The sequence below is a fragment of the Dyella sedimenti genome (genome assembly GCF_022760995.1).
GTDB classification, from domain to species: Bacteria; Pseudomonadota; Gammaproteobacteria; order Xanthomonadales; family Rhodanobacteraceae; genus Dyella; species Dyella sedimenti.
This window is the reverse complement of record NZ_JAKWJO010000003.1, coordinates 57,672-113,564: the sequence shown is the minus strand read 5'-3', so window position 1 is coordinate 113,564 and position 55,893 is coordinate 57,672. Positions and strand designations below refer to the sequence as shown.

Here is a 55,893-nt window from a genome sequence, read left to right as displayed (position 1 = left end):
CGGCTCTAAAGCGTGTGTTCCAGGAAGGCGTGGCGCTTGGTGACCCGGTCGAGCTCAAGCAGCGTCTCCAGCAACGCCTCCATCTTGCCCAGCGGCCAGGCGTTGGGGCCGTCGCTGAGCGCCTTTTCCGGATTCGGGTGGGTCTCGGCGAACAGGCCTGCGATGCCCACCGCCACGGCGGCACGAGCCAGCACCGGCACGAATTCGCGCTGGCCGCCGGAGCTGGTGCCCTGCCCGCCCGGCAACTGCACCGAATGGGTGGCGTCGAACACCACCGGGCAGCCGGTGTCGCGCATCACGCTGAGCGAACGCATGTCCGAGACGAGGTTGTTGTAGCCGAAGCTGGCGCCGCGCTCGCACACCAGGATGTCGTCGTTGCCGACGGCCTTGGCCTTGTCGACCACGTTCTTCATGTCCCAGGGCGCCAGGAACTGGCCTTTCTTGATGTTCACCGGCTTGCCGGCGCGCGCCACGTTCTGGATGAAGTCGGTCTGGCGGCACAGGAAGGCCGGCGTCTGCAGCACGTCGACCACGGCGGCCACCTCGTTCATCGGGGTGTACTCGTGCACGTCGGTGAGCACCGGCACGCCGAGCTGGCGCTTCACCTCGCCCAGGATCTTCAGGCCCGCTTCCATGCCGGGACCGCGGAAGCTGCCGCCGGAGGAACGGTTGGCCTTGTCGAAGCTGGACTTGAAGATGAAGTGGATGCCGAGCTTGCCGGTGATCTCCTTCAGCGTGCCAGCGGTATCCAGCTGCAGCTGCTCGGACTCGACCACGCAGGGACCGGCGATCAGGAACAATGGCTGGTCAAGGCCGACCTCGAATCCACACAACTTCATGCGACGGACTCCTTGGCCAGGCGCTCACCCTCGCGCACCGCCTTGAACTCGCGGGCGGCCTGCACGAAGCCGATGAACAGCGGGTGGCCGTCGCGCGGGGTGGAGGTGAACTCCGGGTGGGCCTGGCAGCCGAGGAACCACGGATGCTTCTGCGGCGGCAGCTCGACGATCTCCACCAGCAGGTCGTCCATCGACTTGCCGGAGATCACCAGCCCCAGGTCCTCGAACGACTGGCGGTAGCGGTTGTTGAACTCGTAGCGGTGGCGATGGCGCTCGCGCACCACGTCCTGGCCGTACAACTGGCGGGCCAGGGTGCCCGCCTTGAGGCGGCACTCCTGCGCGCCCAGGCGCATGGTGCCGCCCAGGTCCGAGCGCTCGCTGCGCTGCTCCACCTCGCCGGAGGCGGTGGTCCATTCGGTGATCAGCGCGATCACCGGATCGGGCGTATTGCGGTCGTTCTCGCTGGAATCGGCCTCGGCGAGACCGGCCACATGGCGGGCGAAGTCCACCACCGCCGCGTGCATGCCATAGCAGATGCCGAAGTACGGCACGCCCTTCTCGCGAGCGTACCGGGCCGCCAGCACCTTGCCCTCGAAGCCGCGCTTGCCGAAGCCGCCCGGCACCAGGATGGCGTCGGCATTGCCCAGCACCTTGGCGGCGCCCTCGGCCTCGACCTGCTCGGAATCCACCCAGTTGAGGTTGACCCGGGTCTGCTGCTTGATGCCGCCGTGGCGCAGCGCCTCGCCCAGGGACTTGTAGGCGTCCTTGTGCTCGACGTACTTGCCGACGATGGCGACGGTGACCTCGTCCTTGGGGTTTTCCACGGCATCGACCGTGCGCTGCCAGGAGGACAGATCGGCCGGGCCGGCCTGCAGGCCCAGGCGCTTGACCACGATCTCGTCCAGGCCCTGCTTGTGCAGCCACAGCGGCTGCTTGTAGATGATGTCCACGTCGGCCGCGCTGATGACGGCGTTCTCGGGTACGTTGGTGAACAGGGCGATCTTGCGGCGCTCGCCGTCCGGCAGCTGCTGCTCGCAGCGGCACAGCAGCACGTCCGGCTGGATGCCGATCGAGCGCAGTTCCTTCACGGAGTGCTGGGTCGGCTTGGTCTTGATCTCGCCGGCGGCCTTGATGTACGGCACCAGGGTCAGGTGCATGAACAGCACCTTCTCCGGGCCGTGCTCGATGCGCAGCTGGCGGATGGCCTCCAGGAACGGCAGCGACTCGATGTCGCCCACCGTGCCGCCGATCTCGACCAGGGCCACGTCGAAGCCGCGGGTGGCCTCGTGGATGCAGTGCTTGATCTCGTCGGTGATGTGCGGGATCACCTGCACGGTGGCGCCCAGGTAGTCGCCCCGGCGCTCCTTGCGGATCACCGACTCGTAGATCTTGCCCGTGGTGATGGAGTTCTTGCCGGTCAGGCGAGTGTTGACGAAGCGCTCGTAGTGGCCCAGGTCCAGGTCGGTCTCGGCGCCATCGTCGGTCACATAGACCTCGCCATGCTGGAAGGGGCTCATGGTGCCCGGATCCACGTTGATGTACGGATCGAGCTTCATCATGGTGACCGAGAGGCCACGCGCTTCCAGGATGGAAGCCAGCGACGCCGCGGCGATGCCCTTGCCAAGCGAGGACACCACACCGCCGGTGACGAAAATCAGGGGGGTCATGGGATGCAGCCGTGCTGGAAATTTGTATTTTAGAGGAAGATCGGCCCGGCCGCGAGGGCTTGAAAGGCCCGGATGACCGGCCCGTTCAAGTTGGAGCCCGCCTCCCCGTACCCCAACCCACCGTCATTCCGGCGCAGGCCGGAATCCAGCCACGGTGAGACCGGTCGTCGCGACAAAGCCCCATCGCCTGGCGACAACCGAGCTGTCCGGCTACTGGATTCCGGCCTGCGCCGGAATGACGATCACGATCATGGCGCCGCAACCAGACCAAAAAGCAAAGGCGCCCGAAGGCGCCCTTGCTTGGAGCCCCTGACGGGAAACCTCACTCCACCGGCATCATCTGCGACGTCGGGTGCATCATGTTCACGTTCATGTTGTGCAGCACCCACAGCGAGCCGACCACCACGATGGCCAGGATCAGCAGGGTGAACAGCATGATGGCCAGGTTGCCGCGCTGGGAGGGCGAGGTGCCCATGTGCAGGAAGCAGACCAGTTGGACCACCAGCTGGGCCACCCCGAATAGCACGATACCCGGCATCATCAGCTCATGCGGCACGGCGCCGCTCATGACCACGCCGAACGAGGCCAGGGTCAACAGCACCGACAGGGCGAAACCGATCAGGTAGGACTTGGTGCTGCCATGGTCGGCATGGGCGGCCTCGGGATGGGCCGCGTCGTGAGAATGGTTGCTGCCCGCCATCAGATGGCCCCCCGCAGGTAGACAAAGGTGAACACGCAGATCCAGACGATGTCCAGGAAGTGCCAGAACAGGCTCAGGCACGACAGGCGGCGGCGGGTGGCGTCGTTGAGGCCATGGCGGCGGACCATGTCCATCATCACCACCAGCCAGATCAGGCCGCAGGTCACGTGCAGGCCGTGGGTGCCGACCAGGGTGAAGTAGCTGGACAGGAAGGCGCTGCGGTCCGGGCCGGCACCCTCCTGGATCAGCTTGGCGAATTCATGGACTTCCATGCCGATGAAGCCGGCGCCGAACACGAAGGTCACCGCCAGCCAAGCCAGCAGTTGGCCCTTGCGGCCGGCATGCATGTTGAGCATGGCCATGCCGAAGGTGACCGAGGAGACCAGCAGCAGCATGGTCTCGCCCAGCACGTAGGGCAGCTCGAACAGCTCCTTGCCGCTCGGGCCGCCGGCGGTGGCGTTGGCCAGCACGGCGAAGGTGGCGAACAAGCCCGAGAAGATCAGGCAGTCGCTCATCAGGTAGATCCAGAACCCGAGCAGGGTCTTGGATCCGTCGTCGTGATGGTGATGCTCGCCGCCGCCGTGGGCGACGTCGTCGAAGGCGCCGTGGGAGGCGCTGAGTGCGGTACTGCTCATCGGTTACGCCACCTTCTGGCGCGAGGGGGCCGCCACCGGGGCCACCTGCGTGGTCTGGAACTGCTGGAGCCGGGCGTGGCGCGAGCGCTCGATCCGCTCGACCTCGGCCGCCGGCACCCAGTAGTCGACGTCGGTGTCGTAGGCACGGGCGATGAAGGCGCCAATCATGCCCAGCAGGCCGACGGCCGCCAGCCACCAGATGTGCCACACGAGCGCGAAGCCCAGGACCGTACCGAACGCGCCCATGACCACACCGACGCCGGTGTTGCGGGGCATGTGAATGTCTTCGTACTTGGCAGGTTGCACGTAGGCGACTCCGTTTTGTTTGTCTTCCCAGAACTGATCCAACTCGCGCACCTGCGGAAGCGTGGCGAAGTTGTAGAACGGGGCGGGAGAACTGATGGACCATTCGAGGGTGCGGCCACCCCACGGGTCGCCGCTGGGATCGGTGAGCTTCTTGCGGTCGCGCACGCTGACGTAGAACTGCACCAGGGTGCAGAAGATGCCGACCGCAATGACGGCGGCGCCGAGCGCGGCGACAATGAGGTACGGCTGCCAGTCGGGGTTGGCGTAGTGGTTCATGCGGCGCGTCATGCCCTTCAGGCCCAGCACGTACAGCGGCATGAAGGCCAGGTAGAAGCCGACCAGCCAGCACCAGAACGAGGCCTTGCCCCAGAACTCGTTGAGGCGGAAGCCGAAGGCCTTCGGGAACCAGTAGTTGATCGCGGCGAACACGCCGAACACCACGCCGCCGATGATCACGTTGTGGAAGTGCGCGATCAGGAACACGCTGTTGTGCAGCACGAAGTCCGCGCCCGGCACGGCCATCAGCACGCCGGTGACGCCGCCGATCACGAAGGTGACCATGAAGCCCACCGTCCACAGCATCGGCACGGTGAACTGCACGCGGCCGCGGTACATGGTGAACAGCCAGTTGAACAGCTTGGCGCCGGTGGGCACCGAGATGATCATCGTGGTGATGCCGAAGAAGGCGTTGACGCTGGCACCCGAGCCCATGGTGAAGAAGTGGTGCAGCCACACCACGAACGACAGCACGCCGATGCAGGAGGTGGCGTATACCATCGACTTGTAGCCGAACAACGGCTTCTTGGCGAACGTGGCGACGATTTCCGAATACGCGCCGAAGCACGGCAGTATCAGGATGTAGACCTCGGGGTGGCCCCAGATCCAGATCAGGTTCACGTACATCATGGCGTTGCCGCCAAGCTCGTTCGTGAAGAAATGCGTGCCGAGGTAGCGGTCGGCGGTGAGCAGCGCCAGCGTCACCGTCAGCACCGGGAACGCGGCCACGATCAGGATGTTGGTGACCAGCGAGGTCCAGGTGAACACCGGCATCTTCATCAGCGTCATGCCGGGCGTGCGCATCTTCATGATGGTCACGATGAAGTTGATGCCGCTCAACGTGGTGCCCAGGCCGGACAGCTGCAGCGACCAGATGTAGTAGTCCACGCCGACCGTCGGGCTGTATTGCAGGCCCGACAGCGGCGGGTAGGCCAGCCAGCCGGTCGCGGCGAAGTCACCGACGAACAGCGACACCATCACCAGCACCACGCCGGAGACGAACAGCCAGAAGCTGAGCGAGTTCAGGAACGGATAGGCCACGTCGCGCGCGCCGATCTGCAGCGGCACCACCAGGTTCATCAGGCCCGTGATGAACGGCATCGCCACGAAGAAGATCATGATGACGCCGTGGGCGGTGAACACCTGGTCGAAGTGGTGCGGCGGCAGGTAACCGGCCGCGTCGGAGGCGGCCATGGCCTGCTGCAGGCGCATCATGATCGCGTCGGAGAAGCCGCGCAGCAGCATCACCAGCGCCACGATGATGTACATGACGCCGATCTTCTTGTGGTCCACCGAGGTGAACCACTCCTTCCACAGGTAGCCCCACAGACGGTACTTGGTCACGACGGCGAACAACGCCAGTCCGCCGAGGATGACGGCGGCGAGGGTGCCCATCACGATCGGCTCGTGATACGGGATCGCATCAAGGGTGAGCTTTCCAAACATGGCTTACTTCTCTGCCTGAGTCGGGGTGGTGTTCGAGGACACGGCGTCCCCGTCCTCGTGGTGGTGCATGTCCATCGGCATGCCGGCCTGCGACATGTCGTGGTGCGAATCCATCGGCATCTCGCCGTGCGACATGTCACCCATGTGCTTGTTGACGACACTGGCGAACAGGCCCGGCGTCACGGCGCCGTAGTACGACACCGGCACCTTCTGGCTGGGCTGGGCCAGCGCCTTGTAGCTGTCGCCATCCAGCGTGACCTGCGCGGCCTTGGCCTTGGCGATCCAGTCCTTGAAGCCATCCTCCGAGGTGGCGATGGCCTTGAAATGCATGTCCGAGAAGCCTTCGCCGCTGAAGTTGGTCGAGAGGCCTTCGTAGCTGCCCGGCTCGCGCGCGATCAGGTGCAGCTTGGTCTCCATGCCGGCCATGGCGTAGATCTGGCTGCCCAGCTGCGGGATGAAGAAGGCGTTCATCACCGAGTCGGAGGTGATCTGGAAATTCACCGGGCGATCGACCGGAAAGGCCAGTTCGTTGACCGAGGCCACGCCGTACTCCGGGTAGACGAACAGCCACTTCCAGTCGAGCGAGACGACCTGCACCGTCACCGGCCGGGCCTCGGACGCCAACGGCTTGTAGGGATCCAGCGCATGGGAGCTGCGCCAGGTGATGACGGCGAGGATGGCGACGATGATCGCCGGCACGGTCCACACCACTACCTCGACCCCGGTCGAATGCGACCAGTTCGGCGCATAGGTGGCCTTCTTGTTGCCGGAGCGGTAGCGCCACGCGAACCACAGCGTCATCGCGATGACCGGGATCGCCACGATGGCCATCAGACCCAGCGCGATCAGGATGAGGGACTTCTCGTCGGCGCCGATGTCGCCCTTGGGGGCGAGCACTTCCATGTTGCAGCCGCTGAGCAACACGGCGACGCCAACGCCCGCATAGCGCAGGCGCGAAATAAGGGCTTGCTTGTTCACTGACATCCTGGGGGGACAGCGTGGGGACGCGGCATGCTAGCGATGTTGCACCTGCGATAGAACGCCCTTGAGACACAATGCCGCAGGAGTAAATTCTTGCGCGCATCACTGCGGCGACTTGACATAAAAATGCAAGCATCCGCACCCGCCATTTTTCGCCGGGACGCGCCTGGCGCAACGAAAAATCGCCCTGCCCCGCCCTGCTACCATGCGCCGATGGAACCGACCACGCCCGCGAGACTTGCCGCCCTCCGGCACGCCATGCTGCAGCACGGCGTCGACGCCTGCCTGATCCCCAGCGCCGACCCGCACCTTTCCGAATATCTGCCGGCTCATTGGCAGGCACGCGCCTGGCTGTCCGGCTTCACCGGCTCGGCCGGCACCCTGGTGGTCACCGCGGACCATGCCAGCCTGTGGACCGACAGCCGCTACTTCGCCCAGGCCACGCAGCAGCTCGCCGGCAGCGGCATCGAGCTGATGAAGCAGCGCGTGGCGCATGCGCCGGAACATATCGCCTGGCTGCGGGAACACCTGCGACCGGGCCAGAGCCTGGCCGTCGCCGGCGACAGCGTCGCCCTCGCCACCGCGCGCCAGCTTGAACGCCAACTGGCCGAAGCGGGCGCAGCGCTGCGCACCGACCTCGATTTGCCGGGCCAGGCCTGGACTGGCCGTCCCGCCCTGCCCGACGCCCCGGTGGTCGAACACCCGCTGCGCTACGCCATCCAGGCCCGCGCCGAGAAGCTGGACCGGCTGCGCACCGCGATGCGCAAGCTGGGCGCCACCCACCACCTGGTGTCCAGCCTGGACGACGTCGCCTGGCTGACCAACCTGCGCGGCAGCGACGTGGAGTGCAACCCGGTATTCCTGGCCCACCTGCTGGTGCAGGCGGAAGGCCATGCCACGCTGTTCGTGGATCGCGGCAAGCTCAACGACGCCCTGGTCGCCTCGCTGGCCGCCGACGGCGTACGCATCGCCGACTACGCCACCGTCACCGACGCCTTGTCGGAACTGGGTGCAGCGGACCGCCTGCTGCTGGATCCCGCCCGCGTGGTGGTCTCGGTGGCCGCCGCCATCCCGCCCGAGGCCAATGTCATCGAGGCCGCCAACCCATCCACCCTGTCCAAGGCGCGCAAGAGCGAGGGCGAGCTGGAACATATCCGCGAGACGATGCGCCGGGACGGCGCCGCCCTGGTGCGCGCGTTCCGCCGGCTGGAGGAACGCGTCGCCGCTGGCATGCGCCAGACCGAGCTGGACGTGGACGCGCTGCTGCGCGAGGAACGCTCGGCTCAGCCGGACTTCGTCGGCGAGAGCTTCGCCACCATCGCCGGCTACCAGGCCAACGGCGCCCTGCCGCATTACCGCGCCACCGCCGAATCACACAGCACATTGAAGGCGCAAGGCCTGCTGCTGGTCGATTCCGGCGGCCAATACCTGGGCGGCACCACCGATATCACCCGCGTGCTGGCGCTGGGCGAGACCACCGCCGAGCAGCGCCGCGACGCCACCCTGGTGATGAAGGGCATGATCGCGCTCAGCCGCGCCCGCTTCCCCCGGGGCGCCAGCGGCCCGCAGCTCGATGCGCTGGCCCGCGCGCCGCTGTGGGCCAACGGCATGGACTACGGCCACGGCACCGGCCACGGCGTGGGCTACTTCCTCAATGTGCACGAGGGACCGCAGGGCATTCGCCCGCCGGTATCAGGCACCGCCCTGGTGCCGCTGGAGCCGGGCATGATCACCTCGATCGAGCCGGGCCTGTACAAGCCGGGCCGCCACGGCATCCGCCACGAAAACCTGGCGGTGGTGGTCGAGGCCGACCGCTCCGAATTCGGCGAGTTCTACGCCTTCGAGACGCTGACCCTGTGCCCGTTCGACCGCCGCGCCCTGGAGCCGGGCCTGCTCAACCCCGAGGAGCGCGCCTGGCTGGACGACTATCACGCCACCGTACGCGCCGCCCTGGCACCCTTGCTGGAGGACGCGGACCTGGCCTGGCTGGAGCGGCATTGCGCACCGCTGGGCTGATGGCTATCCATTACCGGCGGGAGCGCACCTTGTGCGCGACCGCGGAGCGGAAGGTTGCCGCTCCGCCAGGTCGTCGCGCACAGGGTGCGCTCCCACATTTGTTTGGCGAGCATCACCCCAACCCTTGACCTCCCCGCCCGGGCAACCCATCCTCCCGCGCCTGACCTGAGCAGAACCTCCCCGCATGAGCAGTCGCTACAACGCCGCCGACATCGAAGTCCTCTCCGGCCTTGACCCGGTCAAGCGCCGCCCAGGCATGTACACCGATACCTCCCGCCCGAACCACCTGGCGCAGGAGGTGATCGACAACTCGGTGGACGAGGCCATCTCCGGCCACGCCAAGACGCTGGAAGTGATCGTGCACACCGACGGCTCGGTGGAGGTCAGCGACGACGGCCGCGGCATGCCGGTGGACATCCATCCGGAAGAAGGCGTGCCGGGCGTCGAGCTGATCCTCACCCGCCTGCATGCGGGCGGCAAGTTCTCTGGCAAGAACTACAACTTCTCCGGCGGCCTGCACGGCGTGGGCGTGTCGGTGGTGAATGCGTTGTCCAGCCGGGTGGAAGTCACCATCCGCCGCGATGGCAACGAATACCGCATGGCCTTCGAGCACGGCGACCGCGCCAGCGAGCTGGAAGTGATCGGCACGGTGCCCAAGAAGAAGACCGGCACCACGGTGCGCTTCTGGGCCGATCCCAAGTACTTCGACTCGCCGAAGATCTCGCTGGGCAAGCTGCGCCACCTGCTGCGCGCCAAGGCCGTGCTGTGCGCCGGCCTCAGCGTGAAGCTGGTCGACGAGGCCACCGGCGAGGTCAACGAGTGGTACTACGAGGACGGCCTGCGCGACTACCTGCGCGGCGAACTGGACAGCGCCGAGGCGATCCCGGCCGAGCTGTTCGTGCACCACGTGCAGCGCGAGGCCGATGGCCTCGACGTGGCGCTGGCCTGGCTGCCGGAAGGCGAACTGGTGCAGGAAAGCTATGTCAACCTGATTCCCACCGCGCAGGGCGGCACCCATGTGAACGGCCTGCGCTCGGGCCTCACCAATGCCATCCGCGAGTTCTGCGACATCCGCAACCTGCTGCCGCGTGGCGTGAAGCTGGCGCCGGAGGACGTGTGGGAGCGCCTCGCCTTCGTGCTGTCGGCCAAGCTGCAGGATCCGCAGTTCGCCGGCCAGACCAAGGAACGCCTGTCCTCGCGCAATGCCGCCGGCATGGTCGAGGGTGTCATCCACGACGCCTTCAGCCTGTGGCTCAACCAGCACGTGGATCTGGGCGAGCGTATCGCCCAGCTCGCCATCGAGCGCGCCAGCGCGCGCCTGAAGGCCGCCAAGCAGGTGGTGCGCAAGAAGATCACCCAAGGCCCCGCCCTACCCGGCAAGCTCGCCGACTGCACCGCCACCGACCTCACCCGCACCGAGCTGTTCCTGGTGGAGGGCGACTCGGCCGGCGGCAGCGCCAAGCAGGCGCGCGACAAGGAGTTCCAGGCGATCCTGCCGCTGCGCGGCAAGATCCTCAACACCTGGGAAGTGGAATCGGGCTCGGTGCTCGCCTCGGAGGAAGTGCACAACCTCGCCGTGGCGATCGGCTGCGACCCAGGCAAGGACGACCTTTCGGGCCTGCGCTACGGCAAGATCATCATCCTGGCCGACGCGGATTCGGACGGCCTGCACATCGCCACGCTGCTCTCCGCGCTGTTCCTGCGCCACTTCCCCGCGCTGGTGCGCGAGGGCCACGTGTTCGTGGCGATGCCGCCGCTGTTCCGCGTGGACGTGGGCAAGCAGGTGTTCTATTGCCTGGACGAGAACGAAAAGACCGCCCTGCTCCAGCGCATCGAACGCGAGAAGATGAAGGGCCAGGTCAGCACCACCCGCTTCAAGGGCTTGGGCGAGATGAATCCCTCGCAGCTGCGCGAATCGACCATCCATCCCGACACCCGCCGCCTGGTGCAGCTCACTGTCGACCACGACGACGGCACCGCCAAGCTGATGGACATGCTGCTGGCCAAGAAGCGCGCCGGCGACCGCAAGGCGTGGCTGGAGGAAAAGGGCGACCTGGCGACGCTGGAAGTCTGAGAGCCTGTTCACGATCTCCCCGCAGTCCCTCCCCATCCGTCATTCCGGCGCAGGCCGGAATGACGAGCAAGGGGTGCACGAACCTTGCCCCGCAACGCCAAGTCCACGGTCCACACTGACTCGCATCAACGGACCAGGCATCGGCGGCGCTAGACTACGCGGATGCACACCGCCTGGACCCGCCACGCCATCCGGACCCTCGAGTCCGAGGCCCATCGCTCGGCCGACACGCACCTGATCCGGCTGGACCTGCCCGCCTTCCCCGGCATCCCGCTGTATCTGAAGGACGAATCGGTCCACCCCACCGGCAGCCTCAAGCATCGCCTGGCGCGCTCGCTGTTCCTCTATGCGATCTGCAACGGCTGGCTGGCCGAGGGCCGCCCGGTGGTGGAAGCCTCCAGCGGCAGCACCGCCATTTCCGAGGCTTATTTCGCCCGCCTGCTCGGCCTGCCGTTCTTCGCGGTGATGCCGCGCGGCACCTCGCGCGACAAGGTCGCCCAGATCGAGTTCTTCGGCGGGCATTGCCATTTCATCGACGACACCGATGTCTACGGCGCGGCCCAGCGGCTGGCGGCGGAACGGGACGGCCACTACATGGACCAGTTCACCTACGCCGAGCGCGCCACCGACTGGCGCGGCAACAACAACATCGCCGAGTCGATCTTCCGCCAGATGCAATGCGAACCCGATCCCGAGCCGCGCTGGATCGTGGTGCCGGCCGGTACCGGCGGCACCTCCGCCACCATTGGCCGCTACATGCGCTACCGCTGCGGCGAGCACGGCCTCGCCCGGCTCGCCGTGGTCGATCCGGAACATTCGGTGTTCTACGACTACTACCGCGGCGGCGATGCCAGCCTGCAGCTGACGCGCGGCTCGCGCATCGAGGGCATCGGACGGCCGCGCGTGGAACCCTCCTTCATGCCCGGCGTGATCGACCGCATGATGCAGGTGCCCGATGCCGCCTCCATCGCCGCGCTGCGCCTGCTGGAGGAACTGCTCGGCCGCCGCTGCGGCGGCTCCACCGGCACCAACCTGGTGGGCTCGCTGCAGCTGATGGCGGAACTGAGCGCCAACGGCGAGCACGGCCCGGTGGTGACGCTGATCTGCGACGGCGGCGATCGCTACCGGGATACCTACTACGACGAGGCCTGGATCGCCACCGAGGGCCTGGACGTCGCGGGCCAGTTGGCCCGGCTGCGCGCCATCGTCCACGAGGGCCGCTGGATCGACTGAACGGGATTGTCCCGGCCTGCGACGCTATCTTGCCCACCATTTCCCTGCTGGATCACGCCATGTCCCTGCTGCCTCCCATCGACCTGAAGCGCTGGATCGACGAACACCGCCACCTGCTCAAGCCGCCGGTGGGCAACAAGTGCATCGTCGACGGCGATTTCATCGTGATGATCGTGGGCGGCCCCAATGCGCGCACCGATTACCACTACGACGAGGGCCCGGAGTTCTTCTACCAGATCGAGGGCGAGATGGTGCTGAAAGTGCAGGACGAGGGACAGGCGCGCGACATTCCCATCCGCGCCGGTGAACTGTTCTACCTGCCGCCCTGCGTGCCGCATTCGCCGCAGCGCCTGCCCGAATCCATCGGCCTGGTGATCGAGCGCCGACGCCTGGCCGGCGAGAAGGACGGCCTGCTGTGGTTCTGCGAGCGCTGCAACCACAAGCTGTACGAGGAATACTTCACCCTCGACAGCATCGAGCGCGATTTCCCGCCGGTGTTCGAGCGCTTCTACCGCTCGATCGATGCGCGCACCTGCGTCCAGTGCGGCCACCTCAATCCGGCACCGGCGAAGTACGCCTGAGCCACACCCTGCCGCTTTTCATGTGGGAGCGCACCCTGTGCGCGACCGGATGGTGGAGGAGCGAGTAATGAGTCGCGAGGGCGCCTAAACCGGCCACCAGGCGCCTGCCTGCATGTCGCGACAACCGCGCAGGCTTGCGCCCTGTCCACTCACCCCTCGTGCCTGCTTTCTCGCTGGCTAGTCGCGCACAGGGTGAGCTCCCACACAGATTAGGGATACTGCAGCCATTTGCGGGCCATGCGCCGCAGCGAAGCGTCGAATGCCGCATCCCCGGCAATGTCGCGAATGTCTCGCCAAGCCAGCGCGTTCGATTCCCCACTGACCACGAAACGCTCGTTCGCTCCCGCCCGCACGACGTAGCGCACGTCGTAGTGCCAGTGCTCCGGCTCCGTCCCGCGCGCCGGGATGCGATGGCGGTCCAGGTCGAACGGCTCGGACTCCACGCTGAGGCCGTCCAGTCCCGATTCCTCCTCGGCCTCGCGCAGGGCAACGCGCGCCAGGTCGGTATCGCCGTCGGCATGGCCGCCCAATTGCAGCCAGCGGCCGAGCTTGCGGTGATGGGTGAGCAGCACGCGCTCGCCATCGGCGCTGACCAGCCAGGCCGAGCCGGTGAAGTGCGCGTCCAGCGCCTCGCGCCGGAACGCCCGCTCGCCTTGCGCCAGAAGATCGATGAAGTGCCGGGTATCCGGCTCCTCCGGCCATCGCTGTTGGTAGTGCCGGAACCCGACGTGCCATCCGCTCATGAAAATCCGCTCCTGCCAGGGCCGCCTCCTCGGGCGGCCGCGCATTATTCCACGGCCGGCGCCACCGCCGGCCGGAGCCGGGCTCGCCGGCCGCATTGCAGCTTGTACCGCCGCGGCCCGCTGGGCTATGGTGCCCTGTCGTCGCCGGGATAGCGACGCGCAAGCCATGGCGAAAGTCACGGTTGCCAAACCACTAAAAACGCAAGAACCACGACAGGCGGTAGGGGAGAGACATGCTGAAAAACCTGTTCGCGACGCATCCGATCCAGGCGTCGCCACACGTCGACGCGGGCGAACTGCCCCACGACAGCCTGCAAGGCGAAGTCAGCCTCAAGCGTGTACTTACCGCGCGCCACCTGATCATGCTGGGCATCGGCGCCGTGATCGGCGCGGGTATCTTCGTCATCACCGGCCAGGCCGCCGCCGAGCACGCCGGCCCCGCCCTGGTCGTCAGCTTCATCGTCGCCGGCATCGCCTGCGCGTTCGCGGGCCTGTGCTATGCCGAGTTCGCCGCGATGATCCCGGTCTCCGGCAGCGCCTACGCCTATTCCTATGCCACGCTGGGCGAGATCGTCGCCTGGTTCATCGGCTGGAACCTGGTGCTCGAATACCTGTTCGCCGTCGCCACCGTGGCGGCCGGCTGGTCAGGCTATTTCAACGAATGCCTGTCCATCCTCGGCCATTGGACCGGGCTGTCGCTGTCGCTGCCCGACTACCTCTCCAGCGCACCGCTGAAGTTCACCGATACGCACCAGATCGTGACCACCGGCTCGTTGGTGAACCTGCCGGCGGTGCTGATCGTCAGTGCGCTCACCATGCTCTGCTACGTGGGCATCACCCAGTCCACCTTCGTCAACTCGCTGATCGTGACGATCAAGGTGCTGGTGATCGCGCTGTTCCTGATCTTCGCCTTCCGCTTCATCGATCCGGCCAACTGGCATCCGTTCATCCCTCCGGAGGAAGGCCCAGGCCGCTTCGGCACCAGCGGCATCTTCCGCGCCGCCGTGCTGGTGTTCTTCTCCTACGTGGGCTTCGACGCGGTCTCCACCGCCGCCGGCGAGGCCAAGAACCCGCAGCGCGACATGCCCATCGGCATCCTCGGCTCGCTGCTGGTGTGCACCGTGCTCTACATCGCCATGGCGCTGACCCTCACCGGCATCGCGCCCTACCGGATGCTGGGCACGCCCGAGCCGGTGGCCACCGCGCTCAACCTCTATCCGCAGCTGACCTGGCTGAAGGCCATCGTCTCGTTCGGCGCGCTGGCCGGCCTGTCCTCGGTGATCCTGGTGATGCTGCTGGGCACCTCGCGCATCTTCTTCAGCATGGCGAAGGATGGCCTGCTGCCCAAGGGCATGTCGCGCGTGCATCCCACGCACCGCACGCCGCACGTGGCCACCATCATCGCCGGCGTGGCCGCGCTGGTGATCGCCGGCCTGTTCCCGGTGAGCATCCTGGGCGAACTCGTATCGATGGGCACCCTGCTGGCCTTCACCACGGTGTGCATCGGCGTGCTGATCCTGCGCTACACCCGGCCCGAACTGCCGCGCTCGTTCCGCGTGCCGGGCATCTGGGTGGTCAGCGTCCTGGGCGCCATGATCTGCTTGTACCTGTTCTGGCAGTCGTTCCGCGCCAACTGGCCGCTGATGCTGGGCTGGACCGCATTCGGCATGCTGATCTATGCCTTCTACGGCTATTCCCATAGCAAGCTGCGCAAGCAAAACTCCTGATCCGACCCGAGGGCCGGCCCAGTGCCGGCCCTCTCGTTTCGACCGGGGCGCACCGGCGCCTTCCGCTCCACCAGGCCGACGCATGCTCAAACAGTTATTCGCCCGCAAGACCGATTTCTCCGACGCCGACGACGCCACCCACGGCCCCACCCTGCGCCGCACGCTCGGTCCCTGGGGCATCACCGCGCTGGGCATCGGCGCGGTGATCGGCACCGGCATCTTCGTGGTCACCGGCCAGGCCGCCGCCGAGCATGCTGGCCCGGCGGTGCTGGTCTCCTTCGTGCTGGCGGCGATCTGCAGCGCCTTCACCGCGCTGTGCTACGCCGAGTTCGCCACCCTGATCCCGATTTCCGGCAGCTCCTATTCCTATGCCTACGCCACGCTGGGCGAGCTGGTGGCCTGGTTCATCGGCTGGAACATGGTGCTGGAATACGGCATCTCGGCCTCCGCGGTGGCGGCCAGCTGGACCGGCTATTTCACCAGCCTGCTCGACCATGTGGGCATCCACCTGCCGCAGGCGCTGACCGAGGCGCCGCTGGCCTTCACCGACGGGCACCTGGTGGCGACCGGCCACCTGATGAATCTGCCGGCAGTGGCGATCGTGCTGGCGCTCACCTGGCTGTGCTATGTCGGCATCCGCGAGTCGTCGGGGCTGAACGTGCTGATGGTGGCGCTCAAGGTGGGCCTTATCATCATCGTGGTAGTCGCCGGCTACCGCTACATCGATCCGGCCAACTGGCACCCGTTCATCCCCGCCAGCGAGGGGCCGGGCAAGTACGGCTGGTCTGGCATCATGCGCGGCGCGGCCATGGTGTTCTTCGCCTACATCGGCTTCGAGGCCACCTCCACCGCCGCGCAGGAATGCAAGAACCCGCAGCGCGACCTGCCCTTCGGTACCCTTGTGTCGCTGGTGATCTGCACCGTGCTCTACCTCGCCATGGCCGCGGTGCTCACCGGCCTGATCTCCTATACCGAGCTGGGCACCAGCGAGCCGGTGGTCACCGCCATCAAGGGGCACCCCGAGCTGGGCTGGCTGCGCGTGGTGGTGGAGGTCGGCGCGCTGATCGGCCTGTCCTCGGTGATCCTGGTGATGATCATCGCGCAGCCGCGCATCTTCATGATCATGTCGCGCGACGGCCTGCTGCCGCGCGTGTTCAACCGCATCCATCCGCGCTACCGCACGCCGCACATCAATACGGTGATTACCGGCGCGGGCATCGCGGTGCTGGCGGCGATTTTTCCGCTGGACCTGCTGGCCGACCTCACCTCGATGGGCACGCTGATCGCCTTCGTGGCGGTCTGCGCGGGCGTGCTGATCCTGCGCTATGCCTCGCCCGGACTGCATCGCGGCTTCCGCGTGCCCTGGGCCTGGGTGATCTGCCCCGCCGGCGTGCTCAGCTGCCTGGCCCTGCTGGGCGCCATGTCCTGGTTCAACTGGCTGCTGATGATCCTGTGGACCGTGCTCGGCCTGGCGATCTACTTCGGCTATGGCCTGCGCCACAGCCGCCTCCATCGCCAGGCTGGCTGAACGGCCCGGAAGAATTTCGCCGAACTTGTCCGAAGTTCGGCGAACGCTCCCGGAAGCCATCCTCTCCTTCCGCGCGTGAATGTGCCATCCTTGTCCCACATTCATGAGGGCAAGTCTTGAATTTTCTCTTAACTCATTGTTTTTAAATATTTTAACGAGAGTTTTTCGAGAAATTTTTGAGGCCGCCCAGCCCCAAAACAGCCCGCCAGGAGTATTATTCGTGCTCCGTGGGTTGATCACTTGGCAGTGGGCCCCGGATTGCCGCCCGGCGCGTCAGGCGGGTCAGCTCCTCGGCCTGACGCGTCTGGGCAGCACCTTTCGCTCACCGAGTTCCTCGGTTCGAGCCTTCCCTTTCGCACGAAGTCCGCAGGCCGCCATCGCGCGTGTCGTCCGCGTGCGCGATGTGCGTCGATGCATGGCGCGATCGCGTGTCGGCGCATGCCGCATCGTAGGTATCGGCCAAAAAGAAGGCCGGCATCGGGGCCGGCCTTCGGGACAGCGCATGGATGGAAAGCTCAGGCTTTCTTGACCGCGTGCGAGACGCACCAGCCCTTCGCGCTGACCGCCTTGCCGGGGAACAGCTGACAGGGACCGTAGCCGGTCGGGCCACCGGAGTAGAACTGGCAGTTCGCGCACGTGTCGCCCGCCTTGTGCTTCGCATCGGTCGTCTTGCTGGCGTCCTCGACGTAGCCGAGGGCCTTCGCCGTGGGATCGGATTCGGCGAGATGTGGCAGGTCGGCGGCGCGCGCAACGCGCGGCAATCCTCCGATCACGACAGCGGCGGCCGCCGTTCCGGCGGCGGCCTTGAGAAAGCGACGACGCGATTCGATATCTTTTTCATGCGACATTGGTGCAACCTCCGTCTGTATCGACATCCATAGCCCGCCACGCCCGTGGCGGATCAGCCGACATGCTACTCGTCTCGTGAATAAGTCGTGAGAACGAATCGCATTTTCGGCATGGCGATGCAGGCGGCGTGATATAGTGCGCGCTCATTTGGACGTCCATACACCATGACCCAGGTTCTGCCCTCCGCCATTTCCGCCGAGCTGTTCGCGCAGCGCGCCGATGCCATCGCCGACGCCGCGCGCGAGCTGGCCGCCGCCGGCTGGACGCCCGCCACCAGCAGCAACTTCTCGATGCGCCTGGACGCCGACCACGCGGCCATCACCATTTCCGGCCGCGACAAGGGCAGGCTGGGGCGCGAGGACATCATGGTGATCGACATGCACGGCAAGGCGGTGGGCACCGCCGCGCGGCCCAGCGCGGAAACCGACCTGCACACGCAGATCTATCGCCGCCTCCCCGAGATGAACGTGGTGCTGCACACGCACTCGCGCACCCAGAGCGTGGCCTCGCGGCTGTTCGCACGCGATGGCGTGGTGAAGCTCGAGGGCTGGGAATTGCAGAAGGCAATCGCCGGCCAGACCACCCATGACGCGGAACTGGCCATCCCGGTGTTCCCCAATACGCAGCACATGCCCGAGCTGGTCGCCCAGGTCGATGCCTGGCTCGACTCGGGCAGGCCGCTGCACGCCTATCTCATCAACGGTCACGGCATCTACACCTGGGGCCGCGACATGGCCGAAACGCGCCGCCACCTGGAGGCGCTGGAATTCCTGCTCGGCTGCGAACTCGATCTAAGGAGGTTATCCGCATGAGCCGCTTGCGCATCTTCAACGAAAACCAGCCGCAGCAGCCGCTGGCCGTCTACACCGACCACGCGGAGGTCGTCCGCGAGCTAGCCAAGGCGGGCGTGCGCTTCGAGCGCTGGGAAGCCAGCCAGCCGATCGCCCCGGGCGCCAGCCAGGAGGAAGTGATCGCCGCCTATCGCGCCGACATCGACCGCCTGATGGCCGAGGAAGGCTACCAGGCGGTCGACGTGATCAGCCTCAAGCCGGACCATCCGGACCGCGCGGCGCTGCGCCAGAAGTTCCTCAACGAGCATACCCACAGCGAAGACGAGGTGCGTTTCTTCGTGGCCGGCGCGGGCCAGTTCACCCTGCACCTGGGCGAGAAGGTCTATGACGTGCTGTGCGAGCAGGGCGACCTGATCGGTGTGCCCGACGGCACCCGCCACTGGTTCGACATGAGCGAGTCGCCCTACTTCGTGGCGATCCGCCTGTTCACCAACAAGGAAGGCTGGGTGGCCAACTTCACCGGCGAGGATATTGCCGAGCGCTTTCCGCGGATGCAGCCCCACACGTCCGTCAAGGCGGCCTGACGATCGTATGTGGGAGCGCACCCTGTGCGCGACTGGCGTTGACACAGGCGTCCGCCAGTCGCGCACAGGGTGCGCTCCCACAACGGCTCTCGCTCGGCGTCCCCGCCCCGGGTAAGCTTGTCGTCCCCGCAGACTGGCTTCCCGCATGACCGTCATCCGCGCCATCGTCACCGACATCGAGGGCACCACCAGCTCGATCAGCTTCGTCAAGGACGTGCTGTTTCCCTATGCGCGCGAGCGCCTGCCCGCCTTCGTCGAAACCCACGGCGACACGCCCGAGGTGCGGCACTGGCTGCACGAGGCGGCCCGGGAGGACGGTCTCATCGAGGCTTCCCGGCAGGAAGTGATCGAGCTGCTGCTGCGCTGGATCGACGAGGATCGCAAGTCCACCGCGCTCAAGGCGCTGCAGGGCATGATCTGGCGGGAAGGCTACGAGAACGGAGACTACCGGGCACACCTGTACCCGGAAGTCTCCGCCCGGCTGCATGCCTGGCGCGGCGAGGGCCTGCACCTGTACGTGTATTCCTCCGGCTCGGTGCCCGCGCAGAAGCTGTTCTTCCGCTACAGCGAGGCCGGCGACCTGTCGCCATTGTTCGCCGGCTATTTCGACACCGAGACGGGCCCCAAGCGCGAGCAGGCATCCTACGAGAAGATCGCCGCCGCGATCGGCGAGCAGCCGGCGCATATCCTGTTCCTTTCCGACGTCGTCGAGGAACTGGATGCCGCCAGGGCCGCCGGCCTGCGCACTGGCTGGCTGCTGCGCGCGCCGCTGGCGATCCCGGATGCGCCGCGTCACCCGGCCTACCGCCAGTTCGACGACATCGTCCTCTGACCCACGCGAGTTCTCCGCCATGCGCACCGCATTGACCGCCCTGCTCGCCTTCGCGGCCGGCGTATTGCTCATGCTGGGCCTGTCGCACCATGCGCCGGCCGGCGGCGAGACCACCGTTCCCGCCCACGCCGCCAGCACGGCGACGCCGGCCACCAGCACGCCAGGCACCGACGAGGACACCGCCACGGACGACAACTGGCCCCAGCAGGCCCCCTCGCCGGAACAGGTGATCTATTCGCAGCGCGGCATGGTGCGCAAGGCGCTGTCCGGGCTGGGCGCGCGCGTGCCCGGCCGCCCCAATCTCTATGTGGTGGCCTTCGGCGGCGACGGCGGCGAGGACGTGTTTCGCAACGAGGCCGAATACGCTGCCAAGCTGTTCCCGCAGCGCTTCGGCAACAGCACCCACGTGATGGTGCTGGAGAACAATCCCGCCTCGCTGGAGCAGCGCCCACTGGCGACCTGGAGCAACCTCGAGGAAACCCTGGACGGCCTTGCCGGCACGATGAAGCTGGACGAGGACATCCTGCTGCTCTACCTCACCACGCACGGCGACGAGGACCACACCCTGCTGGTGGACATGGATCCGCTGCCGCTCGACCAGATCGGCGCGGACGACCTGGCCGACATCCTCGGCAAGCACCCGTTCAAGTGGAAGGTGGTGGTGGTGAACGCCTGCTATTCCGGCGGCTTCGTGCCGCCCCTGCGCGGCGCGGGCACCCTGGTGATTACGGCTGCGCGCGCCGACCGCAGCTCCTTCGGCTGTGGCAGCGATTCGGATGTCACCTACTTCGGCAAGGCCTGGCTGGTCGATGCCCTGAACCGCACGCCGGATTTCATGGAAGCCTTCCGCCAGGCCTCGGGCGAGATCGCGCAATGGGAAGCGAAGGACCGGCTGACGCCGTCCGAGCCGCAGATGGACGTGGGCAGCGGGATCGCCGGTCAGCTTGCGCTGTGGCGCCGATCCGTGGTGCCGGGCCCGGCACTGGCGTTCAAGCCGGCGCCACCGGAACATACCGGCAGCGCACACTAGACCCTGGCCGGCACCGGGCTCGGGGCGTGCCAGAGCCAGCGCTCCTCGCTGCGCGGGACACTGTTGCCATCGAGCGGAAACAGCACGGCGCTGCGCGGCGCCACGCGCAGCGCCATGCCGGGCTGCAGACCCAGTCGCGACAGGTCCTCGCTGGCCACGTCCGCTTCCAGCGGCTGGTCCAGCGAGGCGACGTGCAATTCCAGGTGCGCGACGCTGCCCGCGAGATAGATATGCCGCAGCCGTGCCTCCCAGGCCGGCTGTGAGGGAGGCACTGCCAGCCACAGCTGTTCCGGCCGCACATAGGCGACCGCCTCGGTGACGTCGCGCTGCCAGGGATCGTCCTCGGGCATCCATCCGCCCACGCCGAATCCCGCCCCATGGCGCCGGACGCGAAAGCGGTTGACCTTGCCGATGAACTCGCACACGAAGGGGGTCGCCGGCTGCTGATAGATGACTTCCGGCGTGCCAACCTGCTCGATGCGGCCGTTGTTCATCACAGCGATGCGATCGGCCAGTTCCAGCGCTTCTTCCTGGTCGTGGGTGACGAAGACGGTGGTGAGCTCCAGTTCCTCGTGCAGCTCGCGCAGCCAGCGACGCAGGGTCACGCGCACCTGAGCGTCGAGCGCGCCGAACGGCTCGTCCAGCAGTAGCAGGTCCGGCTCCACCGCCAGGGCGCGGGCCAACGCCACGCGCTGGCGCTGGCCACCCGACAGCTGCGTCGGATAGCGGCCGCCCAGGCCCTCCAGTTGCACGCGGCGCAGCAGGCGCTCGACCCGTTCGCGGATCTCGGCGCGCGACGGGCGCGAGCGCCATGGCCGCACGCGCAGACCGAACGCGACGTTCTCCGTCACCGTGAGATGCCGGAACAGCGCATAGTGCTGGAACACCATGCCGATGCGCCGCTCGCGCGCGGGCGTGGCCAGGAAATCCTCGCCGCCCATGCGCACGCCGCCGCCATCGGGATAGTCCAGCCCGGCGAGGATGCGCAGCAAGGTGGTCTTGCCCGAGCCGGAAGGTCCGAGCAACGCCAGGAACTCGCCGGGCGCGATGGACAGGCTGACGTCGTCCAGCGCGCGAAATCCCGCGAAGCGTCGGTCGAGATGGGACAACTCGAGCGTCATGCGCGTCCTCGTTCAGTGTCCACCCGGCGCATGCGCCAGCTCGTCGCCATAGCGCCATTCCAGCAGGGTCTTGATGCCCAGGGTAAGCAACGCCAACAGGGCCAGCAACGAGGCGACCGCGAAGGCTCCCACGTAGTCGTATTCGTTGTAGCGCATTTCCACTTCCAGCGGCATGGTGGTGGTGAGCCCCCGGATATGGCCCGAGACCACCGAGACCGCGCCGAACTCGCCCATCGCCCGCGCATTGCACAGCAGCACGCCGTACAGCAGGCCCCAGCGGATGTTCGGCAAGGTCACCCGGAAAAACATCTGCCAGCCACTGGCGCCCAGCACGCGCGCGGCCTCCTCCTCCTCGCTGCCCTGCGACTGCATCAGCGGTATCAGCTCGCGCGCGACGAACGGCAAGGTGATGAAGATGGTGGCCAGCACCAGCCCCGGCACCGCGAAGATGATCTTCACGCCATGCGCATCCAGCCATGGCCCGAACCAGCCCTGCGCGCCGAACAGCAGCACGTACACCAGGCCCGAGATCACCGGCGACACCGAGAACGGCAGGTCGATGAACGCTCCCAGCAAGGCCTTGCCGGGAAAGTCGAAGCGCGCCATGGCCCAGGCCGCGGCGACGCCGAACACCACGTTCAGCGGCACCGCGATCACCGCCACCAGCAAGGTGAGCCGGATCGCCGAGAGCGCCTCCGGCTGTTGGATCGAGGCGACATAGGGCGACACGCCCTGGCGGAACGCCTCCACGAACACCGTGGCCAGCGGCAGCACCAGGAACAGCATCAGGAACACCAGGGCCGCCAGGATCAGGCCCAGGTGCACCAGGCGGCGCGGCCAACCCCACGGACGCGAGGGATGGCGCCCGCTCATGCCGCGTGCTCCGCCCAGCGGCGGCTCCAGCGCTGCAGCAGGGCCACCGCCACCAGCAGCGCGAACGACAGCAGCAGCATGACCACGCCCAGCGCCGCGGCACCGGCATAGTCGAACTGTTCCAGCTTCTGCACGATCAGCAGCGGCACGATCTCCGAGCGCATGGGAATGTTGCCGGCGATGAAGATCACCGAGCCGTACTCGCCCACCGCGCGCGCCAACGCCAGCGCGAAGCCGGTGAGCAGGGGCGGCGCCAGCATCGGCAGGATCACCCGGAAGAAGGTCTGCCAGCGCCGCGCGCCCAGGCTTTCGGCGGCCTCCTCCACGTCGCGCTCCAGCGACGCCAGCACCGGCTGCAGGGTGCGTACCACGAAGGGAAAGCCCACGAACACCATCGCCACGAACGCGCCGAGTGGCGTGTAGGCTACCTGGATGCCCATCGGCGCCAGCCAGCCGCCCAGCCAGCCATTGGGCGCGTACAGCGTGGTGAGCGCGATGCCGGCCACCGCGGTCGGCAGGGCGAACGGAAGATCCACCAGCGCATCGAACAGGCGCCGCCCTGGGAAGCGGTAGCGCACCAACACCCAGCCCACCAGCAGGCCAGCCGCCACGTTGACCAGCGCCGCCAGCAAGGCCCCGCCCAGGCTGAGCCGCAGCGCGGCCAGCGTGCGCGGCGTGGACAGCAGATGCAGCAGTTCCCTGACGCCGATGCCCGACGCCTTCCAGGCCAGCGCGGCCAGCGGCAACAGCACGATCAGCCCCAGGTAGGCCAACGCATACCCCAGGCTGATGCCGAAGCCCGGCAACACGCGCCGCCGCATGCGCTTCAGTTCCCCGCGCCCAGTTGATCGAAGATGGCACCGTCGTTGAAGAACTTCGCCTGCACCTGGCGCCAGTCGCCGAACACCTCGTCGATGGTGAAGGTGTGCGTTGCCGGGAACTGGCCGGCATAGCGCGCGGCCACCTCGGGCGAACGCGGGCGGTAGTAATTCTTCGCGGCGATCTCCTGGCCCTGCGGCGAATACAGGAACTGCAGGTAGGCCTCGGCCACGGCGCGCGTGCCATGCTTGTCCGCGTTGGCGTCCACCACCGCCACCGGCGGCTCGGCCAGGATGGTGAGCGAAGGCACCACGATCTCGAACTTGTCCTTGCCCAGCTCCTGCCGCGCCAGCAGGGCCTCGTTCTCCCAGGCGATCAGCACGTCGCCGATACCGCGCTGGACGAAAGTGTTGGTGGCGCCGCGCGCGCCGGTGTCGAGCACCGGCACGTGCCCGTACAGCTCGCGCACGAAGGCCCTGGCCTTGTCGTCATTGCCGCCCGGCTGCTTGAGCGCGTAGCCCCAGGCCGCCAGGAAATTCCAGCGGGCGCCGCCGGACGACTTGGGATTGGGCGTCACCACCTGGATGCCGGGACGCACGAGGTCGGGCCAGTCCTTGATGTCCTTTGGATTGCCCTTGCGCACCAGGAACACGATGGTCGAGGTGTAGGGCGAGGCGTTGCTGGGCAGGCGCTTCTGCCAGTCCTTGGCCAGCAGCCCGTGGTCGGCGATGGCATCGATGTCGTAGGCCAGTGCCAGGGTCACCACGTCCGCCGACAGGCCATCGACCACCGAGCGCGCCTGCTTGCCGGAGCCGCCATGCGACATCTGGATGGTGACGCTGTCGCCGTGCTGCGCCTTCCATTGCGCGGCGAAGGCGCCGTTCACCTGGCGATAGAGCTCGCGCGTGGGATCGTAGGAAACGTTGAGCAGGGTGATGTCCTTGGCCGGCGCCACGCCGGCCAGCAGCAGGCCAGCGGCGGCGACCAGGGCCGGAAAGAACGTTTTCATGGCGTCTCCCGTATGCTGGGCCGGTGGCCAGCTTAGCCAGACCGGCGTGTCGGTACGAAATCGCAATATGTCATAACTTCATGATCCGGCCATGCGCGATATCAGCGTGCGGCGCGCCACGGCATTCCTCGGAGCCTGTTCGCGGTCTGCACGCGGTCCGCGACAAGATCGCAAAGATGGGCTCTCAGGGTACTTCGCCCGCGCTGTCGAGGGTGGCGACGGCCGTGTCGGCGCTCGCCAGGCGGACCGCCAGGCGATGGGCCGCCGCTCGGATTTCCGGCATCGCCGTGCATTCCCACAGGTTGCCGCGCAGCAGCGAGCCGATCGCATGCAAGCCCGGCTGCACGCGACCATCCGCATCCAGCAACCGGCCGTCCGGCTTGGCCAGCACGCCCAGGTGCAAGGGATCGGCCACCGCCAGTCCATCGCGCAGCAACTGCGACAGCAGGTCGTGGGCGCAGTACGCCACCGCGGTGTCCAGGCCGGTCGCCTGGATCACCAGGTCCGCCTCCAGCGTGCTGACCAGTTGAGTGGCGCGCTCGCGCAGGGTCACCTGCAGCGGCGCCGTGCCATCCACATCGAGCACGCGGGCGGCATGCACCTGCAGGCGGCCTTCTTCCTCCAGTTGCAGGATCGCCTCGCCCGTGGCCGGCGCCATGCGATGACGCGAGGCCTCCCAGACCCAGCGCGCATGCCGCAGGAACTGGCGCCGCCGCGCATGGCTCATGCCCTGCCACAGCAAGGCGTTGACCGGGCGCATGCCGTCGATGACGCTGCGCCAATCGGTATCTTCCATTTCCGCGATGGCCCGGCGCACCTGCCGCAGCATCGGCAACGCGCCATCGCAGGCCAACAGGGCCTGGTTGAGCGCTGCCTGCCGCGCATACGGCGACAGCGGCAGCGCGGCGTGCGTGAACGGCCACAGGCCATGGCGCGATACCGCCACCAGTTCCGCATGCGGCCACTGCACGGCCGCCGAGAGCAGCGTATCGACCGCGGTCAGCCCGGTGCCGATCACCAGCACGCGGCGCGGCGCCTTCGGGTGGCGATCCAGTCGCCAGGGATCGAGCTCGTAGGCACCGCTGTCCAGGGCGGTGGTCGATACCGTGCGCAACGGCCGCTGCGACAGTGCGCCTATCGCCAGCACCACGTGCGCCACCTCCAGCCAGCGGTCGGCGCCCACGCGCACCGCGTAGCCGGCCTCGCCGCGCGGCGCAATCTCGCGCGCGCTGCCGGGATGGATGCGGAAGCTGCGCCCGGCGCGTCGCGCCGCATCGATGCGCGCGCCCACCTGCGCCTGGATGAAATCGCCGAACAGGCGACGCGGCAGGAAATCCGTGCCCTTCACCTGTCCCAGCTGCCGCGAGGCATGCCGGATGAAGTCGTCGCCATGCTCCTGGAACACGCCCATGGCCGAGGCGCGCACATTGAGCAGGTGCCGGTCGTCGCTGGTGGCGTAGGCCACGCCCCGCCCCGGCATGTGCTGGCCGACGATCCAGTGGACCGTGCCCGCGTCGTAGCAGGCCAGCAGTTCGCCAAAGGCCGCCGCGCCCGCCGCACCACCGCCGATCACCGCGACATCCGTCATGACTCACTCCTCTAGCGAGGGCACGGAGCCAGGCAAGCTGCTGGCAGCAGCCCTCGTCCTGTCCGTGTGCTTGAGGCAAAGAAATCACAAGCGCCGTTAAGGCCGCGCTAGCCCTTCATGGGTTTGCGGCGCGGCTCATTCCCGGGAGGTTATGACGACCGCTGCACGGCATGCCTCTGGGCCAGCACCGCCGCGACGTCCGCCAGGCCCAGGCCGCGCGCGCGCAAGGCCACCGTCAGGTGATAGACGAGATCGGCCGCTTCGCCGAGCAGCGCCTCGTCGTCCTGGGCCACTGCGGCGAGCGCGGTTTCCACGCCCTCTTCGCCCACCTTCTGCGCCATGCGGCGGATGCCGCCTTCGAACAGGCGGGTGGTGTAGCTGCCTTCGGGACGCTCGGCATGGCGCTGGGCAACCAGCGCATCCAATTGCGCGAGGAACCCCAACGCGGGCCGCACATCGTCGCCGAAGCAGCTGCTCGTTCCCGTATGGCAGGTCGGTCCCTGCGGCTCGGCCAGCGCCAGCAGCGTGTCGCCGTCGCAATCCACGCGCAGCGATTTCAGCGCCAACACGTGCCCGGAGCTTTCGCCCTTGGTCCACAGCCGCTGCTTGCTGCGGCTGAAGAAGGTGACCTGTCCGGTCGCCTGCGTCGTCGCCAGCGCCTCGGCGTTCATGTAGCCCAGCATCAGCACTTCGCCGGTAAGCCAGTGCTGCACGATGGCCGGCAGCAGGCCATCGCCCTTGGACCAGTCCAGTCGCGAAGGATCGAAAGTCGTCGTCATGTCCTATCCCCGCCTCACCGTCACGCCCGATGCCGCCAATGCCTGCTTCAACGCGGGAATCGCGATCGCGCCGGAATGAAACACGCTGGCCGCCAGCGCGCCATCGACATCGGCCTCGGCGAAGGCGTCGCGGAAATGCTCGATGGCGCCCGCGCCGCCGGAGGCGATCAGCGGCACCCGGCAGATCGCGCGCACCGCGGCCAATTGCTCGAGGTCGTAGCCCTGGCGTACGCCATCGCTGCCCATGCAGTTGAGCACGATCTCGCCGGCGCCGCGCCGCTGCGCCTCGGCCACCCAGTCCAAGCTGCGCCGCGGCAGTGCCTGCGTGCGCGAGGGATCGCCGGTGTACTGGCGCACGCGCCATTCGCCGTCGGCATCACGCAGGCTGTCCACGCCCACCACCACGCATTGCACGCCGAAGGCCGCGGCCAGCTCGTCGATGAGTTCGGGCCGCTCCAGCGCGGGCGAGTTCACCGAGATCTTGTCCGCGCCCGCATGCAGCACCGCGCGTGCTTCCTGTACGCTGCGGATGCCGCCGGCCACGCAGAACGGGATGTCGATCACCCGCGCCACGCGCTCTACCCAGCCGCGATCCACGCTGCGCCCTTCCGGGCTGGCGGTGATGTCGTAGAACACCAGCTCGTCGGCGCCCTCGTCGCGATAGCGCAGGGCCAGTTCCACGATCTCGCCCATCACCACGTGGTCGCGGAAGCGCACGCCCTTGACGACCTTGCCGTCGCGCACGTCCAGGCAGGGAATGATGCGACGGCTCAGCATGCGAGCGCCTCCGCCAGCGCGAAGCGCCCTTCCAGCAGCGCGCGGCCAAGGATCACGCCGCGCGCGCCGGCCTCGCGGGCGGCGCGGATGTCCTCCAGCGAGCGCACGCCGCCGGAGGCCTGCACGGCCATCGCCGGCACCGTGGCGGCGAGATGGCGATAGAGTTCGAGGTTGAAGCCGGCCAGCATGCCGTCGCGATCGATGTCGGTGCACAGCAGGTGCCGGGCGCCGCGCGCGGCGTACCAGGGCGCCAGCTCGTCCAGCGTGCGCGATTCGGCTTCGGTCCAGCCCGCGCTCGGCAAGGTCCAGGCGCCATCGCGCCGCAAGGTGTCCAGCGCCAGCGTGAAGCGTTCGGCACCGTGTGTCTCCAGCCAGCCGGCGACGCGCCCGGGCTCGCGGATGGCCAGGCTGCCCAGCACCACCCGCGCCACACCGGCGTCGAACAGGCGCTGCACGTCGGCCTCGGCGCGCACACCGCCACCGGCCTGGACGTGCATGCCGTCGCGGGCGATCGACTCGATCACCGCCAGGTTGGCCAGGCTGCCGCCGCGCGCGCCGTCGAGGTCCACCAGGTGCAGCCAGGCCGCGCCGGCACCGGCATAGCGGCGCGCCTGCTCGCGCGCGTCCACGTCGTAGGTGGTCTGCTGCGCGTAGTCGCCCTGCTTGAGGCGTACCACGCGGCCTTCGCGCAGGTCGATGGCGGGAATGACAACGAAGCTCATAGGTCGAGGAAGTTCTTCAGCAGGCGGGCGCCGACCCTGGCCGAGCGCTCGGGATGGAATTGCATGCCATGGAAATTGCCGGCGGCGATCACACTGGCGAAGTCGCCATCGTAGTCGGTGGTGGCCAGCGTGTACTCGCCCACCGGCACCGCATAGCTGTGCACGAAGTAGGCCCAGTCCTGCTCGCCCAGCCCGTCCAGCAGCGGATGCTCCTGCTGCTGGCGCAGACGGTTCCAGCCCATGTGCGGCACGCGCAGACCGGGCCGTTCGACGAAGCGCCTGACCGTGGCGGGCACCACGCCCAGGCACTCGGTATCGCCCTCTTCCGAGCGCTCGCACAACAGTTGCATGCCCAGGCAGACGCCGAGCACCGGCTGGGTGAGCGAACGCATCAGTTCCACCAGGCCCAGCTCGCGCAGCCGTGCCATGCCCGGCCCGGCAGCGCCGACGCCGGGGAGGATGACCTTGTCCGCGGCACGGATCGCCGCCGCGTCGGAGGTCAGCGCGGCTTCCACGCCCAGCCGCTGCAAGGCATAGCGCACCGAACCGATATTGGTGCCACCAGCATCGACCAGCACCACGCTCATCACAGCGCTCCCTTGGTGCTGGGCAGTTCGCTGCCCTCGCGGCGGATGGCCTGGCGCAACGTGCGCGCCACGGCCTTGAAACAGCCCTCCACCATGTGGTGTGCGTTCTCGCCGCGCACGCTCAGGTGCAGGTTGGCGCCCAGCGTCTCGCACAGCGAGCGGAAGAAATGCGGCACCAGCTCGGTGGGCACGTCGCCCACGCGCTCGCGCGGGAACTGCCCCTCGAACACGAAGTACGGACGACCCGACAGATCCAGCGCCGCGCTCGCGGACGATTCGTCCATCGGCAGGGTGAAACCGTAGCGGCCGATGCCGCGCTTGTCGCCCAGCGCCTGGCGCAGCGCTTGGCCCAGGGCCAGCGCGCAGTCCTCGATGGTGTGGTGCTCGTCGATGTGCGTATCGCCATCGCAGCGCAGCGCCAGCGCGAAGCCGCCATGCTTGCCGATCTGCTCCAGCATGTGATCGAAGAAGCCCAGGCCAGTATGCACCTGTGGCTCGGCCGCCTTGTCCAGGTTCACGCTGACCGTGATGCGGGTCTCGCGCGTGTTGCGCTCCACCGTGGCCATGCGCGGCGCATCGAGCAACTGGTGCGCCACCTCGTCCCAGCCCAGGCCCTGCGGTCCCACGCGCAGGCCGCGCACGCCCATGTTGGCGGCGAACTGCAGGTCGGTCTCGCGGTCGCCCACCATCGCGGAGGCGGCGCGGCTCCAGCCGTCGTCGGCCAGGTAGTGGCGCAGCATGCCTACTCCCGGCTTGCGGGTGTCCCTGTTCTCGTGCGGGAAGCTGCGGTCGATCAACACGTCGCGAAAGCGGATGCCCTGCGAAGCGAGGATGCGCATCAGGAGATCATGCGGGCCATGGAAATCGGCCTCGGGAAAACTGTCCGTGCCCAGGCCATCCTGGTTGGTCACCATCACCAGTTCATAGCCGGCGGCCACGAAGCGCTGCAGCGCGGCGATCACGCCGGGCAGCAGGGCGAACTTCTCATAGCTGTCGATCTGGAAATCCGCCGGCTCCTCGATCAGGCAGCCGTCGCGGTCGATAAAGAGGATCTTGCGGCTCATGCGGTTCCACCCGATACCGTTCCCTCGGCCACAGCCCGGCCTTCCGTGGACGCGCCATCCAATACGGCGAGCACGCGATCGTTCTCTTCCACGCTGCCGATGGTGATGCGCAACGCATCGCCCAGCCCCGCATAACGACGCACGTCGCGCACCACCACGCCGGCCTCGAACAGGCATCGGTAAGCCGCGCCGGCATCCTCGAAGCGCACCGCCAGGAAGTTGGCCTGCGAGGGCAGTACCTCGCGCACGCCGGGCAGGGCCGCCAGCGCGGCCCGCATGCGCTCGCGCTGCTCGCGCACGGTGGCGAGATGCCCGCGCGCCACGCGCTGCCCCTCCGGTGAAAGCGCTTCCAGCGCCAGCGCCACGCAGGGCCGCGGCAATGGATATGGCGCCAGGATGCGGCGCAACAGGCCGACCACCGCCTCGCTGGCGAGCAAGGTGCCGATGCGCGCGCCGGCCAGCGCCCAGGCCTTGGAAAGCGTGCGCAGCACGACCAGGTTCTCGTAGCGGTCGATCAGCGGCGCGGCGCTGGCCGCGTCGGCGAACTCGATGTACGCCTCGTCCACCACCAGCAAAGCGCGCCCGGCCAGTGCCTGCGCCAGCCGCTCCACCTGCGCGGCGCTCACCAACCGCCCGCTCGGGTTGTTGGGCGTGCACACGAACACCAGTTTCACCGCAGGCGTCAGCGCCGCCAGCACGGCGTCCACGTCGAGCAGGAAATCGGCCGCCAGCGGCACCTCGACGATGCCGGCGTTCTGCACATGGGCGCATACCGCATACATGCCGAAGGTCGGCGGCTGGATGGCGATGGCGTCCTCGCCGGCACGGCAGAACGCGCGCACCAGCAGGTCGATCGCCTCGTCGCTGCCACGTCCCACCAGCACCTGCCCGGCACGCACGCCGTACAGCGCGGCCAGTGCCTCGACCAGGGCACGCGGCTGCGGATCGGGATAGCGGTTGCAATCCAGCGCCGGGTCGCCCGGCGGCGCCCAGGCCGACTCGTTGGCGTTGAGCAGGATGCTGCCGCCGCTCGCCTCCATGCGTGCCGAGGAATACGGCTGCATTGCGCGGATTTCCGGCCGCGCCAGGTCGAGCACGCTCATGCCGCATCCTCCAGCGCCGCCAGGCGCAGCGTGACCGCGCGGCGGTGCGCTTCCAATTGCTCCGCCGCCGCCAGGGTGGCGGTGCACGGCCCAATGGTGCGCAAGCCGTCGGCGCTCACCTCCTGCACGGTGATCTGCTTCTGGAAACTGGCCACCGACACGCCGCTGTAGCTGCGCGCATAGCCATAGGTGGGCAATACGTGGTTGCTGCCGCTGCAGTAGTCGCCCACCGACTCCGGCGTCCACGCGCCGAGGAACACCGAGCCCGCGCTTTCGATGGCGGGCAGCAGCGCGCGTGGATCGGCCACCTGCAGGATCAGGTGCTCGGGCGCGTAGCGGTTGCTCACCTCCACCGCCTGGGCCAGCGATGCCACCGCGATCAGGCGGCTCTGCGCCAGCGCCTGCTCGGCGATATGCGCGCGCGGCAGCGCCGCGCACTGTCGCGCCACCTCCGCCGCCACCGCGTCGAGCAGCGCCGGCGACGGGCTGAGCAGGATCACCTGCGAATCCGGGCCATGCTCGGCCTGCGACAGCAGGTCGGCCGCCACGAAGGCGGGATTGGCCGCCTCATCGGCGATCACCAGTACCTCGGACGGGCCGGCCGGCATGTCGATGGCCGCGCCTTCCGGATCGGACGACACCTGCAGCTTGGCCTCGGTGACCCAGGCGTTGCCCGGGCCGAACAGCTTGTCGCACTTGGGCACCGAGGCAGTGCCATAGGCCATCGCGGCAATCGCCTGGGCGCCGCCCAGCTTGAACACGCGGTGCACGCCGGTGATGCGCGCGGCGTACAGCACCGCCTCGTCGCAATGGCCATCGGCGCGCGCGGGCGAGCACAGCACCACCTCGGCGCAGCCCGCGATGCGGGCCGGCACGCCGAGCATCAGCGCGGTGGACGGCAGCGGCGCGCTGCCCGCGGGAACGTACAGGCCCACGCGGCGGATCGGACGCAGCACGCGTTCCACCCGCACGCCACTGGCCGTGTCCAGTGCCACCGGTTGCGGCGCGGCGGCACGATGGAAGGCCTCGATGCGGCCGGCGGCTTCCTCGATGGCGGCCTTCAATGCAGGTGCCAGGCGCGCCTCTGCCTCGCCGAACTCTGCATCGCCCACTTCGAATGCGTCAAGCGTGCAACGGTCGAAGCGTGCGCTGAATTCGCGCAGCGCGGCGTCGCCGTCAGTGCGCACGCGCGCCACGATCTGCTCGACGCCATTGCGCAGGGTTTCCGCGCGCGATTGCGCCGGCCGGGCCAGCGCGGCGCGCTGTCCGGCTTCGTCCAGTGCCATCCAGTCCAGGCGGTTCATGCCGTTCTACCCTTCATTGCCGCCTGCCTCACGCAAGCATCTTTTCCACCGGCAGCACGAACATCTCGCGCGCACCGGCCTTCTTGATTTCCTCGAGCTGGCGCCAGCTCACCTCGCCCGCGCACAGCGCCTGCAGCATCAGCTGGTCGGGCTGGCCCGCCACCGGCAGCAGGGTCGGCTGCGGCCCGCCCGGCAGCAGTCGGATCACCGCGTCCAGGGCGTGGCGCGGGGCCTGCAACAGCAGCAGGCGCGACTCGCGCACCTGGATCACGCCGTCCAGCCGCTTGAGCAGCAGGTCGATCATGTCGCCGCGCTCGTCGGCGGGCAGCGCCTGCGGGCCGGCCAGCACCGCTTCGCTTTCCAGCAGCACCTCGACCTCGCGCAACTGATTGGCCACCAGCGTGCCGCCGCTCTGCACGAGGTCGCAGATGGCGTCGGCGGTGCCCAGGCGCGGCGCGATCTCGACCGAACCGGCCAGGGTCACCACGCCCGCGCCCACGCCGCGCTCGCGCAGCCACCGGCCCAGCAGGCCGGGATACGAGGTGGCGATGCGTTGCCCCTGCAACTGGGCGGCATCCGCATAGTCCAGCTCCTGAGGTACCGCGATGGATAGCCGGCAGCGGCCGAAGCCCAGCGAACGCCACTCGGCCAGTTCGGGACCGTCCTGCCCGGCGGTGAGCTGGAACTCGCTGAGCACGTTGCGCCCCACGATGCCCAGGTCGCACACGCCCTGCGCGATCAGTCCGGGGATATCGTCGTCGCGCACCAGCAGCAGGTCCACGGGCTCGCCCTCGCCGAAGCAGAACAGCTTGTCGCGGCTCTGGCGGAAGGTAAGCCCGCAGCGGTTGAGCAGGTCGAGCGCCGGTTCGGTGAGCCGGCCGGATTTCTGCATCGCGATGCGCAGTCGGTCGCGCGGTTTCATGCGGGGAGCCTGTGCAATGCCTCCCCGGAGCGCACGCCACAAGCCGCCGGCACGCAGATCGGGGAAGAAAGGGGGAAAAGGGATCGATACGCGGCGGAACGGCGGCGGACCACGGCGGCCGGACCGTTCCCGCCCTGGCTACGCGGTGGCATGGGAGGAACCCTTGGCCTTCTTGCCGGCCGCGCGGCGGCGGGCGGCACGGGCGGCGGCGGCCAGGTAGCCGCCACTGCCCTGGTTGATGTAGCGCGCCACGCGACCGATGGTGGTGATGCTCACCGCGGTGCGCTCGTGAATCTCCCGGTAGGACACGCCTTCGAGCAGGTACGGCACCACGCGCCAGCGGTCCACCATCACCTCCAGTTCGGCCGGCGTGCACAGGTCGTGCAGGAACGCCGACATCTCATCGACGCCCTTGAGCGACAGCAACGCCTCGCACAGGCTGCGTTCGGCCGATTCGGCCGGGGTTTCGGGATCGAGCGATCGACGCTTCATAATGTACTAACGCGTTAATACAATGGATCGCATGATACGCGACGCGGCGCGGCCCGGCAAGCCGCTGCCACGTCGCATGCGGCCATGGCAATTTCTTGCGGGCAACCGCGTCGTCACGCCGGTCTCGCCAAGCGTTGCCGACGCGGCTAACATAGATAGGTAACCTACCTATTCATCCGCGAGGCAAGGCCATGCATGCCAAGACCACCCAACGCCGCGAGGCTCTCGTCGTGGCCGAGCAGCTGCGCGCCGCGCTGCGGCGCGTCTACCGGCAGATCCGGCGGGACGCCGAGGAATCCGCCGTTTCCCCGCTGCAGGGCCAGTTGCTGGTGGCCATCCTGGAGCACCCGGGCATCGGCGTGGGCGAGCTGGCCGGGCTGGAGCGCTTGCGCAGCCCGACCATCAGCGGCCATCTCAAGAGCCTGGTCGAGGCCGGCCTGGTCAAGCGCACGGTTCCCGATACCGGCGACCGACGGCGCGTGGGGCTAATGGTCACCGCGCGCGGCCGCGCCACCGTCGAGGCCCGGCGCAAGCAGCTCACCGACCGCCTGGCCCAAGCCCTGGCCGAACTCTCCCCTGCCTCGTTCGAGGCGATCCGCGCCGCCATCCCCGCCCTCAACGAGCTCGACGCATGACCCAGCCCATCGCCACGCCTGCCGCCACGCTCCCCGTGGCCAGCCCGCCTTCCGCCCAGGAAATCCAGCGCGTGTTCATCGGCCTGGTGATCGTGCTGGCGCTGGGCGCGATCGACCAGAGCATCGTCGCCACCGCGCTGCCACGCATCGTGAGCGACCTGGGTGGCATCAACCATCTCTCCTGGGTGGTGACGGCCTACGTGCTCGCCTCCACCGCCACCATGCCGCTGTACGGCAAGCTGAGCGACCAGTACGGCCGCAAGCCGATGGTCATGTTCGCCATCCTGGTATTCCTGCTGGGCTCGGTGCTGAGCGGCGCGGCACGCAACCTGATCGAGCTGATCGTGTTCCGCGCCGTGCAGGGCGTGGGCGCGGGCGGCCTGCTGCCGCTGGCGCAGATCATCATCGGCGACATGGTGCCGCCGACGCAGCGCGGGCGTCGGCAGGGCGTGATCGCGGCGATCTTCGCCGTCTGCAGCGTGGTCGGCCCAGTGCTCGGCGGCCTCATCACCGACCTGCTGTCCTGGCACTGGATCTTCTACGTGAACCTGCCGGTCGGCGCGGTGGCGCTGGTGATGATCGGGCGCACGCTGCGCCAGTACACGCCGTTGCACCACCGTCGCATCGACTATCTGGGCTCGGCCCTGATGACCATCGCCACCGTCTCGCTACTGCTGGTGCTGACCCTGGGCGGCACGCAATGGCCGTGGGCTTCCGCGCCCATCGCCGGCTTCGCCGCATGCGCGGCGCTGACCGGCGTGCTGTTCGTGCGGCACGTCCGCCACGAGCCGGAGCCGGTCTTGCCGCTGGCCCTGTTCCACAACCGCCTGTTCGTGATCGCCTGCACGGTGATGGCGCTGACCTTCATGGGCCTGCTGGGCGCCAGCCTGTTCTTCCCGCTGTTCTTCCAATTGGTGATGGGCGTGAGCCCTGCCCGCTCCGGACTGATGACCGGGCCGCTGATGGTCGGCATCGCGGCGGCCTCGCTGTTCAACGGACGCGTGCTGCTGCGCGCGGGCCGCTATAAGCCGGCGCAGGTGATCGGCCTGGCGGTGGCCACGGTCGCCTTCGGCGTGCTGGCGTGGAGCGCGGCCACCTCGCAGGGGCTTGGCGTCATCGAACCGTCGATGCTCTCGCTCGGCCTCGGGCTGGGCCTGGTGATGCCGAACATGACCATTGCCGTGCAGAACGCGCTGGCGCCGGTCCACCGAGGCGTGGGCACGGCCACGCTGGCCTTCTTCCGCTCGCTGGGCGGGCTGGTCGGCGTGGCGGGCTCCGGCGCCATCCTTGCCTGGCAGCTGCGGCGCTCGTCGAACCTGCTGCCGCATACCGCCACCCTGCTCGCCGAGGGCGGCCCGAGTCCCGACAGCGTGCTGTCCCTGCATGCGCAGGCGGCAGCGGTGGCCGTCTACCGCCACGCCATCGCCTTCACCTTCGTCACCGGCACACTGGTGGTGGCCTGCGCTTTCCTGGTGATCCTGCTGCTGCCGGAGTTTCCGCTGCGCGACCACCACCCTCACGCCGCCGCGCCGGCGCCGGTGGCCGAGTAGCGACACGGGTATTCCGGCTAGGCCGTGAACGCGCGCTGCCGCACCAGCTCGCAGACCTTGCGCACGTCGCCATCCATCGCACGGTCGCGCGACATGAAGCCGATATGCTCGCGCAGCGCATCGTGCGCCCGGCGCACGGCGGTGCCCGCATGGAAGTCGCCCACGTGGGCCAGCGCCGCGGTGAGCTGGCGCACTTCCTCGGCGAACTGCGCATGGTGCGGATGCCCTTCGCGTGGCGCATTGGACACCTTGCCGGCCAGCGCCTGCCAGTCCCCGCGCGCCGCCAGGCGGCGCGCCGCGTTGAGCATGGCCTGGCGGAAATCCAGTGCCTGCGCGGCGGTGTACAGCTCCAGCGCGATCACATGGCCCAGGTCTTCCATCATCTCCAGCACGTGACGCGCCTCGTTGGCGCCCATCGATACGTGGTCCTCGGCGTTCGCACTGGTCGGCACCGAATACACGCTGGCCGGATGCGCACGCGTGGCGAGATCATTCACCAGCGCCGCGGCGGTGTACTGCACGATCATGAAGCCGGAGTCGGTACCGTCCTCGTTGCCGGTGAGGAAGGCTGGCAGGCCATCGTTGGTGGCCGGGTCCACCAGCTTGTTGAGGCGCCGCTCGGAGATCGACGCCAGCACCGGAAGCGCCGCCTTCACGTAGCTCATCGCCAGCGCCAGCGGCATGCCATGGAAATGGCCGGCCGAGATCACCTGCTCCTCGATGAACTGCGCGCCTTCCGCATCGGGGAAGATCAGCGGGTTGTCGGTGACCGCGTTGAGCTCGATGTCGATCACGCGGCAGGCCTGGGCCCAGGCGTCGCGCACCGCGCCGTGCACCTGCGGCATGCAGCGCAGGCAATAGGCATCCTGCGGCTGGTGCTTCTTGCCACCCCGGAACGGCAGGAAGCGCGCGTAGAACGCCTCGCGACCATGGCGCTGGTTCGCGGGCACCCAGTCCCAGCCGATGTCGAAGGTCAGCGCCTGATCGGCGGGATCGGCCCAGGCCTCGGCCGTCCACGGCTTGAAGCGCGGCACCAGGTGATAGGGAATGTCCACCAGCGTGCTGCCGTCGAGCAGGCTCCTTACGTGTTCGGCGGTGCCGACCTGGCCAGGATGCGGGCGCAGCGCATGCACTTCCGGGCGCAGCGCGCCGCTGCGTCCGGCGAAGGCATCCAGCGTCATCGCCGCGGCGAGGTCGGCCAAATCTAGCAAATAGGCCAGGTCGTCCAGCGCCAGCGCGGCGGTGGCCAGCATCTGCGCGGTGCCGTTGTTGAGCGCCAGCCCTTCCTTGAAGGACAGCCGAATCGGCGACAGGCCGGCGCGCCGGAGCGCCTCGGCGCCCGGCAGGCGCTCGCCCCGGTAGAACGCCTCGCCGCCGCCCAGCAGCACGATGGCCAGGTGCGAGAGTGGGGCCAGGTCGCCGCTGGCGCCGACCGAGCCCTTCTCCGGCACCACCGGCACCACGTCGGCGTTGAGCATCGCGGTGAGTGCCTTGAGCGTCTCCACGCGGATGCCCGAATGCCCACGCATCAGCGTATTGATGCGGATCACCAGCATGGCGCGCACCACGTCCGCCGCGAACGGCTTGCCCACGCAGACCGCGTGGGTGGTGATGAGGTTGTGCTGCAGCTCTTCCAGCAGCGTGCCCTCCGGCTTGCCCGGATTGCCTCCCGGCAGCTCGTCGCGCAGGCGGTGCGCGCCCAGTAGCTTGTCGGCATTGCTGCCGAAGCCGGTGGTGACGCCATAGGTCGGCTCCCCGCAGCTCACCTTGTCGGCGAGGAAATCCGCCGCGCGCCGCACGCGTGCAAGCTGCGCCTCGTCCAGCACCACGCACAGCCCCCGGCGGGCCACCGCCACCAGTTGCTCGCGGGTAAGGCTGCTGCCGTCCAGGAGAATGGTCTTCGCAGTCATGCTCGGCTCCGGCCCGGACGGGCCCGTGTATCCATGGAGCGCCGCGCCATCACGGCGCGGCGGTGATTCAGGCGAGGCGGCTCAGCGACCGATCTCGGCCTGCGCCAGTTCGACACGCAGCGTCTTGACGAGTTCGGCGCGCGGTACCTCGAACTGGTCCTCGCGGCGCAGGTCCTTCACGGTGACCACGCCCTTGGCGAGTTCGTCCTCGCCCAGCACTACCGCGAAGCGGATGCCCGCGCGGTCGGCATACTTGAACTGCTTGCCCAGCTTGCCGCCGTCCATCACCACCTCGGTGGCGATGCCGGCACTGCGCAGCTCGTTGGCCACGGCGAGGTAGGCAGGCAGCTGGGCCGGATCCATCTGCGTCACCAGCACGTCGACCGTGCTCTGCCCGGTGGCGACCAGCCCGGCGTCGCGCAGCTGCCAGTACAGGCGCGTGAGCCCGATGGAAATGCCCACGCCCGGCAGCTTGGACTTGGTGTACTGGCTGGCCAGGTTCTCGTAGCGGCCGCCCGAGCAGATCGAGCCGATCTGCGGATGGTCGTTGAGCGTGGTCTCGTAGACGGTGCCGGTATAGTAGTCCAGGCCACGCGCGATGGAGAGATTCAGCGCGTAGTGCGTCTCCGGCACGCCGAAGTCGCGGATCAGGCAGAGCACTTCCCTCAGTTCCGCGCGCCCCTGCTCCATCGCCTCCGGGCCAGGGCCCAGCGCGTCGAGCCGGTCGAACGCATCCTGCAGCGAAGTGGAGCGTACCTGCACGAAATCGAGGATCTTCTGCGCAGTGGCCGCGCTCAGGCCGAACGGCTCGGCAGTGAGCGTGCCGCGCACGTAGTCGGCACCGCGCTTGTCCAGCTTGTCCACCTCGCGCAGCACCAGGGTCTGCTGCTCGCTGTCGCCCACGCCCAGGCTCTCGAAGAAGCCGCGCATCAGCTTGCGGTTGTTGAGCTGGATGGTGAACGCGCCGATGTTCAGCTCGCGGAAGACGCTGTAGATGACCGCCGGCAGTTCGGCGTCGTAGCGGATCGATAGGGCGTCCTTGCCGATCACGTCGATGTCGCACTGGTAGAACTCGCGGAAGCGGCCGCGCTGGGCGCGCTCGCCGCGGTATACGCGCTGCATCTGGTAACGGCGGAATGGGAAGGACAGGTCGTGTTCGTGCTCGGCCACGTAGCGCGCCAGTGGCACGGTAAGGTCGAAGCGAAGCGCCAGCTCCGGCTTCTCGCCCTGCTCCAGCGAACCGGTGGACTGCACGAAATAGACCTGGCGCTCGGTCTCGCCGCCGGTCTTGGTCAGCAGCACGTCGGCATATTCGATGACCGGCGTCTCGATCGGCAGGAAACCGAAGCGCTCATAGTTGCGGCGGATCACATCGAGCATGCGCTGGAACGCGATCTGGTCGAGCGGCAGCAATTCGAGCACGCCGGGCATGGTGCGGGCCGGGGTAAGCGCCATGAAATCCTCTGCTAAGCGACAGGAAAACGTCGGGCCACCGCCGCATGGCGGCAAACCCAACCAAGCCGCATAGGTTAGCAGAAGGCCACTCCCCAGCCGCGCCGCCGCCCCGCTCCCGCTTGCCGGACGCATCATGACGAAAAATTTGCACGCCCCTGTTGCCAAGGTCGCGGGAGGCCATTAAGATACGCGGCTCCCACGGGGTGTAGCTCAGCCTGGTAGAGCGCTACGTTCGGGACGTAGAAGTCGCATGTTCGAATCATGTCACCCCGACCAAAATTCGAAGTAATGAAGGCCCTGAAATCCGCTAAACGGCGTGCTTTCAGGGCCTTCTTCTTTTTGCGGGCGGAAACGGCCCCGCATCGCGCAAGCCGTCGTCCTTTCCTGGGCTGCATTCCACGGACACGAGGACAAGCCACCCGCTCATAAAGCCATGCGGGACGACGTCAATGCGACGGATCGGACCAGGCTAGGCCGATCCGTCGCGATACTCATAGGGCCCTTACCTCAAAAATCGAAGTTCGCAGACAACATGACGGTGCGCGGCGTTCCCTGGGTCAGGTAGCCGCCGGTCGCCGAGGCCCAGTAATTCTTGTTGGTCAGGTTCTGGACGGTGAGATTGAAGGTCACCGGCACGCCCTCCAGCGGGGCCGTCACCCTTGCGCCGACGTCATAGGTGGTCCATGCCGGCACCTTCAGCGTGTTGGCGACATCCAGGTATTGCTTGCCCGTCCGCACGGCGCGCGCGCTGAAGGTCAGGTCCGGCGTATCGGGAACGGTCCACTCCACGCCGGCATTGGCCTGGAAGCGCGGCACGCCGATGGCATCCTTGCCGTCATCCAGCCCGCCCTGGGTCTTCACCATGCTGGGCTGGAGATAATTGGCGCCACCCAGGATGCGCACGCCCGTGACCGGTTCGCCGAAGAAGCTCCACTCCACGCCACGATTGCGCTGTTCGCCGTCCACCACGTAGGTGTTGGTCGCATCGACGTAGGCGCTGGGCTGCTTGATCTGGAATAGGGCAAGGCTGCTGCCGACGTTGCCGCCATCCCATTTGACGCCGACTTCGTTCTGCTTGGCCTTGTATGGGGCGAATACCTGGCCGGCGTTGGTGACCGGCGCGCCATTGAAGTTCACCGGCGCCTCGCCGCCCTGGGTGAGCGCCTCGATATGGTTGGCATAGACAGACCATGCATCGGCGATGCGGTAGACCACGCCGACGATCGGGCTGCTGGCGTATTGCAGGTATTCGGATGTCTTGGCGCCGTCCACGCCGTCCACCGCGTAGGCATAGCTGATGACATGCAGCTTCTGGCGACGCACGCCGAGCGTGACCTGCAGGCGATCGTCCATGAAGCCGAGCGTGTCGGAAAGCGCCAGGCTGCGCAGCTGCGTCCGGCCGGTGAAGCCAGGGTCGCTGATCGGGCCGACGTTGTAGATGTAGTCCGGCGTCGCGACGCTGGTCGGGTGGTAGATGTTGGTGTCGAACGTGTCGGAGCCGGCATAGGCGGCTTTCTTGTTCGTGGACAGGGCCGAGAAGCCCAGGGTCACCCGGTGGGTAACGTCCCCGGTATCGAAATGCGCATTGAAGCCGGCCTCGCCGGTGCCGGTGTCGGCGATGTACGGCACGGTGAAGCGCGACTCCGTGGCGTTGCCGGCGTTGTCGATGAGCGTCGGGCTCACGTAGTCGCCGAACTCGTGGCCGTGGTGCCCGCCGGCGGCGGCATAGCCGATCAGCCACGGCGTGAAATCGTATTCCGCGCGGACGACGCCGAAGGTGTCCTCCAGCGAGGAGCCCGACCACGGCTGCGCATAGTTGGTCTTTGCCGATGGCGCGCTAGGCACCTCGGTAGCGCTGCCGATGTACACCACCGAGCGGCCGCCGCTGATGACCTGCTTCTGGTAGCCGACGTCGGTGGTGATGCGCAGGCGGTCGCCACGGTAGTCGAAGTCGACCGCGGCGGCGGTGACGCGGCGCTTTTCCCCATCGATGGCCGTGTCGCCATCGCGGTGCACCGCGTTCACGCGGATGCCGAACTCGTTTCCAGCACCAAAGCGGCGGCCGAAGTCGATGGTGCCGCCCACCTGGCCGTCGCTGCCGTAGTCGACGCCCACGCGCGTTATCGGCTGCGCTTCCGCCCGCTTGGGCGCGATATTGATGGCGCCGCCGATGCCCGAACCGGCGATGCTGATGCCATTGAGAAAGGCATTGGCGCCCTTGAACACCTCCACGCGGCTGATCAACTCGGGCGCGAGCAGCTGGCGCGGAAGCAGGCCATAAAGCCCGTCGAAGCCGATGTCATCGCTATACAGCTGGAAACCGCGGATGGTGAACACCTGCGAATAGTTGCCGTAGCCAAACCCCGTGCGCACGGCCGGGTCGTTGTCCACCACGTCGCCCAGGGTGCGGGCCTGCTGGTCGCGGATCAGCGTGTCGGTATAGCTGGCGAGGCTGAAGGGAACGTTCATCGCATCCTGGTTGCCCAGCACGCCGAAGCGCCCGCCTCGCGCCACCTGGCCGCCGGCGTAGGCCGATGTCGGCGCGGCCACGTCGGCCTGTACCTGCACGCCCGACAGCGTCGTCACGTTGTCGCCGGGCTTGCGCTGCTCCTGGTTCGTCGTATCGTCGGCATGCGCCGCGGCGACGGCGAACAACGCACTGGCGAGTACGGCCGGCTTGAACAGCAAGGCGCCAAAGCGCGATGGGGGTAAAGTCGTAGGCATAAATGATCCCAAGGGGAAACAGGAAAATCCGATCACGCCAATGATAATCATTATCATTGGCGGGCGTCGAGTAGCCGTACGGCCTTCCCTGTCCAGGCACCGCCATGGTCTTCCGGCCAAACCTGGGAACAAACGGCTGAAGCGCGTGGCATTGCGCCCACCGTGCGGCCATTCGACGCACTGCCGCAGGGGCTGCTGGAGCGGCCCTGGCCGGAACAAGTCCACCACCGGCCAGCCGGCCTCCGCAGCCTCCCGCCTCCACCACCTTCACCATGGCGTAACCCGATGTCGTGGAGCATGCACCATGCGCTCGATCCGACCGAATAGACGTCCAAAACCGGATGGATGGCTCAGGGGAATCGGATGATCGGCATCGTGGCGCCCGTCCTCGGGGGACATCGGAACCAGGCAGTCGATGGCTGGCTTCGATGCTTGTTCGGATTAACACCATTTCCGTGCATGGGATAACCTGCCCGCCCCTGCAAGGCGCATGTGCATGCAGCGGCGCCTGCCATACGACTCCAGGAAAATCCCCCCGATGAAACATGCCATGGCTTGCAGCCTTGCTCTTCTTCTCCTCGCCCTGGCCCAGCCTGGCCTGTCCGAGGAATCGCCTCCGCGGGATGAGAGTTATCCTGCCGGCGATATCGCCCTCCACCTCGACCTGACCCGGGTACCGCAACGTGTCTATGAGGTGGCGGAAACGATACCGGTGGCGCCAGGACCGGTTTCGCTCTACTACCCCCAATGGGTGCCGGGCGATCACAAGCCCAGCAATCCGATCGAAAGCCTGGCGGGCCTGGTGATCCACGGGAACGGAAAAGTCATTCCCTGGCGCCGGGACCTGCGGAACATGTACCTGTTCCATCTGGACGTGCCGGAGGGCGTGCGTGCGCTGCAGGTGAGCATGGAATCCCTGATCCAGCCGGAATCGCACGGTTTCCTCGGCGCAACGCCGAAACTGGCCAGCCTGAACTTCGAACAGGTCCTGCTCTACCCGGCGGGATATGCCGCGCGCAGGATCGGTGTCCTGCCCAGCATCACGCTGCCCACAGGCTGGAACTACGCCAGCGCGCTGGAAACCGATCACCGCAAGGGCAACGACGTCTCATTCAAGCGCACCGACCTGGAAACGCTGGTCGACTCGCCCGTCCTGGCGGGGGAGTACTTCAAGCGCGTGGACATCGCCAGCGGCCACGGCCAGGCGATACGCCTCGATGTCGCTGCCGACAGGCCCGCAGGGCTCGATGCCGCCGCGGGCGAGGCCAGCATCCTCGCCAAGGTGATCGAGCAGACCGATGCCTTGTTCAGGGCACGCCATTTCGACCACTACGACTTCCTCCTAGCGGTGTCGGACCATGTGGGCACCCACGGCCTGGAACACCACCAGTCCAGCAGCAACTATCTTTCGGCCAGCGCCTTTGCCGATCCTCATTCGCTGCTGTTCGGCGCTCTGCTCCCGCATGAATATGTCCACTCCTGGGATGGCAAGTACCGCGTGCCGGCGGACTTGTGGACGCCGGACTTCAACACACCCATGCAGGACGACCTGCTGTGGGTGTACGAAGGTTTCACCAATTACTACGGCGAGGTAATCACCGCGCGCGCCGGCATCTGGACCCCGGCTCAGTATCGCGACGTCCTGGCCAGGCACGTCGCGCAGATGGCCAGCCAGAGCGGACGCCAGTGGCGCAGCCTGCAGGACACCGCCGATGCCGTCCCGATGAGCCCGACGACCTGGAACAACTGGCAGCGCGGCGACCAGGATTACTACGACGAAGGCATCCTGCTGTGGTTCGACGTGGATACGCAGATCCGCTCGCTCAGTGGCGGGGCGCGCTCGCTGGACGACTTCGCGCGCGCGTTCTTCGGCCATCCCGGCGGCACCGGCAACGTGAAGACCTATGACTTCGCGGAGCTGGTCGCCACCCTCAACCGGGTCCAGCCCTACGACTGGAGCGCGTTTCTCCAGCATCGACTGACCTATGTGGGCGTTGGCCTGCCAGAAACAGGCCTCGACCGCAGCGGATGGAAACTCGTGCTGACCGATGCTTCTTCGGAAGCGGACAAGGCCTGGGGCACCCCCGGGGACACGCGCCTGGGCCCAGGCGTGATGCTCACTTCCGAAGGACGGGTCGTGGACGTGTACAAGGGAAGCCCCGCCTTCACCGCGGGCCTGTTGCCCGGCGTGAAGCTTCTGTCGGTCAACGGCATCCGCTTCAGTCCGGACCAATGGCTGGACGCACTCAAGACGAAGGCACCGATCGACCTGATCGTGCAGAACGGCGACACCGTCGGCACCGCCACACTCGATTATCGCGAAGGCGAGAAATACGCCCACCTGGAACGCGTCGGCGGCACTGCCGATGCCCTTTCCGCCATCACCGCGCCGCGGCCGGTGGCAACTGCCGCGCAGGCCGGCAATCCATGATCCCGTGACACGACGGCGGCCTTCATGCGACGCCCGCTATGCCATGACCAGCACCATGCGGAAGCGCGCCTTGCCCGCCATCATTTTCGCGTACGCTTCCGGCGCCTTCTCCAAGGGCATGGTCTCGATCATGGCCGATACGCCACTCAACGCACTGAAGCGGAGCGTGGCATCGCCAGCCGCCGGCGTCCCCGTCAGGGAGCCTTCAAGCCTACGGCTGCCGAGCACGAGCTCGACGCTCGGCACTTCGACGGGCTGGTCCCCGACGCCGACGACGACCGATACGCCGCCCGGCCGCAAGCCCCTGAAGGCATCGGTCGTCGTCCTGCCGGCGGATGCGGTAACCAGGATGACCTTGGCGCCACCGAGCGCCTGCAGCGCCGCTGCCGGATCCCCGGCGGCACTGTCGATGTAGTGGTGCGCGCCCAACTGCCTGGCCAACGCCGCCTTGTCCTGGCCACGCGCGATCGCCACCACTTCGAAACCCATATGCCTGGCGTATTGCACGCCCAGATGGCCCAGGCCCCCGATGCCCAGCACCGCGACCAGGTCCCCGGCCCGCGCGGGCGAGTTCCGCAGCGCGCTGAAGGTTGTCAGGCCCGCGCACAGCAGCGGCGCCGCGTCGACAGCGGCCAGGGCCTCGGGAATCCGCACCAGCCCGCTGGCCTTGGCCAGCATCACGTCGGCGTAGCCGCCGTCCACATGGATGCCCGTGTAAGACTGGTTCCGGCAGTTCACCAGGTCGCCGCTGCGACAGCTCTCGCAATAACCGCAAGGGCCGGCAAGGAAGCCCACGCCGACGCGTTGTCCCAGCGACCATCCCTGCACACCGTCGCCTAGGGCATCGATCCGGCCAATGGCTTCGTGGCCTGGCACACGGGGCCACTGGATCGGGAAAACGCCCTCGACCGTACCCGCGTCGGAATGGCAGACGCCGCACGCCTCCACGCGAAGGCGGACCATGCCCGGCCCGGGTGCCTGGAGAGGTTTCTCCGTCAGTTCCAGCCGTCCCGGCGCAACCGCCTGCACCGCCCGATAGGTCGTGCCATCCATCCTCCACCTCCCGTCCGCGTGACTGCGCAGCCCATCCAAGCATCGATGAAGCGCCAGGCCGGCGGCTTGGACGAAACCGCCGGCTTTTCTCGAAAGACTTGGAGCCTGTTAGCGACCACCACGGAGCGGCAAACCTATGCTCCGCGGTCGCGCAGGGTGCGCCCCTACACTTGGCGCTGAATTGCAAATTTCCGGATAGCCACCATAAGACCCATGCCCTACGCTCCGCGCTCCCATTCTTTCCCCTTCTCCACCGGATTCCTCCCATGGCCAGCCGCACGCCTTCTCCCGTCCTGTCCAGGCGCAGGCTTTTCGCCATGGCCCTGGCGGCCGGCCTGGCCGTCGCCAACATCTACTACAACCAGCCCATGCTTGGCCTCATGAGCCATGGCCTGGGCGATGCGCGCGTCAGTGGCTGGATTCCCACGCTCACGCAATTGGGCTACGCCGCGGGCCTGCTGTTCCTGCTGCCCCTGGGCGACATGCTCGAACGTCGCCGGCTGATCGTGGTGCAGTTCCTCGTGCTGGCCGCGTCCCTCGTGCTGGCGGCCATGGCCCCGGGGTTGGCTGCCTTGGCGGTGGCGTCGGTGCTGGTCGGCGCCACCGCCACCGTCGCGCAGCAGATCGTGCCGTTCGCGGCCGTTCTCGCCCCGCCGGAGAAACGCGGCTCGGCCATCGGCAGCGTGATGAGCGGCCTGCTGACCGGCATCCTGCTCAGCCGCACGCTCGCCGGCCTGATCTCCACGGCCGCGGGATGGCGCTCGATGTTCTGGCTCGCGGTTCCCATTGCGGTCATGGGCGCCATCCTCATGGGCCGCTCCCTGCCCGAGCACCGCCCCCGCCATCCGCTGCGCTATCGCGAGCTGATGGCTTCGCTCGTCAAACTCTGGACCGGCGAACCGGTGCTCCGGCGCGCGGCCATGACCCAGGCCCTGCTGTTCGGCTCGTTCTCCACGTTCTGGACCATTCTCGCGCTTCGTCTCGCCCAGCCGCCGCTGAACCTGGGCGCGGCGGTGGCGGGCCTGTTCGGCGTGGTGGGCGCCGTCGGCGTGGCCATGGCGCCGGTCGCCGGGCGCGTCGCCGACCGCAGGGGGCCCGCGCCGATCATCGCGCTGGGCGCGGCCGCGACGATCCTGGCCTGGGCGATCTTCGCCGCTCTGCCCGGCCTATGGGGACTGATCGCCGGCGTGATCGTGCTGGACTTCGGCGTGCAGGCCGCCCTGGTCTCCCACCAGCACCTGATCTACGGACTCCACCCCGAATACAAGAGCCGCCTCAACACGCTGTTCATGACAACGATGTTCGTCGGCGGCGCCATCGGCTCGTTCGCCGCCTCCTGGGCCTGGCGGCAATACGGCTGGCCGGGCGTGTCGGTGCTCGGCGGCATGCTTCCGATAGGAGCGCTGGCCATGAGCCTGATGCATTGGCGTCCGGCGCGCGCCGTTCGTACAAGCGAATGACGGATGGCCACGGGGGGCTAGGCCGCCGTCACCCAGTGCTCCTGCAGGCGTTCCCGCAACCGGTCCAGGGCTCGCTTGTGCAGTTGCGAAACCCGACCCTTGGTGACACCCAGCTGCTCCGCAATGTGTACGAAGGGCACATGGTGGTAGTAATGGAGCGTCAGCACCAGGCGCTCCCTGTCGGGAAGGGCTTCGACGCTCCGTGACAGATCCGCCTCGGCTTGCGCACGCTCGGCCGTCGAATAGACGTCCGATTGGGCCGACGGGTCCGGCAAGGATTGGACATCCAGGAGAAACCCGAGGCCAAGTCCGATAGTGGTGGCCACGAACGCCTCGACAGGATCACCGTCCCTCTCCTCCTGCAGCGACTCGATGCGCTCCCGGGCCACCTGCGCTTCATTCCTGACCGCCCCCTGGGCCAGGTTTTCGCGCAACTGCCGCAAGCCATTGAAAACCGCGCCCCTCACGCGATGCCTTGCATAGGGTTCAAAGTCGATGCCCCGGGTCGGGTCAAAGCGATCGATGGCTTCGATCAAACCGATGAGCGCATTCTGTGCACAGTCCTCCCAGGCATCTCCGAGGGCGTAGATGCGGCGGTACACCCCGCGAGCCACCTGGCGAGCCCAGGCGGAATATCGTGCGATCAATTTCTCCCTGGCAGCGGCGTCGCGCTGGTTTCGCCACAAGTCCCACAGGGCGGACTCCTCCATCTCCAACGCTGTCTCGCCCGCCGTCAGTGGTAACTGCCGATCAGCGCCTGGGCGAGCAGCGTCCAGCCATTGACCAGAAGAAACAGGAGAATCTTGAGCGGCAGGCTGATGGTCGTGGGAGGCAGCATGATCATGCCCAGGGCCATCAGGATCGCCGCCACGACCAGGTCGATCAGCAGGAACGGCAAGAAAACCACGAAGCCGATCTGGAATGCCGTACGCAGTTCGCTGAGCATGAAAGCAGGGATGAGCTGCAGTGCGCCGATATCGTCCACCGTCCTTGGGGCGGGCAACTTGGCCATGCGCACCACGGCCAGCAGATCCTGCTCCCTGGTCTGGCGCACCATGAACTGCTTGAATGGCTCGAACCCCTTACCCACCGCCGTTTCCGCGGAAATCTCATGGCGGCTGTAAGGCGCGATGGCTGACTGCCTGACCGCCTCGAACACCGGATTCATCGAGAAAAGGGTCAGGAACAGGGCCAGGGTGAGAAGCACGCTGTTGGGCGGCGTCTGCTGGAGTCCCAGCGCGCTGCGCAGCAGCGAAAGCACCACGATGATGCGCGTGAAGCTGGTCAGCGCAATCACCAGCAATGGAAGAAATGCCAGCGCCGACAGGAGCAGGAAGGAACGGAGGATGGACGAATAATCGTCATTGGCAAGGCCACCAAGCAGGTTGGCGACGGGCTCGCTATTCGCCCTGGCACAAACCACCATGCAGGCCAGCCCACTGGCAACCGCACCCAAGGAGCGCCATGTCATGGCAGATCTCCCCGTGAATCGCCATGACACCCCAGGAGCCGGATCTGCGACGTCACACCACGCGCCGATTCCACCACCAGGAACTCGCGATCGCCACTGGCCAGGACGTAAACGGAGGTGGAGGCACTGATGCGTTTGGCGGCGCGCAAGACCAGGGGCTCCGGATCGTCCTTCCGCCCGAGGCCGGCAGGCATCATTCCCTTGAGCCACCCACGGCGTTTGGCCACATACAGCGCCACCAACACAGCCACGAGCACCAATGAGACACCCAGCATGGCGAACAGGAGCCGGTCCGCCGCTACCGCTGAGTCCGTTCGGAAAGGGATGCCCACGGTTGCGGGAGAGGCCACGCCCAGGGCGGCCTGCCCGATGGCATCCGTCCAGGACATCAGAGAATCTCCGATATCTTGATGCCGAAATGGTCGCCGACGGCTACCAGGTGACCCAATGCGATCGTCTTGCCGTCCAGCCGGACCTTTACTGGCTCATCCAGTTCCGCATCCAGGGCCAGCACCTCTCCCTTGGCCAAGGAAAACAGCTGATCGATCGACACTCCCACCTGGCCGACGACCACGTCAAGCTTGACGTTGACATGGCCAAGCAGGGACAGGTTGCGCTTGACCAGTGGGCTGCCGTCCCTCGCCTCCCGTGCCACGGGGGAAAGTTCCAGATCCTCGACGATGTCATTCATAGAAAACTTCCGTCTTTCAAAAAGATTCAATCAGAGTGACCGCACGCCGCGGGCCATCCCTTCCGAGCGTTGCGTAGGCCACGGTGTCACCACCCACGAGTCGAAGCGCCAGGGGTTCACCCAGCGCCGAGTCACCAACCAGTACCTCCCCCACCTTCAAGTCGTCGAGACCCGATAAGGGCGTCGTTCCCAGCGACAGGCAGGCCTCCAATGGGATGCCGCGGCTACCGACGGCCTTTGCCCTGGGAACCAGCGAAGTGCCGGCATGCGTCTTGACCGGCGCCAGCCCATCGACCAAGGCGCGGTCCATGGCCAGATGGAAACCGTGGTCACCCAGGAAAACGGCAGCCATGTAGCTGCCGAACTCAAGCTTGCGCCCCTCTCCCGCGTCATCGCCGGTATCCATCGCCCGCACGGCCACGCCAGAATGGCGCGCCAGCCTATCGGCAAAATCCGCCAGCGCACTTTCGCCGACCTTTGCCGCCAGCACGCTATTCCCGCCTCCGCGATGTCCGGCCAGGTACGCACCAAGGACCCCGGCCTCCACGTTGGCGGATAGCCAGAGCAGGCCATCGCCGAGGCGATGCGCCGTGTCTGCTCCCTTCCCCTTGGGTCCAGGCCACTCATCCAATGGACGAACATCGATGGCCGACACGGAATGGGCCATCCACCAGTCGCGGGACCACTCGCATGCTTCGCGCATCAACAGGGAATACAACGTCGCCCGGCGTGATTCGCCAATCCAGCCAAATCGTATAGCCCCTGGCATCATCCGCCCCGCGTGGAATCGTAGAGCTGTTGCAGCATGTCGCTCGATACGGTCATGACCCTTGAGCTTGCCTGGTAGCCACGCTGGATGACGATCATTTCCGCCAGTTGCTGCGTCAGGTCGACGTTGGACATTTCCAGGCTGCTCCCATCGATTTTCCCGAAGATGGACGAACTGGGCCTGCCGATCTGCGCCACCTGCGTTTGCGGTTGCAGATACAGGTTGCCCTGAATCATCTGGAGGCTGGACTCGTCCTGGAAGGATGCCAGCGCGAGCTGCGGGCCCGCCTTCGTTTCACCATCGCCATAGGTCAACTGCAACGTCCCCGTGGTGTCGAACGACTGCGAAGAAAGACCGACGACGCCGTGGCCATCCTCCACCTGCGCCGCCAGCGTCGATGAGCTGCCCTGGAAGCTGGTCGCACCCGACAACCCGCCGGCCGTGCCGAAATCGAAGGCAAGCGTCTGCGGAGAAGGCCCCCAATCGCCGGTGGCGGTCAACGTCGTATAGCCGGGTTGCAAGGTGCCATCGGTGCTGAAGCGGATCTCGCCGCTGCCCAGTGCCGTTCCTCCCGCATCCGTGATGCTGACCAGCCAGCTGCCGGGAGTCACCGAGGTATTGCTGGTGAGCGAGACCGTCAACGCATGCGCATTGCCCTGCGCGTCATAGACCGTCACGTTGCTCACGTCGTCGGACGGGCTGGTCGGATCGATATTGCCGCTCAGGGAAATCGAGGTGGTGGCTGCGGCCGGCAGCTTTTCCAGCGAGGAGATGTCGATGGGACCGTAGCTTCCGTCCGTCCCGTAGCCGAGCACCAGGTACTGGTTGACGGAATCGACCAGCTGGCCTTTTTCATTGAACTGGAATTGTCCCGACCGGGTGTAATAGGTCGTCCCCTGGGGATCTTGCAGCACAAAGAAACCTTGTCCGTCGATGGCGACATCCGTACCGGTGCTGGTCTGCTCAATTTGCCCCTCGCTGAGGTCGTAGCCCGTACCGGCCACTTTCGACCCATTGGAGTCGAGCACGTTTTCCATGAACGAGTCGCTTCCCCGGAAACCGGGGGTGTTCATGTTGCTCACGTTGTTGCTGATGGTATTGAGCGTCTGCGAAAAGCTGAAAAGCCCCGAAACACTGTTGTATAGCGCCTGCATGATGCTCGACATGGCTTCACCTCAAGGGGTCACGAGCTGTATCTGGGACAGACCGACATTGGTGACAACATTGCTGGTACCGGTGGAAATGGTCATCTGCACGCCATTACTGGTGTACTGGATGCCGGTGACCTTGCCCGTGGTGGTCGAGCCGTCCGCATTGGCGATCTGCACGGTATGGGACAACAGGCCTAGCGACTGGTCGGAGGAATCCAGCGTAAGAAGGTTGTTGATGCCGCTCACTTCCTCGCTTTGCTGCTCGATACTGACGAACTGCGCCAGCTGGGTAAGGAATTGGCTGTTGTCCAGCGGCTGCATGGGGTCCTGGAACTGCAGCTCGCTCACGAACAGCTGGATGAAATCCTGCTCGTTGATGCCGGAGTTCGAAAGCGTGGATGGATCGGTCGTGTTCAACGCGCTGCCAATGGCTTCGACGGACATGTCACTCCCCTTGTTCGTTGCCGGTTGATGGCCAGATCTCATGGCCGTTCCATAGGATGCTGTGCAGGGACATGCCCTGCGCCTGCCCGTGCCGGACCAGTTCCTGCGCCAGCCGGTGCGCCTGGTCCGGCGATAGCGTGTAGTCGCGTAGCCAGATGACCTGCTTGCCATCGAGTCGATGGATCACGCGCAGGGAGCGCTCCTGCCATGCGACCGCATCCCCCGCGGCACCGGGCATGCCTGGCGGAGCGGGCGCCACATCATCCGGCGCCCAGGAGGCATGCATCTCCCCGGGCGAGTCGACTGGCATGGCGCCTCCCGCCATATCCTCGCTGCCGAGCGCCTCGGTGCGCGGCGTTTCCACAACCACATCGAAACCGGTGGAAACGTCCCGTGAACCGGCAAGGACCTCACTCCGTTGAGGAGGCGCAAGCGCCTCATGGAGCTGGCTGGACAAGGCAAGCTCCGACAGATAGCCGGAGGCCTGCGCATGCAAGCCGAAGATCCGTGCCGACAGTACGCGTTCCAGCGACGCGACGAGCGGCGTCGGCAATGGCCCTGCCGTGGCCTCGCCATGCGCTTCGCCATCGGCCGCCGCCACCACAGCGATGTCCCCTGCCTTGATATCCGTCCGATCACCGGCCTGTTCGTCCTGCCTCCCGGAACCTTGCGGGCGGACTGCATCCTTTGCCGATTCGGCCCCCTTTGGCGTCGCTTTCTCCAGTGCGTGGGAAAAGTCGCCCGACCTGGCTCGGGCTCCGCTCTCCGGCCGGCCGCTCATGGAGGTAACGGACAGCAGATCGATCATGCGTTCTCCTTCGCGCTCATCCACAGCTCGAGCCGTTGCTCGGATTGCCGGGACTCGCTTATCACCGCCGCTGCCTGGCGCCTGTCGTCCAATGCCTTCCCGACGCCATCGGCAAACCTTCCGGCGGCCAGGGCTCGCTCAGCCTTTTCCTGGCGCCGGGCGGATACCACGGCCAACGCCTCATCGGCTATCGCCAGTTGCTCATGCAGCGAACCACTCAACGCGGTATACGTCGCGTACTGGCCCATCGCGAGCTGTCCCTGGAGACAGCGGGATCGCGCATCGAATGCCATCCTGCACCATGCCGATGCCTGCTCAACCTTTTCCGACGCCACGCGCTCCTCCCGTATCGCACTGGCCAGATCCAACGAAGCCCGTGCCTCCCTTACCCGGGCAATTCGCAACAGGACCTCATAGGACCGCGTCGAGGAATTGCTCACGGCGATTGCCCTTCCGCCAGCTCACGGAGCGTCCTGAGGCTTTCCCTTCTTTCCGTGCGCTCGCCGGGAGATTGGCGAACGAAGTCGAAAATCAGCGGCTGGCAGCGCAAGGCCTCGTCCAGGGCGGGATTGGCGCCCGCCTGGTAGGCCCCCATGTCCACCAGGTCGCGCGAGGCCTCATGGACGGCGACCATCGAGCGCACACGTCGCATGACGTCCAGTTCCTCGTCCTGGCAGATCCTGGATTGGAGCCGGCTGATGCTTGAGAGCAGGTCGATCGCCGGCAATTGCCCCCGCGCCGCCAGCTCACGGGACAGCACGATGTGTCCGTCCAGCACGGCCCGCATATGGTCCGCCACCGGCTCGTTCATGTCGTCGCCCTCGACCAGCACGCTATAGACGGCCGTGATCGTTCCGGAGTTCTTGAGGCTTCCTCCGCGTTCCAGGATTTGCGGCAGGAGATTGAATACCGAAGGCGGATAACCCCGCGACGTCGGAGGTTCGCCCGTGGCGAGCCCCACTTCCCGCTGGGCCATCGCGAAACGGGTGATGGAATCGACGACCAGCAGCACGTCCTGCCCGAGATCCCTGAAATACTCGGCTACCGCGTGAGCCGCATGCACGGCATGCGTCCGCATCAGCGCGGGCTGGTCGGCCGTGGCGACGATCAGGACCGAGCGCTCCCGGCCCTCGCGGCTGAGCGCATCCTGGAGAAAATCCGCCACTTCGCGCCCACGCTCTCCGATGAGGCCCACCACGATCACGTCGGCACGCACGTGCCCGGCGAGCATGCCAAGCAACGTGCTTTTACCCACTCCGCTACCCGCGAAGATTCCCACGCGTTGTCCCTTCGCCAGGGGAATCATGCCGTCGATGGCTCTTACACCCGTTTCCAGGCAGTCGCTCAGTGGCGCGCGCGCCAGGGGATTGATGGCATCGCTGTAGATATCGCGCTCGGCCGTGGCCTGGAACCCGGGCCTGCCATCCAGGGGATTGCCAAAGGCATCCAACACCCTGCCCACCATGTCGCGCCCAACCGGGATGCGAAGCCTGCGCCCCAGGGCTTCCACCGTGGCTCCGACCGGCATACCTCTCAGATGCCCGAACGGCATGAGCAGGACATGCCCGTCCCGGAAGCCGATGACCTCGGCCAGGACCGGGGCAGCCGCCGGTTCGCCGCGGACCTCGCAAAGCTCGCCCAGCACGGCGTCCGGCCCCTCCGCCTCGATGACCAGCCCATTGAACGCCGTCAGGCGGCCGCGCCGATGAACCATGGCGGCCCTGCCCAGCAGGTCCTTGAATCTCGCGACCGCCATGCCGGTCATGGGGCCTCGCCTCCCAACGCCTGGATCATGCAGCGATGGATGAGCGACAACCGCTCGATGATCGAAGTCTCGAGGCGACCATGCCCGGTCACCAGCACGCATTCTCCCCGCCGCAGGCCGGGCCGCACGTCGATGCCGATACCGTCGACATGGTCGGGCAGCAGTGCCCTGTCAGGCTCGGCGACCTCGATCCGCAACGCGTCCGAACGAAAGGCCTGTACGAGTTGCGCGATCATCCGGCCCAGCAGCTCGCGATCTCCCTCGCGTTCACCGAAGGCATGCGCCAGGCTTTGGAGTGCGACTTCAAACGCTGCCGCCTCCAGGGCCGACATGTGCGCGGCCTCGGCCTCGGCCAGCCGCCCCACGAGACTCGCCAAGCGGTCACGCTCGTCCCGCAGCGACAACTCGGCGTCTTCGTACTTGCGCCGAAGTTCATCCTCCAGCGCATGGGCACGGGCCTCGGCCTCGCGCAAACCATCTGCCTCGCCTGCTTCGAAACCTTCCCGGTAACCATCGCCATAGGCCGCCGAATCGGTCGGTGCCTGCGCCGAGGCCGCATCGTTCCCGGCCGCGACCAGGCGGCGCGACGATACCGTAGCGATGGCCGGATCGCTCAGCCGGCGGATCATGGCTGCGACGCCTCCGGTCCATGGGCCATGCTCGCCAATGCCTCGCTCATGCACCGGGCGAGGGCGGCCGGCAGCTTGCTCGGCAACGCTTCCAGTTCATGGCGGATGCCCATGGCGCGCGGATGCGGACAAGCCGCCAGGTAGATCCCGGCATGGTCCGGAGCCGCGGCGGCGATCATCCTGGCGGCCCATGCCTCATCGAGCGCATCCAGGGCCCGTACCAGCGCGTCGGGAGCCGGCACCTCGATCAATCCCTCGCTCGCCGGCTCATCCCAGAAGGCATCGGGAGCCGGCATGGCCTTGAGCAGCGGCGCCACTTCCCTGACCAGCGGCTCCAGCCGCCGCGCGGAGGCCACCGGCAATTGGCCCAGCAGCCATCGGCGATCGACCGCGTGCAACCCCGCCAGGAATGCCGCCGCCTTGCGCATGCCCGCCGAGCTCATGGCTTGGCCTCGGCCTGGGCAATCCATTCGCGCAGCCGTTGCAGGGCCACCTCGCGCTCATGCAACGTCAGCCGCTTCGGCGCCGAACGCGCCCGCCACAATCCCCATGACGAAACCAGCAGCAGTGCGCACAAGCCAAGCGCCACGCTGATCCAAAGCCATGACGGGAACGAAGAGGCGGCGATGCGCGGCTCCTTCGCCGCATGATTGTCTTCCACGTCCGGAGCCGGGATGGCGGCGGGCGGCGGCACGGTGGCATGGGGCTTGCCGGCCGGCGCGGCCATGGGCGGCGCGATCGAGGCGATGTCCACCTTGTCTCCACGGGTGGCATCCAGCCCGAGTCCGGCCGAGACCACTTCGGCCAGCTTGGCCACCGCTCCTTGCGGCATCGCCTCCGGCACGACGATGCCTACCGATATGCGCTCGACCCTTCCGGGAGCCTGCACGATCTCTTCCTGCTCGCGTCCATGCGCATATTCCACTTCGCGCTCGCTACTCGAGCTTCC

Annotated in this window: 53 protein-coding genes and 1 tRNA gene (1 of these 54 cut by a window edge); 15 read left to right on the top strand and 39 right to left on the bottom strand. The window is 67.2% G+C overall.

The window, feature by feature from the left end:
• Positions 1-5 precede the first annotated feature (5 nt).
• From kdsA to cyoA, 6 genes are all read right to left on the bottom strand, one after another.
• Positions 6-839 (bottom strand): 3-deoxy-8-phosphooctulonate synthase, encoded by an 834-nt coding sequence (kdsA, locus tag MJ605_RS08175; RefSeq protein WP_243040947.1) that lies wholly within the window; start codon positions 837-839, stop codon positions 6-8.
• On the bottom strand, positions 836-2,506 hold the full coding sequence (gene pyrG / locus MJ605_RS08170; RefSeq protein ID WP_243040946.1) for a CTP synthase: 1,671 nt from the start codon (positions 2,504-2,506) through the stop codon (positions 836-838). Before pyrG ends, kdsA begins: the two co-directional genes overlap by 4 nt.
• Before the next feature lie 322 nt (positions 2,507-2,828).
• Complete coding sequence (gene cyoD, locus MJ605_RS08165) at positions 2,829-3,206, bottom strand: cytochrome o ubiquinol oxidase subunit IV (RefSeq protein ID WP_243040945.1); 378 nt, start codon at positions 3,204-3,206, stop codon at positions 2,829-2,831.
• Entirely contained in the window at positions 3,206-3,841 is a 636-nt protein-coding gene (gene cyoC / locus MJ605_RS08160; protein WP_243040944.1) for a cytochrome o ubiquinol oxidase subunit III, read from the bottom strand. Before cyoC ends, cyoD begins: the two co-directional genes overlap by 1 nt.
• 3 nt (positions 3,842-3,844) lie before the next feature.
• Complete coding sequence (gene cyoB / locus MJ605_RS08155; RefSeq protein ID WP_243040943.1) at positions 3,845-5,869, bottom strand: cytochrome o ubiquinol oxidase subunit I; 2,025 nt, start codon at positions 5,867-5,869, stop codon at positions 3,845-3,847.
• Between the two features lie 3 nt (positions 5,870-5,872).
• Positions 5,873-6,847, bottom strand: a complete 975-nt coding sequence (cyoA, locus tag MJ605_RS08150; RefSeq protein ID WP_243040942.1) for a ubiquinol oxidase subunit II — start codon at positions 6,845-6,847, stop codon at positions 5,873-5,875.
• 216 nt (positions 6,848-7,063) lie between these two features.
• Between cyoA and MJ605_RS08145 the strand changes: the two genes are divergently transcribed.
• The 4 genes from MJ605_RS08145 (at position 7,064) to MJ605_RS08130 (ending at position 12,754) form a co-directional block, all read left to right on the top strand.
• On the top strand, positions 7,064-8,866 hold the full coding sequence (locus MJ605_RS08145) for an aminopeptidase P family protein (RefSeq protein WP_243040941.1): 1,803 nt from the start codon (positions 7,064-7,066) through the stop codon (positions 8,864-8,866).
• Positions 8,867-9,050: 184 nt separating this feature from the next.
• Positions 9,051-10,940 carry a DNA topoisomerase IV subunit B gene (parE, locus tag MJ605_RS08140; RefSeq protein ID WP_243040940.1) on the top strand — a complete coding sequence of 630 codons (1,890 nt, stop codon included), beginning with the start codon at positions 9,051-9,053 and terminating at the stop codon, positions 10,938-10,940.
• A 162-nt stretch (positions 10,941-11,102) separates the two neighbouring features.
• The gene (locus MJ605_RS08135; protein ID WP_243040939.1) at positions 11,103-12,173 is read left to right on the top strand and encodes a PLP-dependent cysteine synthase family protein; all 1,071 of its coding nucleotides are present in this window, start codon (positions 11,103-11,105) and stop codon (positions 12,171-12,173) included.
• A 59-nt stretch (positions 12,174-12,232) separates the two neighbouring features.
• Positions 12,233-12,754, top strand: a complete 522-nt coding sequence (locus MJ605_RS08130) for a 3-hydroxyanthranilate 3,4-dioxygenase (RefSeq protein ID WP_243040938.1) — start codon at positions 12,233-12,235, stop codon at positions 12,752-12,754.
• 209 nt (positions 12,755-12,963) lie between these two features.
• Here MJ605_RS08130 and MJ605_RS08125 read toward each other — a convergent pair whose 3' ends face one another.
• A complete protein-coding gene (locus tag MJ605_RS08125; RefSeq protein ID WP_243040937.1) occupies positions 12,964-13,497 on the bottom strand; it encodes an NUDIX hydrolase in 534 nt (177 codons plus the stop codon).
• 233 nt (positions 13,498-13,730) lie between these two features.
• On the opposite strand from MJ605_RS08125, the gene MJ605_RS08120 reads away from it, so the two are divergent.
• Positions 13,731-15,224: an amino acid permease gene (locus tag MJ605_RS08120; protein WP_243040936.1), complete on the top strand. Its 1,494-nt coding sequence runs from the start codon at positions 13,731-13,733 to the stop codon at positions 15,222-15,224.
• Positions 15,225-15,306: 82 nt separating this feature from the next.
• Complete coding sequence (locus MJ605_RS08115) at positions 15,307-16,752, top strand: amino acid permease (protein WP_243040935.1); 1,446 nt, start codon at positions 15,307-15,309, stop codon at positions 16,750-16,752.
• A gap of 515 nt (positions 16,753-17,267) precedes the next feature.
• Here MJ605_RS08115 and MJ605_RS08110 read toward each other — a convergent pair.
• Complete coding sequence (locus MJ605_RS08110; RefSeq protein WP_243040934.1) at positions 17,268-17,600, bottom strand: high-potential iron-sulfur protein; 333 nt, start codon at positions 17,598-17,600, stop codon at positions 17,268-17,270.
• A 165-nt stretch (positions 17,601-17,765) separates the two neighbouring features.
• On the opposite strand from MJ605_RS08110, the gene MJ605_RS08105 reads away from it, so the two are divergent.
• The 4 genes from MJ605_RS08105 (at position 17,766) to MJ605_RS08090 (ending at position 20,838) form a co-directional block, all read left to right on the top strand.
• Positions 17,766-18,413 carry a methylthioribulose 1-phosphate dehydratase gene (locus tag MJ605_RS08105; protein ID WP_243040933.1) on the top strand — a complete coding sequence of 216 codons (648 nt, stop codon included), beginning with the start codon at positions 17,766-17,768 and terminating at the stop codon, positions 18,411-18,413.
• Entirely contained in the window at positions 18,410-18,976 is a 567-nt protein-coding gene (locus MJ605_RS08100; RefSeq protein ID WP_243040932.1) for a 1,2-dihydroxy-3-keto-5-methylthiopentene dioxygenase, read from the top strand. The genes MJ605_RS08105 and MJ605_RS08100 overlap by 4 nt, the downstream gene beginning before the upstream one ends.
• Positions 18,977-19,121: 145 nt before the next feature.
• Positions 19,122-19,808 carry an acireductone synthase gene (gene mtnC, locus MJ605_RS08095; RefSeq protein ID WP_243040931.1) on the top strand — a complete coding sequence of 229 codons (687 nt, stop codon included), beginning with the start codon at positions 19,122-19,124 and terminating at the stop codon, positions 19,806-19,808.
• Between the two features lie 19 nt (positions 19,809-19,827).
• On the top strand, positions 19,828-20,838 hold the full coding sequence (locus tag MJ605_RS08090) for a C13 family peptidase (protein ID WP_243040930.1): 1,011 nt from the start codon (positions 19,828-19,830) through the stop codon (positions 20,836-20,838).
• Here the strand turns inward: MJ605_RS08090 and MJ605_RS08085 are convergent.
• From MJ605_RS08085 to MJ605_RS08020, 14 genes are all read right to left on the bottom strand, one after another.
• On the bottom strand, positions 20,835-21,959 hold the full coding sequence (locus MJ605_RS08085) for a sulfate/molybdate ABC transporter ATP-binding protein (protein WP_243040929.1): 1,125 nt from the start codon (positions 21,957-21,959) through the stop codon (positions 20,835-20,837). The genes MJ605_RS08090 and MJ605_RS08085 overlap by 4 nt on opposite strands.
• Positions 21,960-21,971: 12 nt before the next feature.
• On the bottom strand, positions 21,972-22,832 hold the full coding sequence (gene cysW, locus MJ605_RS08080; RefSeq protein WP_243040928.1) for a sulfate ABC transporter permease subunit CysW: 861 nt from the start codon (positions 22,830-22,832) through the stop codon (positions 21,972-21,974).
• A complete protein-coding gene (gene cysT / locus MJ605_RS08075; RefSeq protein WP_243040927.1) occupies positions 22,829-23,653 on the bottom strand; it encodes a sulfate ABC transporter permease subunit CysT in 825 nt (274 codons plus the stop codon). The genes cysW and cysT overlap by 4 nt, the downstream gene beginning before the upstream one ends.
• 5 nt (positions 23,654-23,658) lie before the next feature.
• Positions 23,659-24,660 carry a sulfate ABC transporter substrate-binding protein gene (locus MJ605_RS08070; protein ID WP_243040926.1) on the bottom strand — a complete coding sequence of 334 codons (1,002 nt, stop codon included), beginning with the start codon at positions 24,658-24,660 and terminating at the stop codon, positions 23,659-23,661.
• 184 nt (positions 24,661-24,844) lie between these two features.
• Entirely contained in the window at positions 24,845-26,248 is a 1,404-nt protein-coding gene (locus MJ605_RS08065) for an FAD/NAD(P)-binding protein (RefSeq protein WP_243040925.1), read from the bottom strand.
• Positions 26,249-26,397: 149 nt separating this feature from the next.
• Positions 26,398-27,027, bottom strand: a complete 630-nt coding sequence (gene hisIE / locus MJ605_RS08060; RefSeq protein WP_243040924.1) for a bifunctional phosphoribosyl-AMP cyclohydrolase/phosphoribosyl-ATP diphosphatase HisIE — start codon at positions 27,025-27,027, stop codon at positions 26,398-26,400.
• 3 nt (positions 27,028-27,030) lie between these two features.
• Positions 27,031-27,804 (bottom strand): imidazole glycerol phosphate synthase subunit HisF, encoded by a 774-nt coding sequence (gene hisF / locus MJ605_RS08055; protein WP_243040923.1) that lies wholly within the window; start codon positions 27,802-27,804, stop codon positions 27,031-27,033.
• Complete coding sequence (locus MJ605_RS08050; RefSeq protein WP_243040922.1) at positions 27,798-28,526, bottom strand: 1-(5-phosphoribosyl)-5-[(5-phosphoribosylamino)methylideneamino]imidazole-4-carboxamide isomerase; 729 nt, start codon at positions 28,524-28,526, stop codon at positions 27,798-27,800. Before MJ605_RS08050 ends, hisF begins: the two co-directional genes overlap by 7 nt.
• Complete coding sequence (gene hisH, locus MJ605_RS08045; protein WP_243040921.1) at positions 28,523-29,113, bottom strand: imidazole glycerol phosphate synthase subunit HisH; 591 nt, start codon at positions 29,111-29,113, stop codon at positions 28,523-28,525. Before hisH ends, MJ605_RS08050 begins: the two co-directional genes overlap by 4 nt.
• On the bottom strand, positions 29,113-30,177 hold the full coding sequence (hisB, locus tag MJ605_RS08040) for a bifunctional histidinol-phosphatase/imidazoleglycerol-phosphate dehydratase HisB (RefSeq protein WP_243040920.1): 1,065 nt from the start codon (positions 30,175-30,177) through the stop codon (positions 29,113-29,115). The genes hisH and hisB overlap by 1 nt, the downstream gene beginning before the upstream one ends.
• A complete protein-coding gene (gene hisC / locus MJ605_RS08035) occupies positions 30,174-31,280 on the bottom strand; it encodes a histidinol-phosphate transaminase (RefSeq protein ID WP_243040919.1) in 1,107 nt (368 codons plus the stop codon). Before hisC ends, hisB begins: the two co-directional genes overlap by 4 nt.
• Positions 31,277-32,584 carry a histidinol dehydrogenase gene (gene hisD, locus MJ605_RS08030; protein ID WP_243040918.1) on the bottom strand — a complete coding sequence of 436 codons (1,308 nt, stop codon included), beginning with the start codon at positions 32,582-32,584 and terminating at the stop codon, positions 31,277-31,279. The genes hisC and hisD overlap by 4 nt, the downstream gene beginning before the upstream one ends.
• 28 nt (positions 32,585-32,612) lie before the next feature.
• Positions 32,613-33,524, bottom strand: coding sequence for an ATP phosphoribosyltransferase (gene hisG, locus MJ605_RS08025; RefSeq protein WP_425600999.1), 912 nt, complete (start codon positions 33,522-33,524; stop codon positions 32,613-32,615).
• A 120-nt stretch (positions 33,525-33,644) separates the two neighbouring features.
• Complete coding sequence (locus MJ605_RS08020) at positions 33,645-33,998, bottom strand: YerC/YecD family TrpR-related protein (RefSeq protein ID WP_243040916.1); 354 nt, start codon at positions 33,996-33,998, stop codon at positions 33,645-33,647.
• Between the two features lie 191 nt (positions 33,999-34,189).
• Here MJ605_RS08020 and MJ605_RS08015 point away from each other — a divergent pair, with 191 nt between their 5' ends.
• Together MJ605_RS08015 and MJ605_RS08010 are read left to right on the top strand one after the other, a co-directional pair.
• The gene (locus MJ605_RS08015; protein ID WP_243040915.1) at positions 34,190-34,633 is read left to right on the top strand and encodes a MarR family winged helix-turn-helix transcriptional regulator; all 444 of its coding nucleotides are present in this window, start codon (positions 34,190-34,192) and stop codon (positions 34,631-34,633) included.
• Positions 34,630-36,183, top strand: a complete 1,554-nt coding sequence (locus MJ605_RS08010; protein ID WP_243040914.1) for an MDR family MFS transporter — start codon at positions 34,630-34,632, stop codon at positions 36,181-36,183. Before MJ605_RS08015 ends, MJ605_RS08010 begins: the two co-directional genes overlap by 4 nt.
• A gap of 17 nt (positions 36,184-36,200) precedes the next feature.
• Here MJ605_RS08010 and MJ605_RS08005 read toward each other — a convergent pair whose 3' ends face one another.
• Both MJ605_RS08005 and hisS read right to left on the bottom strand, forming a co-directional pair.
• A complete protein-coding gene (locus MJ605_RS08005) occupies positions 36,201-38,093 on the bottom strand; it encodes an HAL/PAL/TAL family ammonia-lyase (RefSeq protein ID WP_243040913.1) in 1,893 nt (630 codons plus the stop codon).
• An 81-nt stretch (positions 38,094-38,174) separates the two neighbouring features.
• Positions 38,175-39,548: a histidine--tRNA ligase gene (gene hisS, locus MJ605_RS08000; RefSeq protein ID WP_243040912.1), complete on the bottom strand. Its 1,374-nt coding sequence runs from the start codon at positions 39,546-39,548 to the stop codon at positions 38,175-38,177.
• A gap of 199 nt (positions 39,549-39,747) precedes the next feature.
• Here hisS and MJ605_RS07995 point away from each other — a divergent pair.
• Positions 39,748-39,824 (top strand) — tRNA-Pro (locus tag MJ605_RS07995).
• 231 nt (positions 39,825-40,055) lie between these two features.
• Here MJ605_RS07995 and MJ605_RS07990 read toward each other — a convergent pair.
• Complete coding sequence (locus MJ605_RS07990) at positions 40,056-42,272, bottom strand: TonB-dependent receptor (protein ID WP_243040911.1); 2,217 nt, start codon at positions 42,270-42,272, stop codon at positions 40,056-40,058.
• 538 nt (positions 42,273-42,810) lie between these two features.
• Here MJ605_RS07990 and MJ605_RS07985 point away from each other — a divergent pair.
• On the top strand, positions 42,811-44,703 hold the full coding sequence (locus MJ605_RS07985; RefSeq protein ID WP_243040910.1) for a M61 family metallopeptidase: 1,893 nt from the start codon (positions 42,811-42,813) through the stop codon (positions 44,701-44,703).
• A gap of 36 nt (positions 44,704-44,739) precedes the next feature.
• Here MJ605_RS07985 and MJ605_RS07980 read toward each other — a convergent pair whose 3' ends face one another.
• Positions 44,740-45,756: a zinc-binding dehydrogenase gene (locus tag MJ605_RS07980; RefSeq protein WP_243040909.1), complete on the bottom strand. Its 1,017-nt coding sequence runs from the start codon at positions 45,754-45,756 to the stop codon at positions 44,740-44,742.
• Between the two features lie 317 nt (positions 45,757-46,073).
• Here MJ605_RS07980 and MJ605_RS07975 point away from each other — a divergent pair, with 317 nt between their 5' ends.
• Positions 46,074-47,216: an MFS transporter gene (locus MJ605_RS07975; RefSeq protein ID WP_243040908.1), complete on the top strand. Its 1,143-nt coding sequence runs from the start codon at positions 46,074-46,076 to the stop codon at positions 47,214-47,216.
• Positions 47,217-47,233: 17 nt separating this feature from the next.
• On the opposite strand, the gene MJ605_RS07970 is transcribed toward MJ605_RS07975, so the two are convergent.
• From MJ605_RS07970 to fliF, 13 genes are all read right to left on the bottom strand, one after another.
• Complete coding sequence (locus tag MJ605_RS07970; protein ID WP_279237487.1) at positions 47,234-47,926, bottom strand: sigma-70 family RNA polymerase sigma factor; 693 nt, start codon at positions 47,924-47,926, stop codon at positions 47,234-47,236.
• Positions 47,927-47,949: 23 nt separating this feature from the next.
• Complete coding sequence (gene fliP / locus MJ605_RS07965; RefSeq protein ID WP_243040906.1) at positions 47,950-48,687, bottom strand: flagellar type III secretion system pore protein FliP; 738 nt, start codon at positions 48,685-48,687, stop codon at positions 47,950-47,952.
• Positions 48,684-49,076, bottom strand: coding sequence for a hypothetical protein (locus MJ605_RS07960; protein ID WP_243040905.1), 393 nt, complete (start codon positions 49,074-49,076; stop codon positions 48,684-48,686). The genes fliP and MJ605_RS07960 overlap by 4 nt, the downstream gene beginning before the upstream one ends.
• On the bottom strand, positions 49,076-49,378 hold the full coding sequence (locus MJ605_RS07955; RefSeq protein WP_243040904.1) for a FliM/FliN family flagellar motor switch protein: 303 nt from the start codon (positions 49,376-49,378) through the stop codon (positions 49,076-49,078). The genes MJ605_RS07960 and MJ605_RS07955 overlap by 1 nt, the downstream gene beginning before the upstream one ends.
• 16 nt (positions 49,379-49,394) lie before the next feature.
• Positions 49,395-50,033, bottom strand: coding sequence for a FliM/FliN family flagellar motor C-terminal domain-containing protein (locus MJ605_RS07950; protein WP_243040903.1), 639 nt, complete (start codon positions 50,031-50,033; stop codon positions 49,395-49,397).
• A 113-nt stretch (positions 50,034-50,146) separates the two neighbouring features.
• Positions 50,147-51,313, bottom strand: coding sequence for a flagellar hook protein FlgE (locus MJ605_RS07945; RefSeq protein WP_243040902.1), 1,167 nt, complete (start codon positions 51,311-51,313; stop codon positions 50,147-50,149).
• A 9-nt stretch (positions 51,314-51,322) separates the two neighbouring features.
• Positions 51,323-51,742, bottom strand: coding sequence for a flagellar hook capping FlgD N-terminal domain-containing protein (locus tag MJ605_RS07940; protein WP_243040901.1), 420 nt, complete (start codon positions 51,740-51,742; stop codon positions 51,323-51,325).
• 1 nt (position 51,743) lies between these two features.
• Positions 51,744-52,550, bottom strand: a complete 807-nt coding sequence (locus MJ605_RS07935; RefSeq protein WP_243040900.1) for a hypothetical protein — start codon at positions 52,548-52,550, stop codon at positions 51,744-51,746.
• Entirely contained in the window at positions 52,547-52,990 is a 444-nt protein-coding gene (locus tag MJ605_RS07930) for a hypothetical protein (RefSeq protein WP_243040899.1), read from the bottom strand. The genes MJ605_RS07935 and MJ605_RS07930 overlap by 4 nt, the downstream gene beginning before the upstream one ends.
• Positions 52,987-54,315, bottom strand: a complete 1,329-nt coding sequence (locus MJ605_RS07925) for a FliI/YscN family ATPase (RefSeq protein ID WP_243040898.1) — start codon at positions 54,313-54,315, stop codon at positions 52,987-52,989. Before MJ605_RS07925 ends, MJ605_RS07930 begins: the two co-directional genes overlap by 4 nt.
• Positions 54,312-54,944, bottom strand: a complete 633-nt coding sequence (locus MJ605_RS07920; protein WP_243040897.1) for a FliH/SctL family protein — start codon at positions 54,942-54,944, stop codon at positions 54,312-54,314. The genes MJ605_RS07925 and MJ605_RS07920 overlap by 4 nt, the downstream gene beginning before the upstream one ends.
• Entirely contained in the window at positions 54,941-55,387 is a 447-nt protein-coding gene (locus MJ605_RS07915; RefSeq protein WP_243040896.1) for a hypothetical protein, read from the bottom strand. Before MJ605_RS07915 ends, MJ605_RS07920 begins: the two co-directional genes overlap by 4 nt.
• Positions 55,384-55,893, bottom strand: the 3' end of a protein-coding gene (gene fliF, locus MJ605_RS07910; RefSeq protein WP_243040895.1) for a flagellar basal-body MS-ring/collar protein FliF. 912 nt of this gene lie beyond the right edge of the window; 510 of the gene's 1,422 nt are visible here — the last part of the coding sequence; its start codon lies off the right edge, out of view; the stop codon is at positions 55,384-55,386. Before fliF ends, MJ605_RS07915 begins: the two co-directional genes overlap by 4 nt.

Bases quoted from the DNA above. Each gene is read 5' to 3' on its own strand.
- kdsA (WP_243040947.1), bottom strand. From the start codon at position 839: ATGAAGTTGTGTGGATTCGAGGTCGGCCTTGACCAGCCATTGTTCCTG.
- pyrG (WP_243040946.1), bottom strand. From the start codon at position 2,506: ATGACCCCCCTGATTTTCGTCACCGGCGGTGTGGTGTCCTCGCTTGGC.
- cyoD (WP_243040945.1), bottom strand. From the start codon at position 3,206: ATGGCGGGCAGCAACCATTCTCACGACGCGGCCCATCCCGAGGCCGCC.
- cyoC (WP_243040944.1), bottom strand. From the start codon at position 3,841: ATGAGCAGTACCGCACTCAGCGCCTCCCACGGCGCCTTCGACGACGTC.
- cyoB (WP_243040943.1), bottom strand. From the start codon at position 5,869: ATGTTTGGAAAGCTCACCCTTGATGCGATCCCGTATCACGAGCCGATC.
- MJ605_RS08145 (WP_243040941.1), top strand. From the start codon at position 7,064: ATGGAACCGACCACGCCCGCGAGACTTGCCGCCCTCCGGCACGCCATG.
- parE (WP_243040940.1), top strand. From the start codon at position 9,051: ATGAGCAGTCGCTACAACGCCGCCGACATCGAAGTCCTCTCCGGCCTT.
- MJ605_RS08135 (WP_243040939.1), top strand. From the start codon at position 11,103: ATGCACACCGCCTGGACCCGCCACGCCATCCGGACCCTCGAGTCCGAG.
- MJ605_RS08130 (WP_243040938.1), top strand. From the start codon at position 12,233: ATGTCCCTGCTGCCTCCCATCGACCTGAAGCGCTGGATCGACGAACAC.
- MJ605_RS08125 (WP_243040937.1), bottom strand. From the start codon at position 13,497: ATGAGCGGATGGCACGTCGGGTTCCGGCACTACCAACAGCGATGGCCG.
- MJ605_RS08120 (WP_243040936.1), top strand. From the start codon at position 13,731: ATGCTGAAAAACCTGTTCGCGACGCATCCGATCCAGGCGTCGCCACAC.
- MJ605_RS08115 (WP_243040935.1), top strand. From the start codon at position 15,307: ATGCTCAAACAGTTATTCGCCCGCAAGACCGATTTCTCCGACGCCGAC.
- MJ605_RS08110 (WP_243040934.1), bottom strand. From the start codon at position 17,600: ATGTCGCATGAAAAAGATATCGAATCGCGTCGTCGCTTTCTCAAGGCC.
- MJ605_RS08105 (WP_243040933.1), top strand. From the start codon at position 17,766: ATGACCCAGGTTCTGCCCTCCGCCATTTCCGCCGAGCTGTTCGCGCAG.
- MJ605_RS08100 (WP_243040932.1), top strand. From the start codon at position 18,410: ATGAGCCGCTTGCGCATCTTCAACGAAAACCAGCCGCAGCAGCCGCTG.
- mtnC (WP_243040931.1), top strand. From the start codon at position 19,122: ATGACCGTCATCCGCGCCATCGTCACCGACATCGAGGGCACCACCAGC.
- MJ605_RS08090 (WP_243040930.1), top strand. From the start codon at position 19,828: ATGCGCACCGCATTGACCGCCCTGCTCGCCTTCGCGGCCGGCGTATTG.
- MJ605_RS08085 (WP_243040929.1), bottom strand. From the start codon at position 21,959: ATGACGCTCGAGTTGTCCCATCTCGACCGACGCTTCGCGGGATTTCGC.
- cysW (WP_243040928.1), bottom strand. From the start codon at position 22,832: ATGAGCGGGCGCCATCCCTCGCGTCCGTGGGGTTGGCCGCGCCGCCTG.
- cysT (WP_243040927.1), bottom strand. From the start codon at position 23,653: ATGCGGCGGCGCGTGTTGCCGGGCTTCGGCATCAGCCTGGGGTATGCG.
- MJ605_RS08070 (WP_243040926.1), bottom strand. From the start codon at position 24,660: ATGAAAACGTTCTTTCCGGCCCTGGTCGCCGCCGCTGGCCTGCTGCTG.
- MJ605_RS08065 (WP_243040925.1), bottom strand. From the start codon at position 26,248: ATGACGGATGTCGCGGTGATCGGCGGTGGTGCGGCGGGCGCGGCGGCC.
- hisIE (WP_243040924.1), bottom strand. From the start codon at position 27,027: ATGACGACGACTTTCGATCCTTCGCGACTGGACTGGTCCAAGGGCGAT.
- hisF (WP_243040923.1), bottom strand. From the start codon at position 27,804: ATGCTGAGCCGTCGCATCATTCCCTGCCTGGACGTGCGCGACGGCAAG.
- MJ605_RS08050 (WP_243040922.1), bottom strand. From the start codon at position 28,526: ATGAGCTTCGTTGTCATTCCCGCCATCGACCTGCGCGAAGGCCGCGTG.
- hisH (WP_243040921.1), bottom strand. From the start codon at position 29,113: ATGAGCGTGGTGCTGGTCGATGCTGGTGGCACCAATATCGGTTCGGTG.
- hisB (WP_243040920.1), bottom strand. From the start codon at position 30,177: ATGAGCCGCAAGATCCTCTTTATCGACCGCGACGGCTGCCTGATCGAG.
- hisC (WP_243040919.1), bottom strand. From the start codon at position 31,280: ATGAGCGTGCTCGACCTGGCGCGGCCGGAAATCCGCGCAATGCAGCCG.
- hisD (WP_243040918.1), bottom strand. From the start codon at position 32,584: ATGAACCGCCTGGACTGGATGGCACTGGACGAAGCCGGACAGCGCGCC.
- MJ605_RS08020 (WP_243040916.1), bottom strand. From the start codon at position 33,998: ATGAAGCGTCGATCGCTCGATCCCGAAACCCCGGCCGAATCGGCCGAA.
- MJ605_RS08015 (WP_243040915.1), top strand. From the start codon at position 34,190: ATGCATGCCAAGACCACCCAACGCCGCGAGGCTCTCGTCGTGGCCGAG.
- MJ605_RS08010 (WP_243040914.1), top strand. From the start codon at position 34,630: ATGACCCAGCCCATCGCCACGCCTGCCGCCACGCTCCCCGTGGCCAGC.
- MJ605_RS08005 (WP_243040913.1), bottom strand. From the start codon at position 38,093: ATGACTGCGAAGACCATTCTCCTGGACGGCAGCAGCCTTACCCGCGAG.
- hisS (WP_243040912.1), bottom strand. From the start codon at position 39,548: ATGGCGCTTACCCCGGCCCGCACCATGCCCGGCGTGCTCGAATTGCTG.
- MJ605_RS07990 (WP_243040911.1), bottom strand. From the start codon at position 42,272: ATGCCTACGACTTTACCCCCATCGCGCTTTGGCGCCTTGCTGTTCAAG.
- MJ605_RS07985 (WP_243040910.1), top strand. From the start codon at position 42,811: ATGAAACATGCCATGGCTTGCAGCCTTGCTCTTCTTCTCCTCGCCCTG.
- MJ605_RS07980 (WP_243040909.1), bottom strand. From the start codon at position 45,756: ATGGATGGCACGACCTATCGGGCGGTGCAGGCGGTTGCGCCGGGACGG.
- MJ605_RS07975 (WP_243040908.1), top strand. From the start codon at position 46,074: ATGGCCCTGGCGGCCGGCCTGGCCGTCGCCAACATCTACTACAACCAG.
- MJ605_RS07970 (WP_279237487.1), bottom strand. From the start codon at position 47,926: ATGGAGGAGTCCGCCCTGTGGGACTTGTGGCGAAACCAGCGCGACGCC.
- fliP (WP_243040906.1), bottom strand. From the start codon at position 48,687: ATGACATGGCGCTCCTTGGGTGCGGTTGCCAGTGGGCTGGCCTGCATG.
- MJ605_RS07960 (WP_243040905.1), bottom strand. From the start codon at position 49,076: ATGTCCTGGACGGATGCCATCGGGCAGGCCGCCCTGGGCGTGGCCTCT.
- MJ605_RS07955 (WP_243040904.1), bottom strand. From the start codon at position 49,378: ATGAATGACATCGTCGAGGATCTGGAACTTTCCCCCGTGGCACGGGAG.
- MJ605_RS07945 (WP_243040902.1), bottom strand. From the start codon at position 51,313: ATGTCGAGCATCATGCAGGCGCTATACAACAGTGTTTCGGGGCTTTTC.
- MJ605_RS07940 (WP_243040901.1), bottom strand. From the start codon at position 51,742: ATGTCCGTCGAAGCCATTGGCAGCGCGTTGAACACGACCGATCCATCC.
- MJ605_RS07935 (WP_243040900.1), bottom strand. From the start codon at position 52,550: ATGATCGATCTGCTGTCCGTTACCTCCATGAGCGGCCGGCCGGAGAGC.
- MJ605_RS07925 (WP_243040898.1), bottom strand. From the start codon at position 54,315: ATGACCGGCATGGCGGTCGCGAGATTCAAGGACCTGCTGGGCAGGGCC.
- MJ605_RS07920 (WP_243040897.1), bottom strand. From the start codon at position 54,944: ATGATCCGCCGGCTGAGCGATCCGGCCATCGCTACGGTATCGTCGCGC.
- MJ605_RS07915 (WP_243040896.1), bottom strand. From the start codon at position 55,387: ATGAGCTCGGCGGGCATGCGCAAGGCGGCGGCATTCCTGGCGGGGTTG.